55 protein-coding genes are annotated in these 54,401 nt (G+C 59.3%); 33 read left to right on the top strand and 22 right to left on the bottom strand.

Translation table 11 applies throughout. The annotated features are described in order from the left end of the window. From AWM79_RS07430 to lnt, 8 genes are all read left to right on the top strand, one after another. Window positions 1-713 (top strand): hypothetical protein (locus tag AWM79_RS07430; RefSeq protein WP_060782527.1); only part of this gene is annotated, 713 nt, incomplete at its 5' end. After that, window positions 710-1,099: a hypothetical protein gene (locus AWM79_RS07425; RefSeq protein WP_060782526.1), complete on the top strand. Its 390-nt coding sequence runs from the start codon at window positions 710-712 to the stop codon at window positions 1,097-1,099. The genes AWM79_RS07430 and AWM79_RS07425, both read left to right, overlap by 4 nt. Window positions 1,100-1,103: 4 nt before the next feature. After that, window positions 1,104-1,409 carry a hypothetical protein gene (locus tag AWM79_RS07420; protein ID WP_060782525.1) on the top strand — a complete coding sequence of 102 codons (306 nt, stop codon included), beginning with the start codon at window positions 1,104-1,106 and terminating at the stop codon, window positions 1,407-1,409. A gap of 163 nt (window positions 1,410-1,572) precedes the next feature. Then, window positions 1,573-2,901, top strand: coding sequence for a tRNA (N6-isopentenyl adenosine(37)-C2)-methylthiotransferase MiaB (miaB, locus tag AWM79_RS07415; protein WP_060782524.1), 1,329 nt, complete (start codon window positions 1,573-1,575; stop codon window positions 2,899-2,901). A 107-nt stretch (window positions 2,902-3,008) separates the two neighbouring features. Beyond that, window positions 3,009-4,016, top strand: coding sequence for a PhoH family protein (locus AWM79_RS07410; protein WP_017131431.1), 1,008 nt, complete (start codon window positions 3,009-3,011; stop codon window positions 4,014-4,016). Beyond that, entirely contained in the window at window positions 4,009-4,467 is a 459-nt protein-coding gene (gene ybeY / locus AWM79_RS07405) for an rRNA maturation RNase YbeY (RefSeq protein ID WP_017131430.1), read from the top strand. Before AWM79_RS07410 ends, ybeY begins: the two co-directional genes overlap by 8 nt. A gap of 34 nt (window positions 4,468-4,501) precedes the next feature. After that, window positions 4,502-5,341, top strand: a complete 840-nt coding sequence (locus tag AWM79_RS07400) for an HlyC/CorC family transporter (RefSeq protein ID WP_017131429.1) — start codon at window positions 4,502-4,504, stop codon at window positions 5,339-5,341. An 8-nt stretch (window positions 5,342-5,349) separates the two neighbouring features. Continuing rightward, the gene (lnt, locus tag AWM79_RS07395; protein ID WP_060782523.1) at window positions 5,350-6,873 is read left to right on the top strand and encodes an apolipoprotein N-acyltransferase; all 1,524 of its coding nucleotides are present in this window, start codon (window positions 5,350-5,352) and stop codon (window positions 6,871-6,873) included. A 30-nt stretch (window positions 6,874-6,903) separates the two neighbouring features. Here the strand turns inward: lnt and AWM79_RS07390 are convergent, their stop codons facing one another. Together AWM79_RS07390 and AWM79_RS07385 are read right to left on the bottom strand one after the other, a co-directional pair. After that, window positions 6,904-7,665 carry a YdcF family protein gene (locus AWM79_RS07390; protein WP_017131427.1) on the bottom strand — a complete coding sequence of 254 codons (762 nt, stop codon included), beginning with the start codon at window positions 7,663-7,665 and terminating at the stop codon, window positions 6,904-6,906. A gap of 124 nt (window positions 7,666-7,789) precedes the next feature. Beyond that, window positions 7,790-8,110: a hypothetical protein gene (locus AWM79_RS07385; protein WP_017131426.1), complete on the bottom strand. Its 321-nt coding sequence runs from the start codon at window positions 8,108-8,110 to the stop codon at window positions 7,790-7,792. A gap of 223 nt (window positions 8,111-8,333) precedes the next feature. On the opposite strand from AWM79_RS07385, the gene leuS reads away from it, so the two are divergent. From leuS to AWM79_RS07360, 5 genes are all read left to right on the top strand, one after another. Then, window positions 8,334-10,940 carry a leucine--tRNA ligase gene (leuS, locus tag AWM79_RS07380; protein WP_017131425.1) on the top strand — a complete coding sequence of 869 codons (2,607 nt, stop codon included), beginning with the start codon at window positions 8,334-8,336 and terminating at the stop codon, window positions 10,938-10,940. Between the two features lie 85 nt (window positions 10,941-11,025). Continuing rightward, window positions 11,026-11,631 (top strand): LPS-assembly lipoprotein LptE, encoded by a 606-nt coding sequence (locus AWM79_RS07375; RefSeq protein WP_017131424.1) that lies wholly within the window; start codon window positions 11,026-11,028, stop codon window positions 11,629-11,631. 41 nt (window positions 11,632-11,672) lie between these two features. Then, window positions 11,673-12,710 carry a DNA polymerase III subunit delta gene (holA, locus tag AWM79_RS07370; RefSeq protein WP_017131423.1) on the top strand — a complete coding sequence of 346 codons (1,038 nt, stop codon included), beginning with the start codon at window positions 11,673-11,675 and terminating at the stop codon, window positions 12,708-12,710. 130 nt (window positions 12,711-12,840) lie between these two features. Continuing rightward, window positions 12,841-13,002 carry an alternative ribosome rescue factor ArfA gene (gene arfA, locus AWM79_RS07365; protein WP_017131422.1) on the top strand — a complete coding sequence of 54 codons (162 nt, stop codon included), beginning with the start codon at window positions 12,841-12,843 and terminating at the stop codon, window positions 13,000-13,002. Between the two features lie 71 nt (window positions 13,003-13,073). Further along, window positions 13,074-14,384 carry a lytic murein transglycosylase gene (locus AWM79_RS07360; protein ID WP_017131421.1) on the top strand — a complete coding sequence of 437 codons (1,311 nt, stop codon included), beginning with the start codon at window positions 13,074-13,076 and terminating at the stop codon, window positions 14,382-14,384. Between the two features lie 93 nt (window positions 14,385-14,477). On the opposite strand, the gene AWM79_RS07355 is transcribed toward AWM79_RS07360, so the two are convergent. The 13 genes from AWM79_RS07355 to AWM79_RS07295 form a co-directional block, all read right to left on the bottom strand. Next, window positions 14,478-15,437 (bottom strand): S66 peptidase family protein, encoded by a 960-nt coding sequence (locus AWM79_RS07355; protein ID WP_051000613.1) that lies wholly within the window; start codon window positions 15,435-15,437, stop codon window positions 14,478-14,480. A gap of 3 nt (window positions 15,438-15,440) precedes the next feature. Continuing rightward, on the bottom strand, window positions 15,441-16,466 hold the full coding sequence (gene lipA, locus AWM79_RS07350; protein WP_017131419.1) for a lipoyl synthase: 1,026 nt from the start codon (window positions 16,464-16,466) through the stop codon (window positions 15,441-15,443). Between the two features lies 1 nt (window position 16,467). Beyond that, complete coding sequence (gene lipB / locus AWM79_RS07345; RefSeq protein WP_017131418.1) at window positions 16,468-17,118, bottom strand: lipoyl(octanoyl) transferase LipB; 651 nt, start codon at window positions 17,116-17,118, stop codon at window positions 16,468-16,470. Next, complete coding sequence (locus AWM79_RS07340) at window positions 17,118-17,393, bottom strand: DUF493 domain-containing protein (protein ID WP_017131417.1); 276 nt, start codon at window positions 17,391-17,393, stop codon at window positions 17,118-17,120. Before AWM79_RS07340 ends, lipB begins: the two co-directional genes overlap by 1 nt. A 125-nt stretch (window positions 17,394-17,518) precedes the next feature. Continuing rightward, on the bottom strand, window positions 17,519-18,682 hold the full coding sequence (locus AWM79_RS07335; protein ID WP_017131416.1) for a D-alanyl-D-alanine carboxypeptidase family protein: 1,164 nt from the start codon (window positions 18,680-18,682) through the stop codon (window positions 17,519-17,521). Between the two features lie 175 nt (window positions 18,683-18,857). Next, window positions 18,858-19,871, bottom strand: coding sequence for a septal ring lytic transglycosylase RlpA family protein (locus AWM79_RS07330; RefSeq protein WP_017131415.1), 1,014 nt, complete (start codon window positions 19,869-19,871; stop codon window positions 18,858-18,860). Then, window positions 19,871-20,881 carry a lytic murein transglycosylase B gene (mltB, locus tag AWM79_RS07325; RefSeq protein WP_017131414.1) on the bottom strand — a complete coding sequence of 337 codons (1,011 nt, stop codon included), beginning with the start codon at window positions 20,879-20,881 and terminating at the stop codon, window positions 19,871-19,873. Before mltB ends, AWM79_RS07330 begins: the two co-directional genes overlap by 1 nt. Before the next feature lie 17 nt (window positions 20,882-20,898). Next, window positions 20,899-22,002: a rod shape-determining protein RodA gene (gene rodA / locus AWM79_RS07320; RefSeq protein ID WP_051000617.1), complete on the bottom strand. Its 1,104-nt coding sequence runs from the start codon at window positions 22,000-22,002 to the stop codon at window positions 20,899-20,901. A gap of 38 nt (window positions 22,003-22,040) precedes the next feature. Next, window positions 22,041-23,927: a penicillin-binding protein 2 gene (gene mrdA / locus AWM79_RS07315; RefSeq protein ID WP_017131412.1), complete on the bottom strand. Its 1,887-nt coding sequence runs from the start codon at window positions 23,925-23,927 to the stop codon at window positions 22,041-22,043. Between the two features lie 9 nt (window positions 23,928-23,936). After that, window positions 23,937-24,404, bottom strand: a complete 468-nt coding sequence (rlmH, locus tag AWM79_RS07310; RefSeq protein ID WP_017131411.1) for a 23S rRNA (pseudouridine(1915)-N(3))-methyltransferase RlmH — start codon at window positions 24,402-24,404, stop codon at window positions 23,937-23,939. 9 nt (window positions 24,405-24,413) lie between these two features. After that, window positions 24,414-24,908 carry a ribosome silencing factor gene (gene rsfS / locus AWM79_RS07305; RefSeq protein WP_017131410.1) on the bottom strand — a complete coding sequence of 165 codons (495 nt, stop codon included), beginning with the start codon at window positions 24,906-24,908 and terminating at the stop codon, window positions 24,414-24,416. 69 nt (window positions 24,909-24,977) lie between these two features. Beyond that, on the bottom strand, window positions 24,978-25,667 hold the full coding sequence (gene nadD / locus AWM79_RS07300) for a nicotinate-nucleotide adenylyltransferase (protein WP_017131409.1): 690 nt from the start codon (window positions 25,665-25,667) through the stop codon (window positions 24,978-24,980). Window position 25,668: 1 nt separating this feature from the next. After that, the gene (locus AWM79_RS07295) at window positions 25,669-26,940 is read right to left on the bottom strand and encodes a glutamate-5-semialdehyde dehydrogenase (protein ID WP_060782522.1); all 1,272 of its coding nucleotides are present in this window, start codon (window positions 26,938-26,940) and stop codon (window positions 25,669-25,671) included. Between the two features lie 178 nt (window positions 26,941-27,118). Here AWM79_RS07295 and AWM79_RS07290 point away from each other — a divergent pair, with 178 nt between their 5' ends. Continuing rightward, complete coding sequence (locus AWM79_RS07290) at window positions 27,119-27,829, top strand: DNA-3-methyladenine glycosylase (RefSeq protein ID WP_060782521.1); 711 nt, start codon at window positions 27,119-27,121, stop codon at window positions 27,827-27,829. A gap of 56 nt (window positions 27,830-27,885) precedes the next feature. Then, window positions 27,886-29,202 carry a bifunctional DedA family/phosphatase PAP2 family protein gene (locus AWM79_RS07285; RefSeq protein WP_060782520.1) on the top strand — a complete coding sequence of 439 codons (1,317 nt, stop codon included), beginning with the start codon at window positions 27,886-27,888 and terminating at the stop codon, window positions 29,200-29,202. Between the two features lie 42 nt (window positions 29,203-29,244). On the opposite strand, the gene AWM79_RS07280 is transcribed toward AWM79_RS07285, so the two are convergent. From AWM79_RS07280 to AWM79_RS07270, 3 genes are read right to left on the bottom strand one after another with little or no spacing between them, the layout of a single operon-like run. Further along, the gene (locus tag AWM79_RS07280; protein WP_017131405.1) at window positions 29,245-29,835 is read right to left on the bottom strand and encodes an LON peptidase substrate-binding domain-containing protein; all 591 of its coding nucleotides are present in this window, start codon (window positions 29,833-29,835) and stop codon (window positions 29,245-29,247) included. Between the two features lie 10 nt (window positions 29,836-29,845). Next, window positions 29,846-30,562 (bottom strand): LrgB family protein, encoded by a 717-nt coding sequence (locus tag AWM79_RS07275; RefSeq protein ID WP_017131404.1) that lies wholly within the window; start codon window positions 30,560-30,562, stop codon window positions 29,846-29,848. Then, window positions 30,559-30,921, bottom strand: a complete 363-nt coding sequence (locus AWM79_RS07270) for a CidA/LrgA family protein (RefSeq protein ID WP_017131403.1) — start codon at window positions 30,919-30,921, stop codon at window positions 30,559-30,561. Before AWM79_RS07270 ends, AWM79_RS07275 begins: the two co-directional genes overlap by 4 nt. Window positions 30,922-31,291: 370 nt before the next feature. On the opposite strand from AWM79_RS07270, the gene AWM79_RS07265 reads away from it, so the two are divergent. From AWM79_RS07265 to AWM79_RS07255, 3 genes are all read left to right on the top strand, one after another. Then, window positions 31,292-31,747, top strand: coding sequence for a MaoC family dehydratase (locus tag AWM79_RS07265; protein WP_060782519.1), 456 nt, complete (start codon window positions 31,292-31,294; stop codon window positions 31,745-31,747). A gap of 112 nt (window positions 31,748-31,859) precedes the next feature. Next, window positions 31,860-33,578: a C13 family peptidase gene (locus tag AWM79_RS07260; RefSeq protein ID WP_060782518.1), complete on the top strand. Its 1,719-nt coding sequence runs from the start codon at window positions 31,860-31,862 to the stop codon at window positions 33,576-33,578. Window positions 33,579-33,603: 25 nt separating this feature from the next. After that, window positions 33,604-34,245, top strand: coding sequence for an oxidoreductase (locus tag AWM79_RS07255; RefSeq protein ID WP_017131400.1), 642 nt, complete (start codon window positions 33,604-33,606; stop codon window positions 34,243-34,245). Between the two features lie 81 nt (window positions 34,246-34,326). On the opposite strand, the gene AWM79_RS07250 is transcribed toward AWM79_RS07255, so the two are convergent. The 4 genes from AWM79_RS07250 to AWM79_RS07235 form a co-directional block, all read right to left on the bottom strand. Continuing rightward, window positions 34,327-34,614, bottom strand: coding sequence for a YceK/YidQ family lipoprotein (locus AWM79_RS07250; protein ID WP_017131399.1), 288 nt, complete (start codon window positions 34,612-34,614; stop codon window positions 34,327-34,329). Further along, window positions 34,607-35,236 carry a flavin prenyltransferase UbiX gene (gene ubiX / locus AWM79_RS07245; protein ID WP_017131398.1) on the bottom strand — a complete coding sequence of 210 codons (630 nt, stop codon included), beginning with the start codon at window positions 35,234-35,236 and terminating at the stop codon, window positions 34,607-34,609. Before ubiX ends, AWM79_RS07250 begins: the two co-directional genes overlap by 8 nt. Further along, window positions 35,233-36,582, bottom strand: coding sequence for a UDP-N-acetylmuramate:L-alanyl-gamma-D-glutamyl-meso-diaminopimelate ligase (gene mpl, locus AWM79_RS07240; protein ID WP_060782517.1), 1,350 nt, complete (start codon window positions 36,580-36,582; stop codon window positions 35,233-35,235). The genes ubiX and mpl overlap by 4 nt, the downstream gene beginning before the upstream one ends. Window positions 36,583-36,644: 62 nt before the next feature. Beyond that, a complete protein-coding gene (locus tag AWM79_RS07235; RefSeq protein ID WP_060782516.1) occupies window positions 36,645-38,576 on the bottom strand; it encodes a sigma-54-dependent Fis family transcriptional regulator in 1,932 nt (643 codons plus the stop codon). A gap of 292 nt (window positions 38,577-38,868) precedes the next feature. Between AWM79_RS07235 and exaC the strand changes: the two genes are divergently transcribed. The 15 genes from exaC to AWM79_RS07160 all read left to right on the top strand — a co-directional run. Beyond that, window positions 38,869-40,389 (top strand): acetaldehyde dehydrogenase ExaC, encoded by a 1,521-nt coding sequence (gene exaC, locus AWM79_RS07230; protein ID WP_060782515.1) that lies wholly within the window; start codon window positions 38,869-38,871, stop codon window positions 40,387-40,389. A 224-nt stretch (window positions 40,390-40,613) separates the two neighbouring features. Continuing rightward, window positions 40,614-41,984, top strand: coding sequence for an ethanolamine permease (gene eat, locus AWM79_RS07225; RefSeq protein ID WP_060782514.1), 1,371 nt, complete (start codon window positions 40,614-40,616; stop codon window positions 41,982-41,984). A gap of 122 nt (window positions 41,985-42,106) precedes the next feature. After that, window positions 42,107-43,501: an ethanolamine ammonia-lyase subunit EutB gene (locus tag AWM79_RS07220; protein WP_060782513.1), complete on the top strand. Its 1,395-nt coding sequence runs from the start codon at window positions 42,107-42,109 to the stop codon at window positions 43,499-43,501. Then, window positions 43,498-44,328, top strand: a complete 831-nt coding sequence (eutC, locus tag AWM79_RS07215; RefSeq protein WP_156430092.1) for an ethanolamine ammonia-lyase subunit EutC — start codon at window positions 43,498-43,500, stop codon at window positions 44,326-44,328. The genes AWM79_RS07220 and eutC overlap by 4 nt, the downstream gene beginning before the upstream one ends. Window positions 44,329-44,431: 103 nt before the next feature. Beyond that, window positions 44,432-44,890 (top strand): GNAT family N-acetyltransferase, encoded by a 459-nt coding sequence (locus AWM79_RS07210; RefSeq protein WP_060782512.1) that lies wholly within the window; start codon window positions 44,432-44,434, stop codon window positions 44,888-44,890. 273 nt (window positions 44,891-45,163) lie between these two features. Next, window positions 45,164-45,817, top strand: a complete 654-nt coding sequence (locus AWM79_RS07205) for a DedA family protein (RefSeq protein ID WP_017131390.1) — start codon at window positions 45,164-45,166, stop codon at window positions 45,815-45,817. 4 nt (window positions 45,818-45,821) lie between these two features. Continuing rightward, on the top strand, window positions 45,822-46,634 hold the full coding sequence (locus AWM79_RS07200; RefSeq protein ID WP_060782511.1) for a M90 family metallopeptidase: 813 nt from the start codon (window positions 45,822-45,824) through the stop codon (window positions 46,632-46,634). 112 nt (window positions 46,635-46,746) lie between these two features. Further along, entirely contained in the window at window positions 46,747-47,274 is a 528-nt protein-coding gene (gene ppa / locus AWM79_RS07195; protein WP_017131388.1) for an inorganic diphosphatase, read from the top strand. A 225-nt stretch (window positions 47,275-47,499) separates the two neighbouring features. Beyond that, on the top strand, window positions 47,500-48,258 hold the full coding sequence (locus tag AWM79_RS07190) for a LexA family transcriptional regulator (RefSeq protein WP_060782510.1): 759 nt from the start codon (window positions 47,500-47,502) through the stop codon (window positions 48,256-48,258). A 606-nt stretch (window positions 48,259-48,864) separates the two neighbouring features. Then, window positions 48,865-49,929, top strand: a complete 1,065-nt coding sequence (locus AWM79_RS07185; protein WP_060782509.1) for a DNA cytosine methyltransferase — start codon at window positions 48,865-48,867, stop codon at window positions 49,927-49,929. Further along, a complete protein-coding gene (locus AWM79_RS24905) occupies window positions 49,914-51,005 on the top strand; it encodes a hypothetical protein (RefSeq protein WP_156430091.1) in 1,092 nt (363 codons plus the stop codon). Before AWM79_RS07185 ends, AWM79_RS24905 begins: the two co-directional genes overlap by 16 nt. 452 nt (window positions 51,006-51,457) lie before the next feature. Then, on the top strand, window positions 51,458-52,957 hold the full coding sequence (locus AWM79_RS07175; RefSeq protein WP_060782507.1) for a reverse transcriptase domain-containing protein: 1,500 nt from the start codon (window positions 51,458-51,460) through the stop codon (window positions 52,955-52,957). Window positions 52,958-53,284: 327 nt separating this feature from the next. Further along, window positions 53,285-53,758, top strand: a complete 474-nt coding sequence (locus AWM79_RS07170) for a hypothetical protein (RefSeq protein WP_060782506.1) — start codon at window positions 53,285-53,287, stop codon at window positions 53,756-53,758. A 24-nt stretch (window positions 53,759-53,782) separates the two neighbouring features. Beyond that, window positions 53,783-54,142 carry a plasmid recombination protein gene (locus AWM79_RS07165; protein ID WP_060782505.1) on the top strand — a complete coding sequence of 120 codons (360 nt, stop codon included), beginning with the start codon at window positions 53,783-53,785 and terminating at the stop codon, window positions 54,140-54,142. Window positions 54,143-54,160: 18 nt separating this feature from the next. Then, window positions 54,161-54,401, top strand: a 241-nt coding sequence (locus AWM79_RS07160; protein ID WP_060782504.1) for a transposase, incomplete at its 3' end; no start/stop codon positions are given.

The raw sequence follows: 54,401 nt of genomic DNA, 5'->3' as shown, positions 1-54,401 counted from the left end.
TTGCCAGTTTTGCCGGCCATGCCTCAATCTGGCTAGGCGTCAGCACGATGGTAATGGAAAGGCACCTGAGCGGCCTGCGCGACACCCTCCAAGCGATGGAGCGCTTGCATCAGCAAAGCTATCGTCAGCACGGCCACCTTAAGTCGCCGCAATTCTTCGCCGAGCGCCGGCATCTGCTCAGCCAGTTGGATGCCCACCTGCTGAACTCCACTCGCCTGCGTGGTCAGACCAGCCTGGGCGATCACCCCAAACTGAAGACAGCTCTGGGTATTTCCAACCGAAGTCTGGTACATCACTGGGACAAGGCCGGTGCACCGGGACAGATACCCGGTTATGCCACGCATGTGAATGCCACCAGCCGTGCTGTTCAGTATATGAAAACAGGCGGTTATATCGGTATTGGCATTGGCGGCGTGTCCTCGGTGCTGGCTATTCAGGAGGTGTGTAACAGTGGCTCCGTAGCGGCTTGCGAGAAGATCAGGTTTACTGAAGGAGGGGAATTCGGGTTGTCCACCGTTGGTGGTTTTATTGGTGGAAGGATAGCCCAATCTGCCAGCGCTCCGATCTGCGTGGCGCTTGGTGCCTCTACAGGTGTAGGGGGTGTCGCCTGTTTCGCGGTCTTAGTCGGAACTGGCTCGTGGGTAGGTACGACAGTCGGTGGTATGGGGGGCGAATACATGGGTGAGAAAATTTACGAAGCTACACAGCCATGACCAGCATCGATACATGGCCTTCGTGGATTGCAATCATTGTCACCGGAGGTCCAGGTTTGCTCGGACTTGCAAGTATTGCATTCAGCCTGTATTTGAGCCGCCGCCATCTGGACGCTATAAAGGAGGCGTTGAAGAACAGCCGTTATATTTATATATGGGGGCCGAGATTGGGGAATCGAGGGGTGATTTGGTCTCTCCTGGAGATTGCAAAAATCGCCGGGATGATCATGATGCCAAGGGCATCACTGCGCATCGGCGAGTTGGATCCAGTCGATCTTGAAAATTTTCCCTCTCACCTTAAACGTCTACTGAAAATCGACTTCGCGATAATGATGGGCAGTGGTATTTGGATGGTAATTGTATATGTACTGTTGAAATTTAAATAACCTGATGCACGACTATTCAAAATTGAAAACAGCCCTGGGTATTTCCAACCAAAGTCTGGTGCATCACTGGGACAAGGTTGGTGCGCCGGGGCAAATACCCGGTTATGCCACGCATGTAAATGCCACCAGCCGTGCTGTTCAGTATATGAAAACAGGCGGCTATATCGGTATTGGCATTGGCGGCGTGTCCTCGGTGCTGACTATTCAGGAGGTGTATAACAGTGGCTCCGTAGCGGCTGAGAAGGTCGGGTTTACTAAGGAAATGCTGATCTATTCTGTTTTCGCCCAGGGAACACCCTTCAAACCTTAATTTACCTGAGGTGCCCAAACACAGTTGATAGGTTGTCAATGAGCATGGCGAGCCTGTTTTCAACGCCACACGGGCCAGCGCAGATACATTTCATACAGAGCCTAGGAAGTGACCGCGATGCCCCTTATAATGCGCGGTTCTCTGAATCACTTGATGAAACCCCATGGCCAAGAAGCTTTATATCGAAACCCACGGTTGCCAGATGAACGAGTACGACAGCTCGCGCATGGTCGATCTGCTGGGCGAACATCAGGCCCTGGAAGTCACCGCTCGCGCTGAAGACGCGGACGTTATCCTGCTCAATACCTGCTCGATCCGCGAGCGCGCCCAGGACCGGGTCTACTCCCAGTTGGGCCGCTGGCGCGAACTGAAGCTGGCGAACCCGGAGATGGTGATCGCCGTCGGCGGCTGCGTTGCCAGCCAGGAAGGCGCGGCGATTCGCGACCGCGCCCCCTATGTCGACGTGGTCTTCGGCCCACAGACCTTGCACCGCCTGCCGGAAATGATCGATGCCGCGCGCCTGACCAAACTGCCGCAGGTTGATGTCTCGTTCCCGGAAATCGAAAAATTCGACCACCTGCCCGAGCCGCGCATCGAGGGGCCCAGCGCCTATGTGTCGGTGATGGAAGGTTGCAGCAAGTACTGCACCTTCTGCGTGGTGCCCTATACCCGCGGTGAAGAAGTCAGCCGACCGTTCGACGACGTGATCGCCGAAATCATCCACCTGGCCGAGCACGGCGTGCGCGAAGTGACCCTGCTGGGACAGAACGTCAATGGCTATCGCGGCACCACCCATGACGGGCGCCTGGCCGATCTGGCGGAACTGATCCGGGTGGTCGCCGCCGTCGACGGCATCGAGCGCATCCGCTACACCACCTCCCACCCGCTGGAGTTCTCCGACAGCCTGATCCAGGCTCACGCCGAGGTGCCCGAGCTGGTCAAGCACCTGCATCTGCCCGTGCAATCGGGCTCGGACCGGATTCTCGCGGCGATGAAACGCAACCACACCGCGCTGGAATACAAATCCAAGCTGCGCAAACTGCGCGCCGCCGTGCCGGGGATCTGCATCAGTTCGGACTTTATCGTCGGTTTCCCTGGCGAAACCGAGAAGGACTTCCAGCAGACGATGAAGCTGATCGAAGACGTGGGTTTTGACTTCTCCTACTCGTTCGTCTACAGCCAACGCCCCGGCACCCCCGCCGCGGACCTTGTGGACGACACGCCAGAGGCGCTGAAAAAACAGCGCCTCAATGTCCTGCAACAGCGCCTGAACCAGCAGGGTTTCGAGATCAGCCGACAAATGGTCGGCTCGACCCAGCGCATCCTGGTGACCGATTACTCGAAAAAGGACCCCGGTGAACTGCAAGGCCGGACCGAGAATAACCGTATCGTCAACTTCCGCTGCGACAATCCACAACTGATCGGCCAGTTCGTCGACGTCCATATCGACGCAGCCCAACCCCATTCACTGCGCGGCTCGATGCTTCAATGAGCGCGTGTGGCGAGGGGCGTTCAGCGCTCATAAGCGCTTTCGTACCCGAGCCGCTAGCGTTATCCTTGAATCCATATCCATTGCCATAGGGCGGCTAAAAAACAACCTTGAACGCACCCATAGAACCCCATCGTTTCATTCTCGAACCCTTCGAGGCCCGTCGCTTCGCCAATCTGTGCGGGCAATTCGACGAGCATTTGCGCTTGATCGAACAGCGCTTGACGATCGAGATCCGCAACCGCGGCAATCAGTTCGAACTGATCGGCGAACCCAAGCTCACCACTTCCGCGGAAAACCTGCTGCGCCGCCTGTACCGGGAAACCAAGGGTACAGAGCTGTCCGCAGACATGGTGCACCTGTTCCTGCAGGAATCGGCGATCGAAGACCTCGACAGCAATCCGGTCGCCGAAGCCGCCGTGGCGTTGCGCACCAAGAAAGGCATGATTCGCCCGCGTGGCATCAACCAGCAGCGCTACGTGAAGGAAGTCCTGGCCAACGATATCAACTTCGGCATCGGCCCTGCGGGCACCGGCAAAACCTACCTGGCCGTGGCCTGCGCCGTGGACGCCCTGGAGCGCGAGCAGGTGCGCCGCATCTTGTTGGTGCGCCCAGCGGTCGAGGCCGGTGAAAAACTCGGTTTCCTGCCCGGCGACCTGGCACAGAAGATCGACCCATACCTGCGCCCGCTCTACGATGCGCTGTACGAAATGCTCGGTTTCGAATACGTGGCCAAGCTGATCGAGCGCCAGGTGATCGAGATCGCCCCGCTCGCCTATATGCGCGGGCGCACACTGAACAACAGCTTCATCATCCTCGACGAAAGCCAGAACACCACCGTCGAGCAGATGAAGATGTTCTTGACCCGAATCGGTTTCGGCTCCACCGCCGTCATCACCGGTGACATCACTCAAGTCGACCTGCCCAAGGGCACCAAGTCCGGCCTGGCCCATGTCATCGACGTGCTGAAAGACGTGCCAGGTATCAGCTTCACCCACTTCCAGCCCAAGGACGTGGTCCGCCACCCCCTGGTGCAACGCATCGTCGAAGCCTACGAGCGCTTCGAGAATCGCCCGGTCCAATCGTCTTCCGTACAGGACAGCCGTCGCGATGCTTGAACTCGACCTGCAACTGGCCAGTGCTGCGCCGACCCCGAGCGAAAACGACTTGCGCACCTGGTGCGAACTGGCCCTGCGCCAGCGCAGCGCCGACTCGGAGTTGACCATCCGTCTGGTGGACGAAGCCGAAGGCCGCGAGCTCAACCATACCTGGCGACAGAAGGACTACGCGACCAACGTGTTGTCCTTCCCCGCCGACGTGCCGGACGAGTTGCTGGATATCCCCTTGCTGGGGGACCTGGTGATCTGCGTACCGGTGGTCGCCCGCGAGGCGGCCGAACAAGGCAAGGCACTGGACGCCCACTGGGCCCATCTGGTCATTCACGGCTGCCTGCATCTGTTAGGTTACGACCATATCGATGACGCGCAAGCCGAGGAAATGGAAGCACTGGAACGAGAGTTGCTTGCTGAACTGGGTCATCCCGACCCGTACATCGATGATGAAAACTGATCACTCAACAACCAAGGGAAACGAGTAAATCGCTATGAGCGAAGACCGATCGAGCAACGGGCAGAAGTCCTGGCTGGGTAAACTGACCCAGGCTTTTGCCCATGAGCCGAAAAACCGCCAGGAGCTGTTGGAGCTGCTGCGCGAAGCCCACCAGAACAAATTGCTGGACAGCGAGGCGCTGGCCATCGTCGAAGGCGCCATCCAAGTGGCTGACCTGCAGGTACGGGACATCATGGTCCCGCGCTCGCAGATGATCAGCATCAAGGCGACCCAGACCCCCCGCGAATTTCTCCCCGCGGTCATCGACGCGGCGCACTCGCGCTACCCGGTGATCGGTGAAAGCCACGACGACGTCATGGGCGTGCTGCTGGCCAAGGATCTGCTGCCTCTGATTCTTCAGGAGAATGGCGACAGCTTCAACATCAAGGACCTGCTGCGTCCGGCGACCTTCGTTCCCGAATCCAAGCGCCTGAACGTCCTGCTGCGCGAGTTCCGCGCCAACCACAACCACATGGCCATCGTGATCGACGAATACGGTGGCGTGGCGGGTCTGGTGACCATCGAGGACGTGTTGGAACAGATCGTCGGCGACATCGAGGACGAGCACGATGTCGAGGAAGACAGCTACATCAAGCCCTTGCCCAGCGGTGACTTCCTGATCAAGGCGCTGACGCCAATCGAAAACTTCAATGAGTTTTTCGACAGCGAATTCTCCGATGACGAGTTCGACACTGTCGGCGGACTGGTGATGAGTGCGTTCGGGCATTTGCCCAAGCGTAATGAAATCACCGAAATCGGCGCGTATCGTTTTCGCATCCTGAATGCCGACAGCCGTCGGATTCATTTGATTCGCCTGACCCCCATCAGCCGCTAAGGATCGACATGCTGCGCTTAACCCGTCCCGGCTGGCCCGGTAATTTGCAGGCCGCGATGGCTGGCGCACTGACCACCCTGGCCCTGGCGCCATTCGACATCTGGCCGCTGGCACTGCTCGCGGTCGGCCTGTTCTATGCCGGCCTGCGCGAGCTATCGCCACGCCAGGCGCTGGGGCGCGGCTGGTGCTTCGGTTTCGGTCTATTCGGCGCCGGCACCAGTTGGATCTACGTGAGCATCCATACCTACGGCGGCGCCTCGATCCTGCTGGCGGGGTTTCTGATGCTGGCGTTCGTGGCCGCCATCGCCTGGTTCTTCGCCCTGCCTGCCTGGCTCTGGGCACGCTGGATACGCCGCAATGAAGCGCCGCTGGCCGACGCCCTGGCCTTCGCCGCATTGTGGGTCGGCCAAGAAGCCTTCCGGGGCTGGTTCCTGACTGGTTTCCCATGGCTCTATTCCGGCTACAGCCAGCTGGACGGCCCGTTGTCCGGGCTCGCGCCACTGGGGGGAATCTGGCTGATTTCCTTTACCCTGGCCCTGACCGCCGCGTTGTTGTACAACACGCCACACCTGCTTAAAACTGGCCGTAAGGCCTTTGTCGTGTCGGGTGTAGTCTTGCTGGTCGGCCCCTGGGGCATTGGCCTGGCACTCAAGCATCACGCCTGGACCAGCCCTGCCGGCGAACCACTGAGCGTGGCGGCCATCCAAGGCAATATCGAACAAAGCATGAAGTGGGACCCGGCACAACTCAATGCGCAGCTGGCGCTGTACCGTGACATGAGCTTCAGCGCCAAGCAGGTCGACCTGCTGGTCTGGCCGGAAACCGCAGTCCCGGTGTTGAAGGAGTCAGCCGAAGGCTACCTGTCGATGATGGGTAACTTCGCTGCCGACCGTCATACAGCGCTGATCACCGGCGTACCGATCCGCCAGACCGTGCATCACGAAAAACGCTACTTCAACGGCATTACCGTGACGGGCGAAGGCGACGGCGTCTATCTCAAACAGAAGCTGGTGCCGTTTGGCGAGTACGTACCCTTGCAAGACCTGCTGCGCGGGCTGATCGATTTCTTCAACCTGCCGATGTCCGACTTTGCCCGTGGTCCGGCCGACCAACCCTTGCTACAAGCCAAGGGTTATCAGATTGCCCCGTTCATCTGCTATGAAGTGGTGTACCCAGAGTTCGCCGCCAGCCTGTCGGCGCGCAGCGATCTACTGCTGACCATCAGCAACGACACTTGGTTCGGCGCCTCGATTGGCCCACTGCAACACCTGCAAATGGCCCAGATGCGCGCCCTTGAGGCCGGACGCTGGATGATTCGCGCCACCAACAACGGCGTCACCGGGCTGATCAACCCATTTGGCCAGATCACCACGCAGATTCCCCAGTTTGAACGGGGCATCCTGTACGGTGAAGTGGTTCCGATGCACAACCTGACGCCTTACCTGCAATGGCGTTCGTGGCCGCTGATCATCTTCTGCGCATTGCTGCTCGGCTGGGCGCTGCTGGCCAGCCGGATTGCCAAGACCCTGTAGTTGAAGCAGGCAGGTCCATTTGTAGCGAGCTTAGCGATAGAACAGCCTATAACCCACCTGCCCCACCGCTTCGTTGATCAATTGCCCGCTGAGCCAGATCGCCTTGAACTCCGGCAGCCAGCCGCCCAGCGGGCGGGCATTGTCCCGCCCCCGGAAGCCGACCGGGGCTGGCACTACGCTGAAACCGGCCTTTTCAAAGCTCCACACCGCACGTGGCATATGGGCCGCATGAGTCACCACAACCACCCTCTTGATACCTAGCGGCGCCAGCAGATCATGACTGAACTGAGCATTTTCCCACGTGGTGGTGCTGCGCTCTTCTCGCCAACGCACAGTCACCCCGGAATCATCCTGCATAGACTGCGCCATCAGCGCTGCCTCGCTAGGCGGCGTACCGTAATGCAAACCACCACTGGCCAGTACCGGCAGCCCCGAAGCCTTGGCCAGGCGCGCCGCGTAACGCTGACGTTCCAGGCCGATACCCGTCGGCTGGTCGCTGTCCCAAGCCAAATCGCCCCGTTCACGCCCCGAGCCCAGCACCACGATCGCATCGGCCCGTCGTGCCAGATCGGCCCATTCCTCGCGTTTCAGGGGAGGCACGGTTTCCAGCGCCCGAGCGGACCATTCGACCACCACCGGCAGGCTGACCAGCCAGAACCCTCCCAGCCCCAGGGTGAAACACAGTCCCGCCAGGCGTGGCCGATGGCGACGCAACCACCAGGCAAGCGCCAGCAAGAGCAATAACAGGCCGGGCGGCAGAAGTAATTGTTTCAAAATGAAGCGAACAAGCATCGAGCACCTCCAGAAGATGCTCGAAGCCTAAGGGCATCCGGATCAATCAACAACATTCCAAATCCGTGACGTTCAGACACACGTCAGGCCAACGACAAACAACAAGATGTGGCCGGATGAACCCTTACTTGATCCGCAATGACTTGAAACGCGCCGAATACAACTTGGGCGCCCTGTCCTCCAACCAAATCACCTCGGCTGAACGCCCGCCTCTTTTCTGCTGCGTCACTGTCGCAGCCGGCCTGGGCACGCCACGACCACTCAGGTCCAGATAGGCCCTGATCAGTTCGAACTCAGCGCGGCTCAAGCCCCGTAACTCCAACTCGGCAGGCCGCTCGTCACGCAGGCGAACCGCCGTCCTGGCAACGTCCAGGGCAAGCCCAAGACGCATGATCAAACGCTCGTACAACTCGGGATTAGTTATATTTCTATGCGACTCCACCATCCGTTCACCTCGTTGAAGATAAGAATCACTCCCCCTCTATGAGCTTAGCGGTGCTCGGCCAACCGGTTGGCTGCCGCGACCAACGGCCTTTGTCACGTAATCAGGGTTTCCCTCGATAGAGCGGCGTCATGTATGCTACGGCGCTTCCTGTTATTCCACTTCCAGCAGCACCCAGACAGTGCGTTGAAGAGGATTAGGCCACCCTTTCCAGTACAAAGTAGCCATGCACGAACACTATCAGCCCCGTGAAATCGAAAACGCCGCCCAATCGTTCTGGGATGAGCAAAAGTCCTTTGAAGTCAGTGAGCAGCCAGGCAAGGAGACTTACTATTGCCTGTCGATGTTCCCTTACCCTAGCGGCAAGTTACACATGGGGCACGTGCGCAACTACACCATCGGTGACGTGATTGCGCGTTATCAGCGCATGCAAGGCAAGAACGTCCTGCAACCGATGGGTTGGGACGCCTTCGGCATGCCGGCGGAAAACGCCGCGATGAAGAACAACGTCGCGCCAGCCAAGTGGACCTACGAAAACATCGCCTACATGAAGACCCAGCTACGCAGCCTAGGCCTGGCGGTGGACTGGTCCCGCGAAGTGACCACCTGCAAGCCGGACTATTACCGCTGGGAACAATGGCTGTTCACCCGCCTGTTCGAAAAAGGCGTGATCTACCGTAAGAACGGCACTGTGAACTGGGACCCGGTAGACCAGACCGTACTGGCCAACGAGCAAGTGATCGACGGTCGCGGCTGGCGTTCCGGGGCGCTGATCGAAAAGCGCGAAATCCCCATGTATTACTTCAAGATCACCGCCTACGCCGACGAACTGTTGGAGAGCCTCGACGAACTGCCGGGTTGGCCCGAGCAAGTCAAGACCATGCAGCGCAACTGGATCGGCAAGTCTCGCGGCATGGAAGTGCAGTTCCCTTACGACATCGCCTCCATTGGCGAAGCCGGTGCGCTGAAAGTCTTCACCACCCGTCCGGACACCCTGATGGGCGCGACCTATGTCGCCGTCGCCGCCGAACATTCGCTGGCGACCCAGGCCGCTCGCAACAACCCCGAGCTACAAGCCTTCATTGCGCAATGCAAAGGCGGCAGCGTGGCTGAAGCCGATGTAGCCACCCAGGAAAAGAAAGGTCTGCCGACCGGCTTGTTCGTCGACCACCCGTTGACTGGCGAGAAACTCCCGGTGTGGGTCGCCAACTACGTATTGATGCATTATGGCGACGGCGCCGTAATGGCGGTGCCGGCTCACGACGAGCGCGATTTCGAGTTTGCCCACAAGTACAGCCTGCCGATCAAGTCAGTGGTGCGCACCCGCTCGGGCGATACCCACCCGTCACCCTGGCAGGACGCTTATGGCGAACACGGCACACTGATCAACTCCGGCGAATTCGACGGCCTGGACTTCGCTGGCGCGTTCGACGCCATCGAAGTCGCGCTGATCAAGAAAAACCTCGGGGCCTCGCGCACCCAGTTCCGCCTGCGCGACTGGGGCATCAGCCGTCAGCGCTACTGGGGCTGCCCGATCCCGATCATCCATTGCGACACCTGCGGTGACGTTCCGGTGCCGCAAGACCAACTGCCGGTGGTGTTGCCGGAAGATGTGGTACCGGACGGCGCCGGTTCGCCGCTGGCGCGCATGCCCGAGTTCTACCAGTGCAACTGCCCGAAATGCGGCGCGCCGGCCAAGCGAGAAACCGACACCATGGACACCTTCGTGGAGTCGTCCTGGTACTACGCCCGCTATGCTTCGCCTCACTATGAGGGTGGCCTGGTCGACCCGAAAGCGGCCAACCACTGGCTACCGGTGGACCAATACATCGGTGGTATCGAACACGCGATCCTGCACCTGCTCTACGCGCGCTTCTTCCATAAGCTGATGCGCGACGAAGGTCTGGTCAGCTCCAACGAGCCGTTCAAGAACCTGTTGACCCAGGGCATGGTGGTCGCCGAGACCTACTACCGCCGCGAAGCCAACGGTAGCTTCACCTGGTACAACCCGGCGGATGTCGAGCTCGAACGCGACAGCAAAGCCAAGATCATCGGCGCCAAGCTGATCAGCGACGGCCAGCCAGTGGAAATCGGCGGCACCGAGAAGATGGCCAAATCGAAGAACAACGGCGTCGATCCACAATCGATGATCGAGCAGTACGGAGCCGACACCTGTCGCCTGTTCATGATGTTCGCCTCGCCGCCCGATATGAGCCTGGAATGGTCTGATTCTGGCGTCGAAGGTGCACATCGCTTCCTCAAGCGCGTCTGGCGCCTGGCGCAAGCCCACGTCACCCAAGGCCTACCGGGCCCACTGGAGCTGGCGCTGCTGGACGACGAGCAAAAGGCCATTCGCCGCTCGATCCACCTGGCGATCAAGCAGGCCAGCCAGGACGTCGGCCAGAACCACAAATTCAACACGGCCATCGCCCAGGTGATGACGCTGATGAACGTCCTGGAAAAAGCCCCGCAAGGCACCGAGCAGGATCGCGCACTGATCCAGGAAGGCCTGGAAACCGTGGCCTTGCTGCTGGCACCGATCACCCCGCACATCAGCCACGCGCTGTGGAATCAGTTGGGTCATAACGGTGCCATTATCGACGCCGGCTGGCCGGTGCTGGATGACAACGCCTTGGTCCAGGACAGCCTGGTGCTGGTGATTCAGGTCAACGGCAAACTGCGTGGCCAGATCGAAATGCCGGCCAGCGCCAATCGCGAAGCAATCGAAGCGGCGGCGCGGATCAACGAAAACGTACTGCGCTTCACCGAAGGCCTGACGATTCGCAAAGTGATCGTGGTGCCCGGCAAGCTGGTCAATATCGTCGCTAGCTAATTGGACCAGGCGCCCCTTGTAACGGGCGCCTTACAGAACTTCCGGGGATCGCGGTGTCGATCCCCGGTTTCAGGGGAGCAACAAGATGATCAAACGCAATCTGCTGGTAATGGGCCTTGCGGTGCTGCTGAGCGCGTGCGGCTTCCAGCTGCGCGGCACCGGCGATACCGAACTGACGATCAAGGAACTGTCGCTCAGTGCCCGCAACGCCTACGGTGACACGATCAAGCAGCTGACTCAGGTGCTGGAGCACAGCGGCGTCAAGGTCTACAACGGCGCGCCCTACAAGCTGATCCTGACCAATGAGCAGGAAACCCAGCGTGCGGCCAGCTACGCCGGTTCGAGTCGTACCGCCGAGTACGAACTCAACACCGTACTGAGCTATGAGATCCATGGTGAAAAGGATCTCAAACTACTGGACGGCCAGCTGGAAGTGCAGAAGTACTACGTGCACGACGGCAACAACATCACCGGCGGCGACGCCGAAGCGACCGAACTGCGCAGGGAAATGCGGCGTGACCTGGTGCAGCAGATGGTCATCCGCCTGCAACTGCTGTCGCCGGAGCAGCTCGACAGCCTGCAACAAACCGCCAATGCCAAAGCCAAGGCGGATGCCGATGCCCTGGAAGCTGCGCGCCAGTACGAAGACTCGATACCCAAGCAATCACCTCTGGAACTGCCCAGGCAGTAAGCCGGACGGGGCGTTCCAAGACGCCCCGCCGCTCTCCCTCTATGAAACTAGCCCCTGCCCAACTCGCCAAACACCTGCAAGGCGGCCTTGCGCCCGTCTACATCATCAGCGGTGACGATCCGTTGCTGTGCCAGGAAGCCGCCGACGCCATTCGCGCCGCTGCGCGCCTGCAAGGCTTCGACGAACGACAGGTGTTCAGCGCCGACGCCAACTTCGACTGGGGCACACTATTGCAAGCCGGCGCCAGCATGTCGTTGTTCGCGCAAAAGCGCTTGCTGGAACTACGCCTGCCCTCTGGCAAGCCAGGCGACAAAGGCGCCGCCGCGCTGATGGAGTATTGCGGCCGACCGGCCGAAGACACCTTGCTGTTGATAAGCCTGCCCAAGCTCGACGCCAGCGCACAGAAAACCAAGTGGGGCAAGGCCCTGGTCGAAGGCCAACTGACCCAGTTCATCCAAATTTGGCCGGTCGATGCCAGTCAGCTACCGCAATGGATTCGCCAGCGCCTCTCGCAAGCCGGACTGTCCGCGCAGCAAGATGCGCTGGAACTGATTGCCGCACGGGTCGAAGGCAACTTGCTGGCGGCAGCCCAGGAAATCGAAAAGCTCAAGCTGATGGCCGAGAGCGGGCAGATTACCGTTGAAACCGTGCAGGCCGCAGTGGCCGACAGCGCCCGTTTCGATGTCTTCGGGCTGGTCGACGCCGTACTCAATGGTGAATCGGCCCACGCCCTGCGCATGCTCGAAGGGCTACGGGGTGAAGGGGTCGAACCACCGGTAATTCTCTGGGCCTTGGCTCGAGAGCTGCGACTGCTGGCCAACCTGTCCCAGCAATACAGCCAGGGCGTGCCGCTGGACAAGGCTTTCAGCCAGGCCCGGCCACCGGTCTGGGACAAACGCAGGCCGCTGATAAGCAAAGCCCTGCAACGGCATTCGGCACAACGCTGGAGTCAGTTGCTGATGGACGCGCAGCGGGTCGATGCACAAATCAAAGGGCAGGCCGCAGGCTCGCCCTGGAGCAGCCTGAGCCGCTTGAGCTTGCTGATGTGCGGCCAACGCCTGGCCTTGCCGCCAGAATAGTTTGTGCCAAGCGGGCTGGCCGCAGCGCCACTCCAGCCCTCACTGCCCAATAGCCAAATGCCCTCACTGGACAGCGGTGGGAATCTGCCCGATGATTCGCGCTCTTTCACCTCTTCAAGAGTGCATATCCATGAGCAAGCCGTCTCGGCACCGTCCCAACAAAGCCAAATCAATCATCAGCCAGCCACTGTTCCGAAGCCGCCAGGAACAGCCCGCCAAGGGCAAAGGCAGCTACCGCCGCGAAGCCTTCCAGCCTAAAAGCTGGGAGGCTTCTGACTTTCTAGCCGCGTAAAAGTGCCATCACGACCTGCGCCCTCAGGCATGATAAGGTCAACACCTGATTCGCATTCTCCGGACCCGCGCATGCCCTTTAGTCTCACCCTTCGTTGGCCATTGCGCCGACTGTTTGCCGCCACCAGTTTCATCCTCTTAGTCGCCTGTGCGCAAAAGCCCATCGCCGCCGATGCCGAGCCGCTCCAGACATTGCCCGCGGCGCCCGTATCCGCGCCACAGCTCGCAGGCGACGAATTGGCCCTTCAGCCCGCCCAAAGCTTCGATGACTGGCGAGATGCGTTTCGCGCCGAAGCCCTGCGCGCCGATATCACGGCGACCACCTTCGACACCGCCTTTGCCGGCATCACCCCCGATATGAGTGTGATCAAGGCCGATCGCAGCCAACCGGAATTCACCCGCCCCGTGTGGGAATACCTCGACGGCGCACTCTCGTCACTGCGCGTGCGCAGGGGCCAGGCGCTGCTGATCCAGAATGCCGCACTGCTGCAAAGCATCGAGCAACGTTATGGCGTCGACCGGGAAACCCTGGTTGCCGTATGGGGTATGGAAAGCAACTTCGGCCAGTTCCAGGGAGATAAGTCGGTGATTCGCTCGCTGGCGACGCTGGCTTACGAAGGTCGCCGTCCGGATTTCGCCCAGAGCCAGTTGCTCGCGGCGCTACAGATCATCCAGCACGGCGATATCCTCCCCGGACAGATGCTCGGCTCCTGGGCCGGGGCCATGGGCCAGACCCAATTTATCCCAACCACCTACAACACCTATGCGGTGGACTTCGATGGGGACGGTCGCCGCGACATCTGGAACGCGTCGGCAGACGCCCTGGCCTCGACCGCCAACTACCTGCAAAGCTCCGGCTGGCAGAAAGGTCAACCTTGGGGATTTGAAGTCACGCTACCCACCCGCTTTGACTATGCATTGGCGGACGGTGCCATCCGCAAGCCAGTGAGCGAGTGGTTACAGATGGGAATGCGACTTCCCGCCGGCGCGGCGCTGCCCTATGGAGCTGAGTCACTGTCGGCCTCGCTGCTGTTGCCAGCGGGTTACCGTGGGCCGGGGTTTCTGGTGCTGGACAACTTCCGCGCCATCCTCAAGTACAACAATTCGTCGTCCTACGGCCTGGCCGTCGGTCTACTGTCCCAGCGCTTCAACAGCGGCGGAGTGATTCGCGCAGGCTGGCCCAAAGATGACCTGCCGCTGAGTCGCGTCGAGCGGATAGAGTTGCAGACGCTACTCAACACCAACGGCTACGACGCCGGCAATCCGGATGGGATTATCGGTGCGAACACCCGCAAGGCGATTCGCGGTGCGCAGCAGGCACTGGGCTGGCCTGCGGATGGCTATGCGAATCACAAGCTGCTGGAAAGCTTGCGTAATCGCTGAAGTCGGCCACGAATGGGGATGCGCAAGGTTGTGTGGCGAATAAAGGGCTGGGCGGTAATCAGGCACAGCCCTTAACCCAGTGATCGCGCCGGATCAGTTAGCAGCGAGCGTAACATCCTGCTCCAGGACCAGTTGCAAGGCATCGGCATCCAATCGCACCTGCGCGCCCAACGGTAGCGTCAGGTTCGGGTCGCAATGCCCACTGCGCCAACCCGCCAGCACCGGAATAGCCAACGGCTCCAGCTCCTGCTTGAGCAGGCATAGCAGCGCATCGGAATCGATGCCGGCGAAATCCCCCACCAACACGCCTCTGAGCCCTTCCAGCTTGCCGGCCAGGCGCAGATGGGTCAGCAACCGATCAATCCGGTACAGCGGCTCGTTGACGTCCTCCATCAGCAGGATCACGCCATCGGTATCGATCTCGTAAGCGGTGCCCAGGCTCGCACAGATCAACGACAGGTTGCCACCCTGCAGGCGCCCGGAGGCGACCCCTGGGATTACGGCGGTTAGCGGATAAGCTTTGGGATGATGAAGCACCGTGCCAGCCCGTGCCCTTCCGGTCAGCAGGTCGAACAATGAAGACTCGGTGGGCGGTTGCTTGTCACCCAGCAGATCGATATTGAACATCGGCCCATGAAACGTCATAAACCCCGCGTGCCGTGCAATCGCCAGGTGCAACGCGGTGATATCGCTGTATCCGACCAGAATCTTTGGATGTTTCTCAAGCCGTTGGTAATCGATCTTATCCAGCAGCCGCGGACAACCGTAACCTCCGCGCAGACAGAAAATGGCATCGATTTCATCATCGGAAAAAGCATCGTGCAGATCCCGCAGGCGCACTTCGTCGCTACCGGCAAGATAGCCGTGCCGTTGCGAGACCCCCGGAAATATCCGCAGCTTGTAGCCACGGGCCTGTGCCCACTGTTGTGCCCTGATCGGCTCAAGGGCCACAGGGCCGGCCGGGGCGATCAGGCCGATCACCCCACCCTCGGGCAGCGCCGAAACCGCACTCCGGACCGGATAGCAAGCCCGCACGGGTCGACGACTGCTCATCACTTACGCCCCGATCAGCTCGGCCTTGACCAGCTTGGCCTGCTCGTCGGCGTGGTACGAGGAACGCACCAACGGCCCCGAAGCGACATTCTTGAAGCCCATCTTGTAGCCTTCCTCGGCGAACCAGGCGAAGGTGTCCGGGTGTACGAAGCGTTGAACCGGTAGGTGGCTGCGCGACGGCTGCAGGTACTGACCGAGGGTCAACATGTCGATGTCGTGTTCGCGCATGCGCTTCATGACCTCGATGACTTCATCGTCGGTCTCGCCCAGGCCGAGCATCAGGCCGGACTTGGTCGGAATATGCGGCATCATCTGCTTGAAGCGTTGCAGCAGGGTCAGCGACCACTGGTAGTCGGAACCCGGACGGGCGGCCTTGTACAGGCGCGGCACGGTTTCCAGGTTGTGGTTGAACACATCCGGCGGCTCGGCGGCGGTGATTTGCAGCGCGATGTCCATGCGTCCACGGTAGTCCGGGACCAGGGTTTCAAGCTGAACGTTCGGCGACAGCTTGCGGATCTCGCGAATGCAATCGGCGAAATGCTGGGCACCACCGTCACGCAGGTCGTCGCGGTCCACGGAGGTGATCACCACGTACTTCAGGCGCAGGTCGGCGATGGCGATGGCCAGGCTTTGCGGCTCATTGATGTCCAGGGGCTTGGGTCGGCCATGGCCGACGTCGCAGAACGGGCAACGACGGGTGCAGATATCTCCCATGATCATGAAGGTTGCGGTGCCGCCACTGAAACACTCGCCCAGGTTCGGGCAGGAGGCTTCTTCACAGACACTGTGCAGCTTGTGCTTGCGCAGCAATTGCTTGATGCGGTCGACTTCCGGCGATACCGGGATGCGGACCCGAATCCAGTCCGGCTTCTTCGGCAGCTCGGTGGTCGGGATGATTTTCACCGGGATCCGCGCCACCTTCTCGGCACCGCGTAGCTTGACACCGGTTTCGACTTTCGCACGGGCCGGCCGCTCGGAAACATCCAGTGTCGGGATCAGGGTTTGCACAGCATCTTGCGCAGTAGTCATATCAATCGATTCCGCCCGTTAGGGTCGTCTGCTCAGCATAGTCGAGGTGTTTGACGAGCTGCGCGCGCAGCCGGGCACTTACCTCGGCAAATTCAATCGGCCCTGTGTGGTCACGTAGCTGGGTCATCGCCAGCCCCGCATAACCGCAGGGATTAATCCGCCGAAACGGCTCAAGGTCCATGTCGACGTTCAACGCCAAGCCATGGAAGGAACAACCATTGCGAATCCGCAGGCCCAGGGAGGCGATTTTCGCACCATTGACATACACCCCAGGGGCGTCGGCCTTGGCTGCGGCGCTTACGCCATAACCGGCCAGCAATTCGATCAGGCAGCGCTCCATCCGGCTGACCAGTTCGCGCACGCCAAAACCGAGGCGGCGAACGTCCAGCAACAGATAAGCCACTAGCTGGCCAGGTCCATGATAGGTCACTTGGCCGCCGCGATCGACCTTGACCACCGCAATGTCGCCCGGCAGCAGCAAGTGTTCGGCCTTGCCGGCCTGCCCCTGGGTAAAGACCGGCGGGTGCTGCACCAGCCAGACCTCATCGGCAAACTCTGCACACTTGCGTGCGTCGGTAAATCGCTGCATGGCATGCCAGACCGGCTCGTAAGGCGTCTGGCCGAGCTCGCGAAAGCCCAACACGCCCGTCATCACAACACCATGTGTACGAAGCCGGTGGCTCGTAACTCGCTGTTGATGTTGTACAACTGGTCCTGGTCGGTGGCTACGATGTGCAACTGAATGGTGGTGTACTTGCCGTTGGTGCTCTGGCGTTCGTCTATCCGGTTGTCGTTGATCGTGGCGTGTTTCCTGACGATCTCGACAATCTTGTCCTTATTGCCCACACCCGTGTCACTGATCACCTTGACCGGATAGTCGGTGACTGGGAACTCGATTTTCGGAGCTTTTACTTCAGTGTCTGTCATGACTATAACGGCCTCGTAAGCCCAGGCAACGGACGCATCTCGCGCTCGGGTCAAGCGCGAGATGCGTAATTCGACACTATTTGCTCAAAATACTATTTGTTCAAAATGTCGCGGTTCAAGGTGCTTCAGTTGAACATGCCGTAGAAGAACATGCGGATGCTATCCCACAGGCGGCGGAAGATACCACCTTCCTCGACCGCTTCCAGTGCGATCAGATCGGCACTGTGAACGACCTTGTCATCCAGTTTGACTTCAACCTTGCCAATCACGTCACCCTTGGCGATCGGGGCAATCAGTTTCGGGTTGAGGGTCATGCTCGCCGCAAGCTTCTTCAGTTGGCCTTTAGGCAGGGTCATGGTCAGGTCGTCGGCCAAACCGGCCTTGACCTGATGAGTGGTGCCTTTCCAGACCGGCGCCTGGGCCAGTTCGGTGCCCTTCTGATAGAAGGTCTGGGTTTCGAAGAAACGGAAACCGTAGGTCAACAGCTTCTGGGTCTCGGCGGCGCGGGCCGATTCACTGCTGGTCCCGAACACCACCGCGATCAGGCGCTGACCATCACGCACCGCCGAGGACACCATGCAATAGCCGGCCTCTTCGGTGTGCCCGGTCTTCAGGCCGTCAACGGTCTTGTCACGCCACAGTAGCAAGTTGCGGTTGGGCTGTTTGATGCCGTTCCAGAAGAACTCTTTCTGCGAGTAGATCGCGTAGTGCACCGGGTCGACACGGATGATTGCGCGAGCCAGCAACGCCATGTCGTGAGCCGATGAGTAGTGCTCCGGATTTGGCAAGCCGGTCGGGTTCATGAAGTGGCTGTTGCTCATGCCCAGGTCGCCGGCAGTCTTGTTCATCATGTCGGCAAAGGCATCTTCGCTACCGGCGATATGCTCGGACAATGCCACGCTGGCATCGTTGCCGGATTGGATGATGATCCCGTGCAACAGGTCGCTGACGCTGACCTGCGAGCCGACCTTGATGAACATCCGCGAACCGCCGGTACGCCAAGCGTTTTCACTGACAGTCACCGGATCGCTCTCGCCAATCTGGCCGCGACGGATTTCCAGGGTCGCGATGTAGGCGGTCATCAGCTTGGTCAGACTGGCCGGTGGCAGGCGCTGGTCGCCATTGTTCTCGACCAGCACGTTGCCGCTGGCGGCATCCATGAGCACGTAGGATTTGGCGGCAAGTTGCGGCGAAGCCGGCAAAGCCATCTCATCGGCGGCCCAGGCAGTGGGCACAATGATCAACGGCACAAGCAGGCACAAACGTTTGGCAAAGGTGGTGATGTTCATCCGTCTCTCGAAATCGCTAATGGAAACTTGCCCTTGCGGACAAAACTAATCAGACAGCCCAATGCAGGCTCTGGGTTGCTCGCTACACCACCCTATAAGGCTTTTATTATTTTAGATGAACCGACAACCAAAACCCGGCCTTTGGGAGGCGGCCGAATCCTTAATTGTGCCTGTATTACTCCGACGTCACCAGACTCGGTGAGCCAAGATTCGCCAGGCGCACGCTATTCTGCACTTGCTGGACTTCATCCTGCGTGCCGATCGGCCCCATCCGGACCCGATGCAGCGTCTGCTGGTTGCGCACGATCGAACTGACGAACACCGGCGCCCTGACCATCGAGCTTAGCTTCGATCGCAGCAGTTCGGCAGCGTCCGGGTTCGCGAAGGCGCCCACCTGGAGATACTGGCCAGAGGCTGGTACCAAGCCGTTTTTCTTTGCATCGCTCAATACAGGGACAACGTCACTCGCGTGTTGTTGCGGCGGCGGTGTCCACTGCTCGATCGTCCCGGTGGACGCCGTCAACGCGGGTGCAGCAGCCTGCGCCACTTGCGGCTCGTTGAGCAGCAGCGGCGCCGGGCGGCCGCGCTGAGCCCACCACTGCTGGGGATCGATGCCTTCGACCTTGACCCGAGCCGTACCGATCTCGGCGTAGCCGAGCTTCTTGGCGGCAGCGTAGGACAGGTCGATAATCCGATCCGAATAGAACGGCCCGCGGTCGTTCACTCGCAGGATCACGCTACGGTTGTTGTCCAGGTTGGTCACTCGCACATAGCTGGGCAGCGGCAGGGTCTTGTGCGCGGCACTCATGCCGTACAGGTCATAGACCTCGCCGTTGGCGGTGTTCTGGCCATGGAACTTGGTGCCGTACCACGAGGCCGTGCCTTGGGCGACATAGTGCTTGGAGTCCGGCAGCGGGAAGTAGGTCTTACCCAGCACCGTATAGGGGTTGGCTTTGTAGGCACCGGTATGCAGGGTCGGCGTGGCGTCGGGAATTCGCGACACATCCACGTCCCACCACGGCGCGCCATCCTTGTGGGCCCGGTTGATATCCAGCCCCGGCTGAGCGCGGACGGCATTGGAAGACGATGACTGATAAGGCGAGCGACCGGTCGAACAACTGGCCACCAGCACCGCCAACGCCGCGTAAGCCAGCAGCTTCAGTGGTTTTTGAATCGGCAAAACCTGCATTACTTGACGCCCCGTGCTTGAACCAACAGGTCAGACAGCTGATGCACGGCCATGGCGTACATTACGCTGCGGTTATAGCGCGTGATCGCATAAAAATTCTTCAGGCCCATCCAGTATTCAGGGCCATTGTCGCCGTCCAGGCGAAATGCCGTAACCGGCATATCATCGCGTAGCGCATCATGACTCGACCAGCCCAACGCCCGCAACTCCCCAACGGTCTTCACCGGATCGATACCTGGACTCAATCCTTGCTCGATCAGATCGCCACGCACATCGGCGCGGCTGACCACCGGCTCGCCGGCCACCCAGCCATGACGCTTGAAGTAACTGGCAACACTGCCGATGGCATCGTCAGGGTTAGTCCAGATATTGATATGGCCCGTACCGTCGAAGTCCACCGCATAGGCGCGGAAACTGCTCGGCATGAACTGCGGCAGGCCCATCGCGCCGGCATAGGAGCCCTTGAGGCTAAGGGGATCGAGCTGCTCCTCGCGGGCCAGCAACAAGAACTCGCGCAGTTCCTTACGGAAAAACTCGGCGCGAGGCGGATAGTCGAAGCCCAGGGTCGACAAGGCGTCGATCACCCGGTAGTTGCCGGTATTGCGCCCAAAAAAAGTTTCCACGCCGATGATCGACACAATCACTTGGGCCGGCACGCCATATTCCTGCTCGGCACGAGCCAGGGCCGCTTCATGCTGGCGCCAGAAATCGATACCGCGGGCGACTCGGGCATCGGTGAGGAACATCGGACGGTATTCCTTCCACGGCTTGACCCGTTCGGCTGGGCGGGAAATCGCATCGAGAATGCTCTGTTTGCGCTCAGCCTGACGGAACACTTCCATCAGTTGCTCGCCAGCGAAACCGTAATCGCGGGTCATTTCACCGACGAACTCGGCCACTTGCGGCGATCCTTCGTAATCACCGGCCAACGCACTCTGCGTCGCCCCCAGGCAGCCGACAAGGCTCATCCATGGAGCGCATCGAGCCACCCAGTCGCGCATCACTTGCATTGAATTGTTCACCTTAATCAAACCTGTGCGATCCACTTGCGGTGGGTATGGATCGACATCAAAACCCCAAACGCCGACAGCAGCGTCACCAGCGAAGTTCCGCCATAGCTAATGAATGGCAACGGCACGCCCACTACCGGCAACAGGCCACTGACCATACCGATGTTGACGAAAACATAAACAAAAAAAGTCATGGTCAGACTCCCCGCCAGCAGTTTGCCAAACAGCGTCTGGGCCTGGGCGGTGATCACCAGTCCTCGTCCGATCAACAACAGGTAAATCAACAGCAGGGCACAGATGCCCACCAGGCCGAACTCCTCGCCCATGACCGCGATAATGAAGTCGGTGTGGCTCTCCGGCAGGAAGTCCAGGTGCGATTGAGTGCCCAGCAGCCAGCCTTTGCCGAACACACCGCCGGAACCGATGGCTGCCTTGGACTGGATAATGTTCCAGCCGGTGCCCAGCGGATCGCTTTCCGGGTCGAGGAAGGTCAGGATGCGTTGCTTCTGGTAGTCATGCATGATGAAGAACCACATGCCGACCGCCACGGGAACCGCCGCCGCCAGCACACTGAGAATCCAGCGCCAGCGCAGGCCCCCCATGAACAATACGAAGGCACCGCCGGCCAGGACCAGCAGCGAGGTGCCGAGGTCGGGCTGGCGCACGATCAGGATAAACGGCACCCCGATCAGCATCAGGCTGATGCCCACATGCTTGAGCTGCGGCGGCAACGTGCGCTTGGACAGATACCAGGCGATGGTCGCCGGCATCAGGATTTTCATGAACTCCGACGGCTGGAAGCGGATCACTCCGGGAATATTGATCCAGCGCGTGGCGCCCATGGCGTTGTGGCCCATGACATCCACCACCACCAGCAACATCACCCCCAGCACGTAGGTCAGCGGCACCCAGCGGGCCATGAAGCGCGGTTCGAGCTGGGCTATGACAAACATCGACACCAGGCCGATGCCGAAGGAAGTCGCCTGCTTGATCAGCAGATCCCAGCTTTTACCGCTGGCCGAATACAAGACAAACAGGCTGCCCGCAGCCAGGGTCAGCAGCAGGACCAGCAGCGGACCATCGATGTGCATGCGCTGCAACAGCGTGGCCCGGCGACGCATCACATCCTCACTGGAGAGGATGCGATCGAAATTGGCGATCAAGGCGTAGCCTCCGCAGTAGTGGTGCCAGCGTATTCGGGTTTGATCCGGCCATCCGGACCGAGTAGCCAGGCGTCCATCACCTGACGGACCACCGGCGCCGCAACGCCGGAGCCGGATTCGCCGTTCTCGACCATCACCGCCACGGCGATCTTCGGATTGTTGGCCGGCGCAAAGCCGACGAACAGGGCGTGGTCACGATGGCGCTCCTGGACTTTCGAACGATCGTACTTCTCGCCCTGCTTGATCGCCACGACCTGGGCCGTGCCGCTCTTGCCGGCGATCAGGTACTGCGCGCCGATTGCTGCCTTGCGCGCGGTGCCTCGGGCGCCGTGCATCACTTGTTGCATGCCATGGTTGACCTTGTCCCAGTCGGAGGGATTGCGCAGGACAATATCCGCCATCGGGTTTTCATCCAGCGGCTTCTGCCCTTCAATGGTTTTCGCCAGGTGCGGACGGTTCCACACCCCCTTGTTCGCCACTAACGCCGTGGCTTGGGCCAGTTGCAGCGGCGTCGCCTGCATATAACCCTGGCCGATGCCGAGGATCAGCGTCTCACCTGGAAACCACGCCTGCCGGCGTGTGGTGCGTTTCCATTCGCGCGACGGCATCAGCCCAGGCGACTCTTCGAACATGTCCAGGGAAACCTTCTGTCCCAGACCGAACTTGTTCATATAGAGCGCCAACCGGTCGATCCCCAGCTTGTGGGCCAGGTCATAGAAGTAGGTATCGTTGGAACGCATGATCGCCATGTCCAGGTCGACCCAGCCGTCACCGGTACGGTTCCAGTTGCGGTATTTGTGGTCGTAGTTCGGCAGTTCGTAGTAACCAGGGTCGAAGACCCGTGTCGAGGCATTGACCACCCCGCTGTCCAGACCGGCAATCGCCACCGCCGGCTTGATGGTCGAGCCCGGCGGATAGAGACCGCGCAATACCCGGTTGAACAGCGGGCGGTCGATGGAGTCGCGCAGTTCGGCGTAGGCCTTGAAGCTGATGCCGGTGACAAACAGGTTCGGGTCGAAGCTCGGCTGACTGACCATCGCCAGCACCTCGCCAGTATTCGGGTTCAGCGCCACCACGGCGCCACGTCGACCGCCAAGGGCTTCTTCGGCAGCTTCTTGCAGCTTGATGTCCAGGCTCAGGACAATGTCCTTGCCGGGCACCGGATCGGTGCGTTTGAGGACCCGCAGGATGCGCCCACGGGCGTTGGTCTCGACCTCTTCATAACCGACCTGACCGTGCAGTTGCGCCTCATAGAAGCGCTCGATACCGGTCTTGCCAATATGGTGGGTGCCGCTGTAGTTCACCGAGTCGAGGACTTTCGCTTCTTTCTCGTTGATGCGCCCCATATAGCCCACCGAATGCGCGAAGTGCGCGCCCTGCGGATAGTGGCGAACCAATTGTGCGACCACCTCGACGCCCGGCAGACGGAACTGGTTCACGGCCACGCGGGCGATCTGTTCTTCGCTCAGCTCGAACAGGATCGGCACCGGCTCGAACGGCCGACGCCCCTGACGCATGCGTTTCTCGAAGAGCACCCGGTCCTCGGGCGTCAACTGCAAGACTTCAACAATGACATCGAGCACCTGCTGCCAGTCGCCGGATCGCTCGCGGGTCATGCTCAGGCTGAAACTCGGCCGGTTATCGGCCACCACCACGCCATTGCGGTCATAGATAAGGCCACGGGGCGGCGGAATGGACTGCACATGGACGCGGTTGTTTTCCGACAGGGTCGAGTGGTACTCGTGCTGGACCACCTGCAGGAAATACAGGCGGGCGATAAGTACGCCAATGAGCAGCACGACCACAACCGCGCCGACCACAACACGCTTACGCACCAGACGGGCGTCTTTCTCGTGGTCCTTGAGGCGAATCGGCTGGGTCATTCGGCAGGCTTATTTGTGGTAAGGGTGCCCGGACAACACGGTCCAGGCGCGATACAGTTGTTCACCGATCAGGATTCGCACCAGCGGATGCGGCAGGGTCAGCGGCGACAGCGACCAGCGTTGATCGGCCCGCGCGCAGACTTCCGGCGCCAGCCCCTCCGGGCCGCCGATCATGAAGTTGACCGTGCGCGAATCCAGCCGCCAGCGATCCAGCTCAAGCGCCAACTGCTCGGTGCTCCATGGCTTGCCATGGACTTCCAGCGTGACGATACGCTCACCGGGGCCGACCTTGGCCAGCATGGCCTCGCCTTCCTGACGGATAAAGCGCGCCACATCGGCATTCTTGCCTCGGGTATTGAGCGGTATTTCCACCAGCTCCAGCGCCAGTTCGGATGGCAGGCGCTTGGCATATTCATGCCAGCCTTCTTCCACCCACTTGGGCATACGGGAACCGACAGCAATCAGACGCAGGCGCACAACCGCACCTTATTCCTGGTCTTTGTTGAGCTTGATGAAATGCTCATGAGTGTTTTCCGGGCTGTGATGTGCGGCGCTGGCCGAACGACTCTGCTCGGCACCCTGCCACAAACGCTCCAGGTCATAGAACTGACGGGCACTGGCGGTCATCATGTGGACGATCACATCGTCCATGTCCAACAATACCCAGTCGCTGTCGCCCTTGCCCTCTTCGCCCAGCGGCTTGACACCCAGTGCCTTGACCGCTTCGCGAACCTTGTCCAGCATCGCGCCGATCTGGCGGTTGGAAGTACCGGTGGCGATGATCATGAAATCGGTGATGCTCTGCTTTTCGCGCACGTCGATCACCAGGATGTCCTGGGCCTTGACGTCTTCCAGGGCCGCCACGGCAACCTTGACCAGTTCATCGCCCTTGAGGGGCTCGCCGCTGATCACTTTCTCCGGCAGCGGAGCGCTCTTGAACGTGCCTTTGCGCTTTGCTTTGTTTACGTCGTTGTTGGTCATATAAAACTCGTTTTGCTCGTATGTTCGGGCGCGTCAGTACACGACTGCGTGCTTTCAAGCGCGCCCTTTTCAGTTCGACGCACGGTACAGCCCGTGCGCATCGATGTAGGCCAGGACCGCGTCAGGCACCAGGTAACGTACCGACTTACCGCTGGCCAGCAGTTGACGGATCTGGGTGGCAGACACCGCGAGGGGCGTCTGCCAGACGAATGTAATGTGCCCGCCAGGCCCCGGCAGGGCCTTCGGGTCGCTGACCGACCGCGCGGCCAGCAGATTGCGCAAGGCATCCGGCGGTTCGCTGTCGGCATCCGGGCGTTGCAGCACCAGGATATGGCAATGCTGGAGCAACTCCTCCCAGCGATGCCACGTGGGCAGACCGCAAAATGCATCCCAACCCAGTAACAGAAACAATTGGTCCTCGGCAGCCAACTCGGCCCGCATGAGTTCCAGGGTGTCGATAGTGTAGGACGGTTTGTCTCGTTGCAGCTCGCGGTCGTCGACCACTAGCGGCGAGACGCCGGCCACCGCGCAATCGACCATCGCCAGCCGGTCGAGCGCCGAAACCTGCGGCGTATCCCGATGGGGCGGTCGGGCGCTGGGCGTCAGGCGCAACTCATCGAGCGCCATCAGTTCCACGACTTCCAGGGCACTGCGCAAATGGCCGATGTGCACCGGGTCAAAGGTTCCACCGAGCACTCCGATGCGCCGAGGTGAAACTTCGCGACCGCTCACCACGGCTGACTGGCGTTTATCGACCAAGTCAGACCGACTCCTGCCCACGCAACTGCCCGTCGCCGACCACGATGTACTTCTCGCAGGTCAGGCCTTCCAGACCAACCGGTCCACGGGCATGCAGCTTATCAGTAGAAATGCCGATCTCGGCACCCAATCCATATTCGAAGCCATCGGCGAAGCAGGTCGGGGTGTTGAGCATCACCGAGCTGGAGTCGACCTCGGCCAGGAAACACCGGGACTCGGCCAGGTTTTCGGTGACGATCGAGTCCGTGTGATGAGAACCGTAACCATTGATGTGCTCGACGGCCATCTCCAGCCCGTCGACGATACGAATCGACAGGATCGGCGCCAGGTATTCGGTACTCCAGTCTGCCTCCGTCGCCGCGACCGCCTCGATGATCGAACAGGTACGTTCACAACCGCGTAACTCGACGCTCTTGGCGCGGAACTGTTCGGCCATGGCCGGGAGGAATTCGCCGGCAACGGCCTGGTCTACCAGCAGCGTTTCCATGGCACCGCAGATGCCGTAGCGATAGGTCTTGGCGTTGAAGGCGATACGGCGGGCCTTCGCCAGGTCGGCATGGGCGCTGACATACACGTGACAAATACCGTCCAGGTGTTTGATCACCGGCACTCGGGCGTCACGACTGACTCGCTCGATCAGGCTCTTGCCGCCACGAGGAACGATCACATCGACGTACTCGGGCATGCCGATCAGCGCACCGACAGCGGCACGGTCGGTAACTTCCACCACCTGTACCACGGCGGCCGGCAAACCGGCCTCATACAGACCACGCTGGATACAGGTGGCAATGGCGCGATTGGAGTGAATCGCCTCGGAACCACCGCGCAGGATAGTGGCGTTGCCGGACTTGAGACACAAGCTGGCGGCATCGATGGTCACGTTCGGGCGCGACTCGTAGATGATCCCCACGACCCCCAGCGGCACACGCATTTTGCCGACCTGGATACCCGACGGCCGGTAGCTCATGTCCCGAATCGCCCCAATTGGGTCCGGCAGGCTTGCCACCTGGCGCAGGCCCTCAATCATGCTGTCAATTCGCCCCGGGGTCAGTGCCAGACGCTCGACCAGCGCCGGCTCCAGGCCGTTGGCGCGGGCAGCAGACAGGTCGAGTTCGTTGGCTGCGCCCAGCTCGTCACGAGCAACATCCAGCGCGGCGGCGGCAGCATGCAGCGCGTGGTTCTTCTGCGCGGTGCTGGCACGGCCAATCACGCGGGAAGCCTCGCGGGCGGCGCGACCCAGGCGGGTCATGTAGTCAAGAACGGACTCAGTCATGGTCTAAGGGGGTCTTGGCAAAGAGGAAAGCGCCCGATTATAGCTGTCGCGCCGCCTCACGCACAGCGGTGCCGAGCGGATGGTTGAAATCGGACACAAATAGCGGCCATTCAGCCTCGATTAAGGGCAAAGTCGGTATGATTGGCGTCCGACCCGCCTTGAATGCCGCTCAAGAACGATGCCCAAGATAACCTCCCTGCCCCTGCCGAACGCGCTGCCCGATGCCTTTTTTGACCGCGACGCGCAACTGCTCGCCCGCGAACTGCTGGGAAAAGTCATACGCCATCGCGTCGGCGACCTGTGGCTGGCGGCACGCATCATAGAGACCGAAGCCTATTACTTCGAAGAAAAAGGCAGTCACGCCTCACTCGGCTATACGCAAAAGCGTAGGGCTTTGTTTCTCGATGGCGGGCACATCTACATGTACTACTCCCGCGGCGGCGACTCGCTGAACTTCAGCGCCCAGGGGCCGGGCAATGCAGTGCTGATCAAATCGGCCCACCCTTGGGTGGATGAACTGTCGGGACCGACCAGCCTGGCACAGATGTTGCTCAACAACCCCGACGCCAGGGGCCTGGCCCGCTCGGAGCAGAAGCTATGTGCCGGGCAGACGCTGCTGTGCAAGGCGCTAGGCCTGAAGGTGCCGGCCTGGGACGCCAAGCGCTTCGACCCCCAGCGATTGTTTGTCGAGGATGTCGGCAACCGACCGGCGCAGATCATCCAGACCACCCGTCTGGGCATCCCCCTGGGCCGCGACGAGCACTTGATGTACCGCTTCGTCGACGCCGCCGATGCCACGTATTGCACACGCAACCCATTGCGACGCGGGCAGGTCGAAGGTCGCGACTACATTTTACACAAGTGCGCTCACCACCAAGCTTCGGCCTGACATAACCTCCCAGGAGCCCTCACCCCGGTTGCCTGCCCCAAATAAGGAAATCGCCCATGGGCCCGTGGCTCGATAACATCACCGGTTGGTTGACGGCTAATCCGCAGTGGCTCGGTCTCGCCGTATTTATCATTGCCTGTGTCGAATGCCTGGCCATTGCGGGCATCATCGTGCCCGGTACCGTTCTACTGTTCGCCATCGCCGTACTGGCCGGCAGCGGCGCCTTGCCCCTGGGCGAAACCCTGCTGCTGGGGTTCTTCGGCGGTTTGCTCGGTGATGGGCTGTCCTACGCTCTGGGCCGACGCTTTCATCAGAACATCCGGCGTCTGCCAGGGCTACGCCAGCATCCGGAGTGGATGAGCGCGGCCGAGTCCTACTTTCAACGCTACGGGATCGCCAGCCTGTTGGTCGGACGCTTTATCGGCCCGCTACGCCCGATGCTGCCGATGATCGCCGGCATGTGCGACATGCCACTGCCACGCTTTATCGGTGTCAGCCTGCTGGCCGCAGCCGGCTGGTCCGTGGTCTACCTGCTACCCGGCTGGGCCACCGGCGCGGCTTTTCGCCTGCCGTTGCCCGAAGGTTTCTGGCCACAGACCGCCGTGGTCGCGGCGGGCCTGGCAGCACTGATCGGGCTGTGCATTCATTGCAACCTCAAACGCCATCCGAAGTCCACAATCCTCATCTCGGCCCTGAGCCTGGCCCTGCTGGTCGGCCTGTTCTTCGGCTATCCGCACCTAAAGGCCTTCGACCAGGGCCTGATGACGCTGGTCCAGGAACACCGCGACAGCAGCTTTGATTTTATCGCCGTGATGGTCACCCGCCTGGGCGACTTCCAATCCCAGTTCACCGTCGCGGCGGTCCTCACGACCCTACTGCTGCTCGCTCGCCAATGGCGCCATGCGCTGTTTTTCGCTGGCACCCTGGCGATCACCGCCCTCGGCAACAGCGCCACCAAACAGCTGTTTGCGCGCATACGCCCGGAAGTGCTGACCGATCCGATCACCAGCTATAGCATGCCCAGCGGCCACAGCTCGGGATCGTTCGCCTTTTTCCTGATGCTTGCCGTGCTGGCCGCTCGCGATCAGCCGCCACGGATGCGCATGACCTGGCTGTTGCTCGGCTGCCTGCCAGCCTTTGCGGTGGCAATGTCGCGGGTATATCTGGGGGTGCATTGGCCGACCGATATCCTCGCCGGAGCATTGCTGGCAATTGGCGTTCTGGCGGCCAGCCTGACCCTTAGCCAGCGCTATATGCCACTCACTGCCATGTCGCCGCGCACCTGGTGGCTGATCTTGCCGGCTGCCGTTGCGTTGTATGGATTTCACGCGTTATGGCATGTGCAGCACCAGATGTTGCGCTATGCCTATTAGCACAGCGGGCTGTCACGAAGCGTTCGCAACAGCGTTATCCGCTCACGCGAAGAGTTCACCCCGTAACTCATCAAGCAGTACCTGGATCGCATCCAACCGTTGCCGCGGATCGTCCAGTTCCAGTAAATCGATCTTGTCGACATCGGAAAACGGCAGCAGATAAGCCAACTGATTCGCCAGCGACTGCTGCCCGGCGGCTTGCATGCCCATGCTCAACGCCGCCACCATCGGGTGCTCGGCCAGGGCCTTGAGCAGCGCCAGCAGATCCTCGTCCTCATCCTCCAATGGCTGCTCGGGAATTTCATCCAGCCACTCGACGTCAGCGACGGTCAACTGGTCCTTTTGCAACTCACTGCCGAGCACGCGGAAGCGTCGACCGCCCTCCACGCGGATGCCCAGCAGGCCGTTATCTTGCTGTTCGAAGTCGCGAATCAGCGCTTCACAGCCGACCTGGGCAAAATCCTCCGGCGCACGGCCGACTTCTCCTCCCTCCAGAATGCACACCACGCCAAAGCCACTGCCTTGCTTCATGCAGCGACTGATCATGTCCAGGTAGCGCGCCTCGAAAATCTGCAGATCGAGGGTGCAGCCGGGGAACAGCACCGTGTTCAGGGGAAACAGCGCCAGGGTCATAAAGGTTTCCTTAAACCAGCCATGTCACCGCCAACGGTAACAACACCGCCGTGGACACGCCCATCAAACTCATCGCCAGCGCCGCGAAGGCACCGCATTCGTCACTTTCCTGCATGGCCACCGAGGTACCCACCGCATGAGCCGTCATGCCCAGTGCCATGCCCCGCGCCTCGGGACGGTGAACACCTAGGCGCGTCAACATATTCGGCCCAACCACGGCCCCCACCACACCGGTGATCAGCACAAAGACCGCCGCCAAGGCCGCCACGCCACCGATCTGCTCGGCCACCAGCATGGCAATCGGCGAGGTCACCGACTTCGGTGCCATGGTCATCAGCATCCGGTGGTCGGCACCGAACAACCAGCCCAACAGCACACACAACCCGGTCGCGATCACTCCGCCAATCACCAGCGTAGTAAAAATCGGCCAGAACAACTGCCGGATCCGCCGCAAATTGAGGAACAATGGCACCGCCAGCGCGACCGTCGCCGGGCCGAGCAGGATACTGAGGATTTCGGTGCTCTTGCGGTATTCGGCATAGCTCAGATCACACAGCAGCAGAACACCGACTACCAATACCATCGACACCAACACCGGCTGCAGGAAGACCCAACGGGTTTTCTCGAACCCAGCCAGCACCAGTTGATAGGCGCCCAGGGTAATGCCGATACCGAACAACGGGTGGTGGATCATTGCGGCCCAAGCGCCGGACCAATCGAGCATCATGGCTGGCCCTCGCGCCGATCCTTGCGTTGCACCAGCCAGTTCATCAGCACCCCGGCCAGGGCCATGGAGATCAGTACCGAGAGCACCAGCGAACCGACTATCGCCCAGAAATTCGCGGCAATCTGCGTGGCATAAACCATCACGCCCACCGCCGGCGGCACCAGCAGCAAAGGCAGGTAGCGCAGCAGACTGGCGGCCGCTTCGTTCAACGGCGCGCCTACTTCGCCGCGCACCATCAGAAACACCAACAACAGCAGCAAGCCGATGATCGGCCCCGGCAACACCGCTACACACAAATGATTGATCGCCGTGCCAAGCAACTGAAACAGCACCAGCCAGGTCAGGCCGCGTAGCAACATCAGACACCCCTTTGGATTTCCCCCAATAACGCCGCCCATTATAAACACGCCGACACAGCGGCATTCGCCAAAGCTGGTGGCCTGCACGGTGAGTTCGTTCGCTCAAATTCGGATGACCAAGGGACTGTGACGAGTCATAGCCGGGCTATGGCGAGGAACAGCAACGCAAGCCAGGGATTTATGGCGCCGAAATTGACTCATAGAACTAACCACACAGGCCACTAGACCGGCCATAAATGCCGTGATGATCTACAGTGGATGCCAGGGGCCGCAAGGCTCCGTAGGAAACCTCGCCAAGCGGCGATCAGGAAGTTCTCGTCCAGCGCCTGCCCAAGGCCTGAAAGAACGCAATAAACCAAGGAGAGGCTCAATGCCCTATGTACCCGTAGCGCAACTCAACGACTATGTCGGCCAGGAACTGGGACGTTCCGAATGGCTCACCATCGACCAGGAGCGCATCAACCTGTTCGCGCAAGCCACTGGCGATTATCAGTTCATCCACGTCGATCCGGTCAAGGCCGCGCAAACGCCGTTCGGTACCACCATTGCCCACGGCCTCCTCTCGCTGTCGCTGATGCCCAAGCTGATGGAAGACATCCTTGTGCTTCCCGAAGGCTTGAAGATGGTGATCAATTACGGTCTCGACAGCGTGCGGTTCATTCAGCCGGTGAAGGTCGACTCCCGGGTGCGCCTCAAGGTCGAACTGAGCGATGCCATCCAGAAAAAGCCCGGCCAATGGCTGCTCAAAGCCATCGCCACCCTGGAAATTGAAGGCCAGGAAAAACCCGCCTACATCGCTGAACCGCTGTCGCTCTGTTTCGTCTGAGGCAGTCTGCGAGTACCGGCACGAAACAGTGACACCACTGTTTCGTGCTCTCCCCCCTAGACACCACATAATGCTACGGCATACTCGATCCTCTAATTGCCCGGATCCCGTTATGCGCCCACTTGTGCCCCTTGCTCTAACTCTGCTGCTCGCCGCCTGCGGTGACGGCGAATCACTACTACCGCCAGATGCCCGTCTGCCGGACGGTGGTCGCTATCGCGGGGAAGTGGTCAATGGCCTGCTGCAAGGCCAAGGGCGCATCGACTACCCCAGCGGCAGCTGGTACGCCGGCCAGTTCGATAATGGCCAATGGCATGGCGACGGCGAGTGGCACGGTAGCAACGGCGAGGTCTACAAGGGCCAGTTCCAGCAGGGCCTGTTCCATGGCCAAGGCACCCTGACCACCCATGACAGCAGCTACATCGGCGGTTTCAAGCTGGGGCGCCGCAACGGCGAAGGCACCCTCAAAGAAGCCGGCATGACCTACCGGGGCGAATTCAAGGACGATCAATATTCCGGCCTCGGCCACCTGGAGCTGGAAGACGGCAGCCAATACCAGGGGCAGTTCGCCCATGGCAAACCCAATGGCGAGGGCCAGCGCAGTGATTCGAGCGGCAACCTGTTCACCGGCCGTTTCGTCAACGGTCAGCTGGAAGGCATCGGGACCTTCAACAGTGCCGAAGGCGATCAGTACACCGGCGGTTTCAAGCACAATCAGTTGAACGGCAAGGGGCGCTATGAAAACGCCGACGGCGACGTCTGGATGGGTGAGTTCAAGGACGGCGTGCTCAATGGCAAGGGCGAGCTGATTGGCGTCGACGGCAGCCACTATCGCGGTGAGTTTCGCGAATGGCGCTTTGCCGGCTTCGGCCACCTGAGCCTGGACGACGGCAGTGCCTACAGCGGCGAGTTCGCCGGCGACACCTACCAGGGCCGTGGTGCCCTGACCCTGGCCGATGGCACCGTACAGAGCGGTGTTTGGGCTAATGGCCAACGAGTTCGCGATGCCGATGGCAAGCTGCTGCCGGATTCACTGGAGCTAGGCCTGTTGGCCCAAGGATCGTTGTTGGACAAAGCCCTGGCCGCCGTTCCCGCCTCCACCCCGGCCATCGAGCTGTACAGCCTCGCGTTGGCGGGTGACGGCAAACAGAGCGTATTCCTGCGCGAAGCCGATTACGTCAACAAAATGCTCGCCACGCGCTTTGGCGCCTACGGCCAGATCACCCTGGTGAATCATCGCGACCACCTGGTCGATCGTCCGATGGCTACCCGCGAGAATCTGCGTCGCGCCGCCCGGACCCTGGCTGAACGTAGCGGCCCGGAAGACCTGATCTTCATCTACCTGACCAGCCATGGCAGCCACGAACACGAGCTGGTGTTGGACCAACAACGCCTGGAACTGGCCGACCTGCCAGCCGATGAACTGGCCTCGGTCCTGGCCCCGCTGAAGAGTCGCGACAAAATCGTCGTTATCTCAGCCTGTTATTCCGGGGGATTCATACCCGCCCTCAAAGATGAAAGAACTTTAGTCATGACCGCCTCGCGAGCTGATAGGGTGTCCTTTGGCTGCTCCGAGGAGGCTGATTTCACCTACTTTGGCGACGCTCTGTTCGCCCAGGCACTGAACCAGACCGACGATTTGCAGCAAGCGTTCAACCTCGCCAAGGCCCATGTGGCCGACCGCGAACAAGCGGACAACTTCGAGGCTTCGGAACCTCAGATCTGGGCGCCCAAAGGCGTACTGGCCCATTGGCAGCAACTACGCAAACAACAAGCACGAAAAGCATTGCAAAGCGCTTCGCTGGACAGCAAGGAAGCCAAGAGCAACTAAGCTGACTCGTAAGGGAGATATTTTTATGTACTTGACGCCTCAGCACATCCTGCTCGCTGGAGCCACCGGCCTGACCGGTGAACATTTACTCGACCGCCTGCTCAATGAGCCTACGATCAGCCGTGTGCTCGCCCCATCGCGGCGGCCCCTGGCGAAACATCCACACCTGGAAAACCCGGTCGGCGAGCCGGAAGTGTTCCTGGCGCAACTGAGCGGGCGTGTCGACGTAGCCATTTGCTGCCTCGGCACCACCATCAAACTCGCCGGTTCCGAAGCAGCCTTTCGCGCCATCGACCATGACATGGTCGTCGCTTTTGGCAAGCGCGCCCGGGAGCTGGGCGCACGGCACCTGATCGTAGTCAGCGCGGTGGATGCCAACCCACAATCCAAGGTGTTCTACAGCCGGGTCAAGGGCGAGATGGAAGAGTCGTTGAAGGCGCAGAACTGGCCGCAACTGACGATTGCCCGGCCATCGCTGTTGCTGGGCGAACGCACGGAACCGCGCCTGGTCGAGCGGCTGGCGGGCGCCTTGTCGAAGTTGATTCCCGGCAAATATCGCGGGATCGAAGCCTGCCAACTGGCCCGGGCACTGTGGCGCCTGGCGCTGGAAGAGCAAGATGGGGTACGAATCGTCGAGTCGGATGAATTGCGCCGGCTGGGCAAATAACCCACCGATCTCATCGATCGCTCTTTTACGGCAAGCTTGTGGCGAGCAAGCTTGCCCGCTCCCACTCGTTAATACACGAGCCTACAAGCCACCCGTCGCCTGAAACCCAACGCCCAATACCGTCAACACCGACAGCGGCAACAGCAGCGTGTCGAGCAAGGCACTGGCCGGCAGGTCGACGCCTGGATAGCTCGGTGCCTCGGCGCCGAAGCGGTCGCTGGCACAGCATCCGCCTTGTATCGCATACAGGTCCAGCCGCGTCCCGGAATAGACGATGGGGGCACCGGTCTTGCCGGCGTCCAGCGTGCGCACCGTCGCACACCCCGCCAGTAGCAAGGCCAGCAACAGGTACAGCGGCGACTTACTCATCGCTGCTCAAATGATGTTCGCCCCAGCGCGGCAACATATCCTGAGGAATGTTCAGCACATTGAGAATCCGTGCCACGACAAAATCCACCAGGTCGTCGATGGTCTGCGGCTGGTGATAAAAGCCCGGCGACGCTGGCAGGATGGTCGCGCCCATGTTCGACAGCTTGAGCATGTTCTCCAGGTGAATACTCGAATACGGCGCTTCACGTGGCACCAGGATCAGCTGCCGACGCTCCTTCAAGGTAACGTCCGCCGCCCGCTCGATCAGGTTGTTGCACGCCCCCGTGGCGATAGCCGACAAGGTCCCGGTAGAACACGGCACCACCACCATCGCCGCTGGCGAGCCGGAACCCGAGGCAACCGGCGACATCCAGTCTTCCTTGCCATAAACGCGGATCTGCCCCACCTGTGCGCCAGTGTATTCGCTCAGGAACGCCTGCATCGTCTGGGGTTTGGGCGGCAAGCTGACATCCGTCTCCGTTGCCATTACCAATTGTGCAGCCTTGGAGATCAAGAAATGCACCTCACGGTCCTCGCGCACCAGGCAATCGAGCAGGCGCAAGCCGTACTGCGCACCGGACGCACCGGTCATCGCCAGGGTGATGCGTTCCGGGCCGCTCACTGCAAGGCCTCGGCCAGCTTGCCGTGCAGGCCGCCGAAGCCGCCGTTGCTCATGATCACCACGTGAGTACCCGGTTTAGCCTGGCTTTTCACGCGTTCGATAATACCGTCGAGGGAGTCACTGACAATCGACGGCACGGTGCACAAGGCGGCGGTCGCCCCCAGGTCCCAGCCGAGATTGGCCGGTGCATACCAGATCACCTGGTCGGCCTGGACCACGCTTTGCGGCAAACCGTCACGATGGGCACCGAGCTTCATGGAGTTGGAACGCGGTTCGATAATGGCAATTATCGGCGCATCGCCGACCTTCTTGCGCAAGCCGTCGAGGGTCGTGGCAATAGCCGTCGGGTGATGAGCGAAGTCGTCATAGAGACTCACGCCATGGACTTCGGCGACTTTCTCCATGCGCCGTTTCACGCTCTTGAAGGCACTCAGGGCCGCGATGCCCATGGAAGGCACTACGCCAACATGGCGGGCCGCCGCCAGGGTGGCCAGGGCGTTAGCGACGTTGTGCTGACCGGTCATGTCCCACTCGACCACACCTTGCGCGACGCCTTCGAACATCACCTCAAAACGCGAGCCGTCCTCACTGAGCAACTTGACCTGCCATTGCCCGCCGACACCGGTGGTCTGCACCGGCGTCCAGCAGCCCATCTCGATCACGCGCTGAAGGGCCGGCTCGGTGGTCGGATGAATCACCAGGCCGTCGCTGGGGATAGTGCGCACCAAATGGTGGAATTGTCGCTCGATGGCTGGCAGATCCGGGAAAATATCCGCGTGATCGAACTCCAGGTTGTTCAAGATCGTCGTGCGTGGGCGGTAGTGGACGAACTTGGAACGCTTGTCGAAGAATGCGCTGTCGTACTCATCGGCCTCGATCACGAAGAACGGCGTAGCGCCCAACCGGGCCGATACCGAGAAATTCTGCGGCACGCCACCGATCAGGAAACCTGGGCTCATGCCCGCGTGCTCCAGCACCCAGGCCAGCATACTGCTGGTGGTGGTCTTGCCATGGGTGCCGGCAACGGCCAGGACCCAGCGGCCTTGCAGCACATGATCGGCCAGCCACTGTGGGCCGCTGACATAGGGCAGGCCCTTGTTCAGTACGTATTCGACGGCGGGGTTGCCACGGGACATGGCATTGCCGATCACCACCAGGTCGGGTGCCGGATCAAGCTGGGCCGGGTCGTAGCCCTGGGTCAGCTCGATGCCCTGTGCCTGCAATTGCGTGCTCATTGGCGGATAGACGTTGGCATCGGAGCCCGTCACGTGATGGCCCAGCTCTTTGGCCAGAACCGCCATCGACCCCATGAAGGTGCCGCAGATACCCAGAATATGAATGTGCATAGTCGACCTCGTAAAACATGGCCGCAGGTTAGCCCAGGGCGGGCGAAATCGCACCTGGTGTTTCAGGTTCGAGGGCCTTGCCGGGCGATGCCGTGCTTGCGCAGCTTTCTATAGAGGGTATTGCGACTGATCCCCAGTTGCTCGGCGGTATGGGTCATGTGCCAGCGCTGCTGCTCTAGAGCGTTGAGCAAGGCCAGGCGCTCGGCATCTTCCAGCGCATGCTCCGGGATCCGGTCAAGCGCCATCGGCGTGTTGGGCGGTGGCGTCTGGCGAATCATCGCCGGCAGGTGCGCCATACCGATCAATCCATCATCAGACAACGCCGTTAGCGTGCGCAGCACCGTGCGCAACTGCCGCACGTTGCCCGGCCAGGCGAAATCCAGCAGAGCCTGGCGCGCTGGCGCATCGATCAACACACGCTGCCCGGCGGCTTCCTCCGCCAGCAGCAAATCCAGCAATTGGGACTTGTCGCTGCGTTCACGCAAGGGCGCCAAACCGATTTCCAACCCATTGAGCCGATAATACAAATCCTCGCGGAAGCTGCCGTCCCGCACCCGCTCCAACAGATTACGGTGGGTCGCACTGACAATCCGCACATTGACCGCTTCGGGTTCTCCACCGATCGGCACCACCTGCCGATCCTCCAGCACCCTCAGCAATCGGGTCTGCAATGCCAGCGGCATATCGCCGATCTCATCGAGAAACAGTGTGCCGCCATCGGCCTGCTGCAACTTGCCACGCATGCCTTCCTTGCGTGCGCCGGTAAAACTGCCCCCCCGATAACCAAACAACTCACTTTCGATCAGGCTTTCCGGAATCGCGGCGCAGTTGAGGGCGACAAAGGCCTTTTGCGCACGCCGACTGGACCGATGCACCGCCTTGGCGAACACTTCCTTGCCCGAGCCGGTTTCGCCGTTGATCAGCAACGGCACATCGCGCTCGAAGACCCGCAACGCCTTGCGAAAATCATTCTGCAAGCCCTCATCGCCCAGGCAAATGCCCGACAGGTTGCCCCGTTCGCGGCTGACCGGTGACGGCGCCAATGGCTTGGGCACACTGCGCGGCTGGCCGCGCAACACCGCGAACAACCCACGCCCATCCTGTGTGCGTAACGGCCAACTGGCGCTGGCCTGGGCACTCGCACGGCCAAACAATTCATCCAGTGGGCAATCGAAAAAAGCATCCACCGACTGCCCCAGCAACTCGCCGCGGGTATGTCCCAGCAGGTTCAAGGCGCTCTGGTTGACCGCGCTGATCCGCCCTGCGCCGTCGAACGCCAGCAGCCCCTCGCTGAACAGGCCCACGGACTCGGCCTGCAGGTGAAAGCGCAGTAACCAGTGTTTGTCGTAATAACGCAGGAAATAGCAGCTCTCGATCATCTTCGCCGAGAGGTTCACCAGGGCCATGGTGTGGAATTGGCTCTGCCGGGACACCTCGGGGCGCGCGGAGGACACATCCAGCACCGCCAACAATTCACCCTGGGGATCGAAGATCGGGCTGGCCGAGCAGGTCAGGCCGGTATGGCGACCGCGAAAGTGTTCGTCCTGGTGAATGGTCAGCGACTGCCGCTCCACCAGGCAGGTGCCAATGCCATTGGTGCCTTCACAGGCCTCGCTCCAGTCGGCGCCGAGCCAGAGCCCGGCGCGCTCGAATATCCGGCGCTCGGTGGCTGCGGTGACACAGTTGAGGATCACGCCCTGGGAATCGGTCAGCAACACCGCATGACCGGCGCCGGAGAGTTGCTGATGCAGACTGGTCATTTCGTTGCCGGCGATCTGCAGCACGTGTTTGAGGCGCTCGCGACTTTCCAGCAGGCGGTCGTGCTCAAGTACCGTGGGAGCGACGTTCAAGGAAGGGTCGAGGTGATAATCCTCAAGACAGCGCAGCCAGGAGCGGGCAATGGACGGATCGCTGCCTGGGCCATGCAACTGCTGCCTACCTTGGGTCACGGTCAGCACCTGCCGGGCGTGACGACTCAAATGGTTGTTGTGCATTTCTGGTGATTCTCCCGGGGGTGCGAGTCGCGGGGCCGAAGCGAATGTCCAGCATCCTCCAGCCACCCACGCATTGCAATCGCTCCACGACCGATGCGTCACAGGCTGTACCAATAACGTTACAAACTGTCACCCAGGCTGTACCCACCACGCCACAATGCATCGGCCACGACTTCGTACCTATGCCGCCAAGCTCTGTTGCAGTGGGGTTTGGGCGCACTGGCCCGACCTTTGCTCTACGCCTTACTCAGCGCGACTCCCTCATAAGCACAAAGCCAAGGAGACACTCACCATGCGTTACGCCCACCCTGGTACCGCCGACGCCATCGTTTCGTTCAAAGCCAAGTACGGCAACTACATCAATGGCCAATTCGTCGCCCCCGTGGACGGCCAATACTTCACCACCACCTCGCCGGTGAACGGTCAGCCGATTGCCGAGTTCCCGCGCTCCAATGCCAAGGACATCGACAAGGCCCTGGACGCCGCCCACGCCGCGGCGGATGCCTGGGGCAGCACCTCGGCCCAGGCGCGCTCGCTGATCCTGCTGAAGATCGCCGACCGTATCGAACAGAACCTCGAACTGCTGGCCATCACCGAAACCTGGGACAACGGCAAGGCCGTGCGTGAAACCCTCAACGCCGACATCCCGCTGGCCGCCGACCACTTCCGCTACTTCGCCGGTTGCCTGCGCGCCCAGGAAGGCAGCGCCGCCGAGATCGACGGCAACACCGTGGCCTATCACATCCACGAACCGCTGGGCGTGGTCGGGCAGATCATCCCGTGGAACTTCCCCCTGCTGATGGCCGCGTGGAAACTCGCCCCAGCCCTGGCCGCCGGTAATTGCGTTGTCCTCAAGCCCGCCGAGCAGACCCCGCTGGGCATCTGCGTGCTGATGGAGCTGATCGGCGATCTGCTGCCGCCAGGCGTGCTGAACGTGGTGCAGGGGTTCGGTAAAGAAGCCGGCGAAGCCCTGGCCACCAGCAAGCGCATCGCCAAGATTGCCTTCACCGGTTCGACTCCGGTCGGTTCGCACATTATGAAATGCGCAGCCGAAAACATCATTCCGTCCACCGTGGAGCTGGGTGGCAAATCGCCGAACATCTTCTTCGAAGACATTATGCAGGCCGAGCCAAGCTTTATCGAAAAAGCCGCCGAGGGCTTGGTACTGGCGTTCTTCAACCAGGGCGAAGTCTGCACCTGCCCATCCCGCGCCCTGGTGCAGGAATCGATCTATGACGAATTCATGCTGGCGGTGATGAAAAAGATCAGCCAGATCAAGCGTGGCGACCCACTGGACACCGATACCATGGTCGGCGCCCAGGCCTCCGAGCAGCAATTCGACAAGATTCTTTCCTACCTGGAAATCGCCAAGGGCGAAGGCGCGCAACTGCTGACCGGCGGTAAGGTGGAGAAACTCGAAGGCAACCTCGCCAGCGGTTACTACATCCAGCCGACCCTGCTCAAGGGCACCAACAAAATGCGCGTATTCCAGGAAGAAATCTTCGGCCCGGTGGTCAGCATCACCACTTTCAAGGACGAAGCCGAAGCCCTGGCGATCGCTAACGACACCGAGTTCGGCCTCGGTGCCGGCTTATGGACCCGCGATATCAACCGCGCCTACCGCATGGGTCGGGCAATCAAGGCCGGTCGCGTATGGACCAACTGCTACCACCTGTACCCGGCGCATGCCGCGTTCGGTGGTTACAAAAAGTCCGGTGTTGGCCGTGAAACCCACAAAATGATGCTCGACCATTACCAGCAGACCAAGAACCTGCTGGTGAGCTACGACATCAACCCACTCGGGTTCTTCTAAGACCTGACACCGCTATCGTCAGCCAACTGGCTCCAGGTTTTTGGGTCGCTCAAATCGTCCCGATTCGACCCGGATACCGCCGCAGCCAGCTTGGCCGAGGATGAGGTCCCATAGGCACTCCATAACGCCCGGCCACCCAGGCTCGGGCAACCCGTGCCCGCCGTTCGGCGACGCAACATCGAAAGTCCGGTACATCCCACAATAAAAAAGACAAGCGAGGACTTATGACGACACCCACAGAACTCAAACCGACCCTCGGCACCCTGCACCTGTGGGGCATTGCGGTCGGGCTGGTGATCTCCGGCGAATACTTCGGCTGGAGCTATGGCTGGGGTACCGCCGGCACCCTGGGCTTCCTGGTCACCGCGCTGATGGTGGCAACCATGTACACCTGCTTTATCTTCAGTTTCACCGAACTCACCACCGCGATTCCCCATGCCGGTGGGCCATTTGCCTACAGTCGCCGCGCCTTTGGTGAAAAAGGCGGGTTGATTGCCGGCATTGCCACCCTGATCGAATTCGTCTTCGCTCCACCGGCGATTGCCATGGCGATCGGCGCCTACCTCAACGTCCAATATCCCGGGCTCGATCCGAAGATCGCCGCCGTTGGCGCCTACTTCGTCTTCATGACCCTTAATATCCTCGGCGTTAGCATTGCCGCCACCTTCGAACTGGCGGTCACCGTACTGGCCGTCGCCGAACTGCTGGTGTTCATGGGCGTGGTCGCGCCGGGCTTCAGCTTCAGCAATTTCGTCCTCAATGGCTGGTCGGGCTCGAACACCTTCAGCATCGACTCGATCCCCGGCATCTTCGCCGCCATCCCCTTCGCCATCTGGTTCTTCCTCGCCATCGAGGGTGCCGCCATGGCCGCCGAAGAAGCCAAGGATCCCAAGCACACCATTCCCAAGGCCTACGTCAGCGGCATCCTGACCCTGGTATTTCTGGCCATCGGCGTAATGGTCATGGCCGGCGGCGTCGGCGACTGGCGCCAGTTGTCGAACATCAACGACCCACTGCCCCAGGCGATGAAAGCCGTGGTCGGCAGCAACTCGGGCTGGATGCACATGCTGGTGTGGATTGGCCTGTTCGGCCTGGTGGCGAGCTTCCACGGGATCATCCTCGGCTACTCGCGGCAATTCTTCGCCCTGGCCCGGGCCGGCTATCTGCCCCCTTCATTGGCAAAGCTCTCGCGCTTCCAGACACCTCATCGCGCCATCCTGGCGGGCGGTGTAATCGGTATCGCGGCGATTTACAGCGATGGATTGATCAACCTGCAGGGTATGAGCCTGACGGCAGCGATGATCACCATGTCGGTATTCGGCGCTATCGTGATGTACATCATCAGTATGCTCAGCCTGTTCAAATTGCGCAGGACCGAGCCGAACCTGGAGCGGACCTTCCGCGCGCCAGGTTATCCGATCGTTCCCGGCATCGCCCTGGCGCTGGCAATGGTCTGCCTGGTGGCGATGGCCTGGTTCAATATGCTGATCGGCCTTGTTTTCCTCGGTTTCATGGCGGCGGGCTTCATCTACTTCCAGTTGACCGCGCACCAACGCTCGCGAGCCCCGGCGGACGCTATGCTCACGGGTAACTGAGTTGCACTCGTGCGGGGCGCCCGCCCTACAAAACGACAACGCCAACCCATCGTGGCGAGAGGCTTGCCACAATGGGTTGTTCGCCGCCACAGAAACAGTCCGGACTCAGGAGGACACAGTCCATGGCCACATTCGCCCACTCCGTCGGCGCCCAGACCTATCGTTTCGATAGCCTCAAGGAGCTCATGGCCAAGGCCAGCCCCGCACGCTCCGGGGACTTCCTTGCCGGCATCGCCGCACAGAACGACGGCGAGCGCGTCGCCGCCCAGATGACCCTGGCCAATGTTCCGCTCAAGCATTTCCTCGAGGAAACACTGATCCCCTATGAAACCGATGAAGTCACCCGGCTGATCATCGATACCCACGACAAACAGGCCTTCGTGGCCGTCAGCCACTTGACCGTCGGCGGCCTGCGCGACTGGTTGCTCAGCGACGCCGCCGACGAACAGAGCTTGAGTGCCCTGGCCCCCGGACTGACCCCGGAAATGGCCGCCGCCGTATCGAAGATCATGCGCGTGCAGGACTTGGTCCTGGTCGCCCAGAAAATCCGCGTCGTCACCCAGTTTCGCGGCACCCTCGGCCTGCGCGGTCGCCTGTCGACCCGCCTGCAGCCCAATCATCCGACCGACGACCCCGCTGGCATCGCCGCCAGTGTTCTCGACGGCCTGCTCTACGGCAATGGCGACGCCATGATCGGCATCAACCCGGCCACCGACAGCCTGAGTTCGATCTGCGACCTGCTGCACCTGCTCGATGCGGTCATCAGGCGTTACGAGATCCCGACCCAAGCCTGCGTGCTGACCCATGTCACCACCTCCATCGAGGCGATCAACCGTGGCGTGCCGCTGGACCTGGTGTTCCAGTCCATCGCGGGCACCGAGGCAGCCAATGCCAGCTTCGGCATCAACCTCAACGTCCTGCAGGAAGGCTACGACGCCGGCCTGAGCCTGAATCGCGGCACCCTCGGGCAGAACCTGATGTATTTCGAGACCGGCCAGGGCAGCGCCCTGTCGGCCAACGCGCATTTCGGCATCGACCAACAGACCTGCGAAACCCGCGCCTACGCCGTGGCCCGGCACTTCAAGCCGTTCCTGGTGAACACCGTGGTTGGCTTTATCGGCCCGGAATACCTCTACAACGGCAAGCAGATCATCCGCGCCGGCCTTGAGGACCATTTTTGCGGCAAGCTGCTGGGGGTGCCCATGGGCTGCGACATCTGCTACACCAACCACGCCGAAGCCGACCAGGACGATATGGACACCTTGCTAACCCTGCTGGGCGTGGCCGGGATCAACTTCATCATGGGCATCCCCGGCTCCGACGACATCATGCTCAATTACCAGACCACTTCGTTCCACGACGCCCTCTATGCCCGCCAGACCCTGGGCCTGAAGCCCGCGCCGGAATTCGAACAATGGTTAGCAAAGATGGGTATCTTTACCCAGGCCGACGGCAAGGTGCATTTTGGCAACCGCCTGCCCCCGGCGTTTCGCCAGGCACTGGCGCAGCTCGGATGAACGACATGGCCAAACAGATCGATAGCGACAACCCCTGGCTGCCACTGCGCCGCCTGACCTCGGCGCGGATCGCCTTAGGCCGCACGGGCACCAGCCTGCCCACCCGCGCACAACTGGATTTTCAGTTCGCCCATGCCCAGGCCCGCGATGCCGTGCATCTGCCATTCGATCACGCCGGCCTGAGCGCCCAACTGGTCGCGCGCGGGCGCGCCACCCTGCTGCTGCACAGTGCCGCCGCCGACCGTCATAGCTATCTGCAACGCCCGGACCTGGGGCGCAAGCTCGACAGCGCTTCGACCCAACAGCTACACGAACATACCTTGGCCAATCCCGGAGGGGTCGACCTGGCCATCGTCGTCGCCGACGGCCTCTCGGCCCTCGCCGTGCATCGCCATGCGGCACCGTTCCTGGCGCGCTTGGAAGAGCAGATCGCGGCGCAAGGCTGGTCGTTGTCACCGGTGATACTGGTCGAACAGGGTCGCGTGGCGGTGGCCGATGAGATAGGCGAACGGCTGGGCGCAAAGATGGTAGTGATCTTGATCGGCGAGCGGCCGGGCCTAAGCTCGCCGGACAGCCTGGGGTTGTATTTCACCTATAATCCAAGGGTCGGTTTGACCGACGCCTACCGCAACTGCATCTCCAACGTCCGGCTGGAGGGCATGAGTTACGGCATGGCTGCTCACAAACTGCTGTACCTGATGAAAGAAGCTTGCCGCCGACAACTGTCGGGGGTCAGTCTCAAGGACGAGGCCCAGGTGCAAACATTGGAAAGCCAATCGGATGCCCATTCAAACAGCAACTTCCTATTGGGTCCCAGCCAAGACTGATCGTCATCCGGATTGCGCTTTCGCGGCGCTTTGGCAAACATCCGCGTTACGACTGCCCGAGTGCACCGTTTGCCGTCATATCGAAGAAGTTGAGGCCTGATCTATGCGGATTACCCAAGCGCCCCTGGAACATCTGGACCTGTTGACGCCTCTGTTCGTCAAATACCGTGAACTCTATGGCGCGCCGCCTCTCCCTGATTCGTCCCGTGATTTCCTGGAAAAGCGTCTGCGCCGCAAAGAGTCGGTGATCTACCTGGCCCTGGCGGACGATGACGACAACAAACTGCTCGGTTTCTGCCAGCTCTACCCCAGCTTCTCCTCGCTGTCCCTCAAGCGCGTGTGGATCCTCAACGACATCTACGTGGCCGAACACGCCCGGCGCCAACTGGTGGCCGACAACCTGATGCGCACGGCGAAGAAAATGGCCCGCGAAACCCACGCGGTACGGCTGCGGGTGTCCACCAGCAGCGACAACGAGGTGGCGCAGAAGACCTACGAATCCATCGGCTTTCGCGAAGACAGCCAATTCAAGAACTACGTGTTACCGATCAGTGAAGACTGATCGTCCAGGACCACTCTCTGCGGGAGCTGGCTTGCCCGCGAAGCGGCTAGCGGCCTCCTCGGCCCCTGCACAAGCTCGCTGCCACGGTGTCAGGCGCCTACACCCGCCCCGCGACATCCTTGGCTACAAACTCTACAGGCAGAATCCTCTCTAGCTCTTATAATCCAGACTTCCCAAGAATGTACGAAAAAACTACATTCGACGTAGTTAACTACGCGTCTACTTTTCTTTGCACAGGTCTGCCGAGCCAGACCGTCAACACAGGTGCCACCCATGGATTTCAACCCGCTAGACCTGATCCTGCATCTCGATGTGTACCTCGACCTGCTGGTTAACAATTACGGGCCATGGATCTATGCCATTCTGTTTCTGGTGATCTTCTGCGAAACCGGCCTGGTGGTCATGCCGTTTCTGCCGGGCGATTCGTTGCTGTTCATCGCCGGCGCGGTGGCTGCCGGTGGCGGCATGGACCCGGTCTTGCTCGGTGGCCTGCTGATGGCAGCGGCGATCCTCGGCGACAGCACCAACTACATCATCGGCCGAACCGCCGGCGAAAAACTCTTCAGCAACTCGAACTCGAAGATCTTCCGTCGCGACTACCTGCAAAAGACCCACGATTTCTACGACCGCCACGGCGGCAAGACCGTGACCCTTGCGCGCTTCCTGCCGATCCTGCGGACCTTTGCCCCATTCGTCGCCGGCGTCGGCAAGATGCCTTATCCGCGCTTCGTCATGTTCAGCGTACTGGGTACCGTACTCTGGGTCGGCGGCCTGGTGACCCTGGGCTACTTCTTCGGCAATGTGCCTTTCATCAAGAAAAACCTGTCGCTGCTGGTCGTCTTCATCATCATGCTGTCACTGGTGCCCATGATTATCGGCGTGCTGCGCAGCCGCTTCGGCGCTACGTCCAAAGCCGAGACACACTGAAACCGTGTGGTCGCTGAGTGCCTGGCGTCGGCAGCGGGTCCTCGCCCGTCATCCCGTCGCCGCCGAAACCTGGCAGCAAGTGCGCGAACACCTGAGCCTTCTCGACGGTCTGAGCGACGCCGAGGAGCGCTGGCTGCTGGAGCACAGCGTGCTGTTCCTCAATGAAAAACATCTGAGCGCCCTGCCCGGTGTCGAACTGGACCCGCAAGGCCGCCTGCTGCTGGCGGCCCAGGCGCAACTGCCGTTGCTACACCTGGGCGACCTCGACTGGTACTCGGGTTTCCACGAGATCATCCTCTACCCGGACGACTTCCTCAGCCCGCAGCGCCATCGAGATGCCAGTGGCGTCGAGCACCAATGGGACGGCGAACACAGCGGCGAAGCCTGGCAGCGCGGACCGGTCATCCTCTCTTGGCCAGGCGTGCTCGCCGGCGGTGCCTGGGAAGGCTACAACCTGGTGATCCATGAACTGGCGCATAAACTCGACATGCTCAACGGCGACGCCAACGGCCTGCCGCCACTGCACCACGACATGCGGGTCAGTGAGTGGGCCAAGGTGATGCAACACGCCTACGACGACCTCAATCGCCAGTTGGACCGCCACCCCGACTCCGAGACCGCCATCGACCCCTATGCGGCGGAAAATCCGGCGGAATTCTTCGCGGTTACCAGCGAATATTTCTTCAGCGCTCCGGATTTGCTGGTCGCAGCCTACCCGCGAGTCTATGAGCAACTGCGCGCGTTCTACCGCCAGGACCCGCTGACCCGGTTGCGGCACCTGCAGGCCCATGACTTACGGTATAAGACTGAAGCCTAAAGCCCGCGCGTCCTGCGACACGTGGCATCCACCCTGGAATGTGCCTATAATCGCCGCCACTTTTTGGTCAATCCGACCAGTGTTTTTGGGTCAACTAACGGGGGTATCGCCCATGAGCTACAGCAAGATTCCGGCTGGCAAAGACCTGCCGAACGACATCTACGTCGCGATCGAAATTCCGGCCAACCATGCGCCGATCAAATACGAAATCGACAAAGACAGCGATTGCCTGTTCGTTGACCGTTTCATGGCCACCCCGATGTTCTACCCGGCCAACTACGGTTTCATCCCCAACACCCTGGCCGACGACGGCGACCCTCTCGACGTACTGGTTGTGACCCCTTACCCGGTCACTCCAGGTTCGGTGATCCGTGCGCGTCCGGTTGGCATCCTGCATATGACCGACGACGGCGGCGGCGACGCCAAGGTCATCGCGGTCCCGCACGACAAGCTGTCCCAACTGTACGTCGACGTGAAGGAATACACCGATCTGCCCCCCCTGCTGCTGGAACAGATCAAGCACTTCTTCGAGAACTACAAGGACCTCGAGAAAGGCAAGTGGGTGAAAATCGAAGGCTGGGGTGATGCCGCAGCCGCTCGCGCCGAGATTACCAAGTCGGTTGCCGCGTACAAGGGCTAAATCGCCTGCGTGCCCGCTACTGAAGAACCCCGGTCCGCCGGGGTTTTTTGTGCCTGTCCAGCCAAAAACAAACAAATTGTTTATTTAATAAACATCACCAGTCGCACATAGAAATACAGGCGTAGGAATGATCAACCTAATCCATCATCTTGTGTGATTTCGCTGGCTATTTTTGAACACCTGGTTTATTTAAACAAATGTGACACACCAGTAAACTCCGTGTTCATGAATACATCAGGTGATCGCTTAAGGGCCCTCCTGCGGGAGTGCCATCTTTCAGCTTCGGACTTCGCTGCCAACCGGCAGGTGACGCCGCAGCACGTCAATAACTGGTTCAAGCGTGGCATCCCCATGGCACGTATGGACGAGATAGCCGAGCTTTTGTGTGTCAACAGCCGCTGGCTGCGTGCGGGTGACGGTCCAAAACATCCCGGTACCTCGGTCGGCGAGACAGAGGGCGACCACTCGCACCTGCCAGTCAACGAAAAAGCCCCCTACTCGGCCCGCGAAGACCTGGCCGCCACCGAACGCAACGACGTGCAACTCCCGCTCTACAAGGAAACCCCCGTCAGCCCCGGCGCCAAGCAGACCCAGGTCGCCGCCATGCCCGGGCGCAAGGTGCGCCTACCGTATCGGATCCTGCAAGCCATGGGTGTCGACCCCGACAAGGCCATCTGCGCGCCAATGACTGGAAACAGCATGGCCGAGAAGATCCAGGACGGTTCCACCATTGCCATCGACCGCAGCTTGACCCAGGTCGTGGACGGTGAAATCTATGCGCTGGAACACGACGGCATGTTGCGGGTGAAATACGTCTACCGCCTGCCGGCAGGCGCCTTGCGGCTACGCAGCCACAACAGCGACGAATACCCGGACGAAATCTTCACGGAAGAACAGATCGAGCAGCAAAACATCCACATGCTGGGCTGGGTATTCTGGTGGTCGACCCTGAACAAGCGCCGCCCACCGGTGCCCTTTAAATAACCTCAAAGAGCCACTATCGATAAAGACAACAGCTCTGCGTAGCGCTTTTCGCTGGGAATCTGCCGTAAATATGGGTATCCTGCGCCGCACATTCGGGCAGCGTCGTGTGAAAGCAGCTCCGGCGCGCCCTGATGCAGTGCAAGACTGTTGCGCAGCATCCCACCACCAGACATCGCGATTCTGGATATATGTTTTGAAGGCGGACAAGGCTTACCAAAAATAAGCCAAACCCGTCCCCGAGAAGCCGGCCACAAGCCGGCTTTTTTAATGCCTAAAATTTCATATATTTCAAACACATCGGCCTGGTGAAATTTTCCGACCCACACTCTAACCCACACTTTTGGGCGATCCTTCCTTCACATTAGCTATTGCAGGATAAGCATGCGGGGAAGAGAATCGGGACGGCACTGATTGAGCAGCGGACGCTTGCTGGAGCGGAGGGGATCAGAACGGCCTACCACGCTATGAGACTGACGCCGCCCTTCAAGAATTTGAATGCTATCGCTCAGCGCCCGCATGGCGGTCGGTTTGTTCCGGCCATCATGTGATCCTCTGCAAACCCACCAAGCTGGTATATTACGCCCCTATTTTGAGGGCGGCTTTTGAATGAATGTAATTGACCTTTTCTCTGGGCCTGGCGGTCTCTCCCTCGGCTTGAGGCAGGCGGGCTTCAAAGTCATCGCCAATGTCGAGTTCAACAAAGATGCCATGGCCACCTACATCTCGCATGATGTCGACTCAGAACACTTCAACCAGGATATCCAGACAGTTTCCTTTGAGCGTTACCGGGGAAAGGTAGACCTGATTGCTGGTGGGCCGCCGTGTCAGCCCTTCTCGATTGGTGGACTCAGGAAGGCCGCTGGCGACTCTAGAGACATGATTCCAGAGTACATTCGGTGTCTTAGAGAAGTTCAACCTGAAGCTTTCATCATGGAAAACGTGCCCGGGCTAACACTGAAAAGAACACGGCCATATTTTGATCGTATTCTCTCCGAGCTTGCGGACTGCGGATACTTCATCAACTGGGCTATCGTTAGCGCTGCTGACTATGGCGTCCCGCAAAAGCGCAAAAGACTGTTCGTCCTAGGCTGCAAGCATAAGCAGCTTCTTTTCCCCGCACCCACCCATGGCCCAAATGCAAGTAAACCTCATCTAGGTACATTTGAAGTCCTGGGAACAGCGCCGATAGGTGAAGCACCAGATTGCCCTGTCGTTTATGCCAAATCACCAGATTTGCGGCCAAGCCCTTACGCCGGCCACGTATTTAACGGTGGGGGGCGCGCCATTGACCCCAGCGGCCCATGCCACACGATTCTCGCATCGTCAGGTGGCCACAAAACTCACTGGATAGATACACTAGGTATCGTCCCCGAGTATCACGCTCATCTAAAGGCCGGTGGCGCCCCACGCACAGGTCATCTACCCGGTGCCCGGAGGCTTAGCGTTCAAGAATGTGCGTTGATACAAACCTTCCCTGTAGATCTACAGTTTTCAGGCAAACGCTCAGCACAATATAAACAAGTGGGAGATGCAGTCCCACCAGTGTTGGCCTTTGCCATCGCCGATGCTGTGTATAAGCAACTACAAGACCGCCCGGTTCAGGGCCTGGTTACTCCCTATAATATTAATATATCGAGTCAAGGCGAGTTATTCATATGTCAAGGAATGTGAGTGTTGAGGGTGCAGTACAGTTGATTCTACAGCGACTGGACATCCTCACATCAGGAGGTACGCTAGGTGCGCCAGCCCCGAGCCAAATTCAAAGTATTTTTTCATCACAGATAGATAACAGCGGGGGAAGCGTTCGACTTGCCTCTATATTCTTGATTGCTTACTCGCTTCTAGAGCCAACCTGGGATTATCGAAGTATCCCGGTTGGAATCAGAGGACAGCATGGTGATAAGAGATTAGCTGGAGCCTTAACAGAGCGATATGTAACCCTTCATAAAAATATTACGGCATTTGGGGAAAACTTAGGTTGGAAGGGTAATGTACGCTCGTTCGATCTTTCAACCGACCCTAGATTTTCAACTTACATCGGCCACATTTCGAAACTTACTCAGAACCAGCGTGAGGTTCTATTGAATCATGCGATTTGGAAAATCAGTGGTTCGCGAGTAATCCCCAAAGCACTCCCCCCACTCCCTTCAAGCTATCTGTCTTACGCCAGATGCTTGGATCTGTGCGAGCGAATTCTGGCAGTACCATCTGAAGGACACATACAGCAGTTTTTAGTGGCGGCCTTCATAGAAGTACACAGGAAAAGGTATGGTCACACGGTGGCAACCCATCACCCCCACGCATCTGATACTTTTGATGGAACTGTGGGCGATATCGAAGAGTTCAGAGACGGTGCATTGGTTGCTGCCTATGAAGTCACGGTTCGAAATGACTGGAAAAACCGACTCGCTGACTTTGGCAAAAAAGCCAGAAAGGGTAATCTTGCCAAGTATATTATCATCGCCTCAAATGTCAGAAACGATGCCCATCTTTACCCTGCAGCAAGCTTAATGAGCTTCGTTGACAACTTAGACTTTGACCTGGCGATTATTGATATAAAAGATTTTTTCTGTGTATTTTGCGCAGAATTGAGACGAGACGAGCTTGCCGAGGCGTTCAACCGAGCATATGAACACCTGGTCGACAACAAGCTTTGTGGACGGCAAGACTTTCAGAATGCCTATAAAGCAATCACTGATAGCTGGTTAGAGTTCCCCTCAGGCCAATCAAATATTCTGAATTGCTAGTAAGACTCAGGTCTCCCGTTTCTTGCGAGTAAAACACCAGCATCATCTGCAACCACCTTTACTTTAAAGCTAAGAGGTCACTGATTTTCTGTGTAAAATCAGTGACCTTGTGGGTTTTTTATATCTTCACTACTCACCCCCCTGGGAACTTTTTCGTCGAGAAAAGAATGTTCCCTCACCACGTAACAATGGCCACTTAACCCGCAAGATAGCTCCAAATGGGATTGGTGCTCTCCTGCGATATCAAAATGACTTGACCTAGCAGACCTAGAGATGATGGAATCATGAAATGCCTTCAGGAGGCGAGCGGGTGCCCTGGTACTCTGGGACGCACTCAGAGAGATGGCCGGTGGTGAGATAAAGCTTATTGCCACCGAATCTAGCGACTTACTTTTACGTGGTTGCACCCGTGATAGCCCGACTAACGTCGGGCTTTTTTATGGAGAAAGATAATGAGCTTGGAAAATAAGCTAATCGATCTGATTGAAGTGGAAGCACTGAAACTCTCAGACAGACAACATGCCTACCACAATGCGCTTCACCTCGAACATGAGCGAAAAACAAAACGACTAACAGATCCAGGAGCAAAGGAGGTAAAAACTCCTAGCTACTGGATTAAGGACAAAAAATTTAATCCGTTTTACGTTCAAAAAAACAAAAAACAAATAGCTTATTCTATTGCAAAAAAAATCATGGCGGGGACTTACACCCCCAATGAACCAATCCTAAAACAAATACCAAAACCTTCCGGCGGCAATCGATCCGTAACAATATATCAAATACCCGATGCTGCCGTATCCAGGATGATCTACGAACAACTCATTAGAAAAAACAAACATCGCTTCAGCTCTTTTTCATATGCATATCGTAATGATCGAAACGTGCACTTTGCTATACAAGATATAGGCATCGAACCAACTCAAAACTCAAGAATATATGTAGCAGAGTTCGACTTCTCAAAGTTTTTCGACAGCATTGATCACGTATACTTGTTTAGCCAATTTGATAAAAATGGCTTTCTTATTAGTGCACATGAAAACCAGGTTATTCGATCATTCCTGGGCACAAGCGGCAAAGGTATTCCACAAGGAACATCAATATCTCTCTTCCTAGCTAACTTAGTTTGTTGGCGGCTCGACAGGGAGCTAGAGCAAGCTGGTCTACGGTTCGCACGATATGCAGACGATACGATTATATGGTCAAAAGACTACGACAAGATAAGCAAGGCATCGCAAATAATAAGTAATTTTTCTTTTGACGCTGGCATTGCCATAAACTCTGAAAAGTCGAAAGGAATTAGATTGCTATGCAAGCAGACCATGAAAATAGAGATGGAAAGCACACCTGCTATTGAGTTTCTCGGCTATTCAATTTCTACCGACAACATCTCTATCAAAGCAACCTCAGAAAACAAAATAAAAAGGCAGATCAATTACATACTCTACAAACACTTAATCCAGCCACTGCGAGGCGCGAAACTTGCCGCCCTTACAATCCCAGCCAACAACAAAGACGAGAACCTGGTAAGTACGGTTATGGAAATAAGACGATACCTTTACGGGGATCTAACAGACCAGATGATTGCAAACTATATAAGTGGCGTAAGCAACCGTATATTTTTCAAAGGAGTTATGAGCTTTTACCCACTGATAAACAATGAGACACAATTGAAAGACCTTGATGGCTGGCTCATAACTGCCATCTACAAAGCTATCAACCTCAGGGGGAAATTATTAAAAGCCTGGGGACACAATCGCGACCACAACTTCCCGTTCAACGTCACAAGAAACAACATATTAACTGAGTTCAGGCGACAAAAAATTCATGGTAAGAAGCTATTAAATCCACCTAGTTTCTACTTTGTATACCAGGCACTCAAAAAGGGACTATTGGACTTCGGGGTGGAGGGTGTAATGAACCCCGCCTCCAATACCTATAACTACTACGGCTAACGTTCCCAAGGCTGTCAAGGGGAGTGCGGAGGCCGCAGCCCGTAAGGGCGAGCAGGAACGGGCGAGCAGCTCAGCAACGCGGCCCTTGATAGCAGCTTCAAAAACAGCCTGTCAGCAGGGGACTGGGGAGTGTATTTCACCCCAGCCCCCTGCCCCGTCGGCGAGGCGCGGGGATAACAAGGGGCTGCGCCCCTTGGTCTACAGTCCAGCGGCACGCTGGCCCACCATTGACGAAGTCAATGTGTAGTGGGTTACACAAAGTGTTGCGTTGCCCTTTGCTCCATCGGCAGACTACAAATAGAACAACTAGACGGGTAAACCGCAGCCATGCAAAACGCTATTTTTTTGAACAATGGCCAGAGAATGATGTGGGCCGAAGCCGGCACCACTTTTTCAGGCGAACAACTTAATCAAGTTATCAAACGCGCTTTGACTGACTTACCTGTCGATCAACCGCTAAACGCTTTTTATGAAATCCGGCGATTCGATGTTCCACATGCCTTCGACGCACTTCTAAAGCTTCAAAACACAGGCTCAGCGAAGCGGCACATAGAAGTTGACAAAGAGAAACACGAATATCGTGAGGTTTTAAGAGTCGAAACAACGCTCCTTGACCTAATCATGGAGGCCATCGCGATGATCCTGGATGTACTCTTCCGTGTCCTCGGGGGAACCTTGAAGGGCACTTCACCTCTCTCGCCAGAGCCACCTGTGGTGGCCCCTATTTTTCCAAAATACTTACCATCCTGGAAAAAGAATCAACCTCGTATCGAGCACGACGATGACGGTTATACCCGGTGAACTTCTGGTCAACGGAGTAGCGGTATGGGTTATGCAATTTTGAGAGCTAAGAAACTGAAGAGCTTTGGAGCGGTGGCACGTTCCGCTAGGCATACTCACAGGGAGCAGCTAACACCGAACGCTGATCCCGCTATGACTAGCCGAAACAGGACAGTCGGAGCGAAGGGGACAAGCCAGGTACTCGCGGCCCTAAAACGCACCCTCCCGACAAAAAGGCGAAAGGATGCGGTACTGGCCATTGAATACCTGGTAACCGCGTCCCCAGAAGTTTTTAAGCGGCACGGAGGGCGGCTTGATGACACAGGGAATGGCTATTTTGCGGATGCTCTGAAATGGCTACTGAATCGCCCCGGGTTTCGTAGACACCTCTTTGCCTTAAACTGAGGCCAATTAGGAGGTGCCATGAGCAACCCGCGTTACCCCGAAGAATTCAAAATCCAAGCAGTCAATCAAGTGACCGAAAAGAAGCTGCCTGTCGCTGAGGTAGCGGCCCGTCTTGGCGTGTCGACGCATAGCCTCTATGCCTGGATAAAGCGCTACAGCAAACCTCAAGAAGAACGGCAGCAGGATGATGATCAGCACGCTGAACTGCGTCGTCTGCGAGCGGAGCTCAAGCGCGTTACTGAAGAGCGAGACATCTTAA

The organism is Pseudomonas agarici (assembly GCF_001543125.1).
Classification (GTDB): domain Bacteria; phylum Pseudomonadota; class Gammaproteobacteria; order Pseudomonadales; family Pseudomonadaceae; genus Aquipseudomonas; species Aquipseudomonas agarici.
Note: the sequence above shows the minus strand (reverse complement) of the source record. Positions and strands in the feature narration are given on the sequence as shown.

Bases quoted from the DNA above. Each gene is read 5' to 3' on its own strand.
- leuS (WP_017131425.1), top strand. From the start codon at position 8,334: ATGCACGAACACTATCAGCCCCGTGAAATCGAAAACGCCGCCCAATCG.
- holA (WP_017131423.1), top strand. From the start codon at position 11,673: ATGAAACTAGCCCCTGCCCAACTCGCCAAACACCTGCAAGGCGGCCTT.
- eat (WP_060782514.1), top strand. From the start codon at position 40,614: ATGACGACACCCACAGAACTCAAACCGACCCTCGGCACCCTGCACCTG.
- AWM79_RS07340 (WP_017131417.1), bottom strand. From the start codon at position 17,393: ATGACAGACACTGAAGTAAAAGCTCCGAAAATCGAGTTCCCAGTCACC.
- arfA (WP_017131422.1), top strand. From the start codon at position 12,841: ATGAGCAAGCCGTCTCGGCACCGTCCCAACAAAGCCAAATCAATCATC.
- lipB (WP_017131418.1), bottom strand. From the start codon at position 17,118: ATGACGGGCGTGTTGGGCTTTCGCGAGCTCGGCCAGACGCCTTACGAG.
- AWM79_RS07360 (WP_017131421.1), top strand. From the start codon at position 13,074: ATGCCCTTTAGTCTCACCCTTCGTTGGCCATTGCGCCGACTGTTTGCC.
- AWM79_RS07355 (WP_051000613.1), bottom strand. From the start codon at position 15,437: ATGAGCAGTCGTCGACCCGTGCGGGCTTGCTATCCGGTCCGGAGTGCG.
- AWM79_RS07290 (WP_060782521.1), top strand. From the start codon at position 27,119: ATGCCCAAGATAACCTCCCTGCCCCTGCCGAACGCGCTGCCCGATGCC.
- AWM79_RS07220 (WP_060782513.1), top strand. From the start codon at position 42,107: ATGGCCACATTCGCCCACTCCGTCGGCGCCCAGACCTATCGTTTCGAT.
- lnt (WP_060782523.1), top strand. From the start codon at position 5,350: ATGCTGCGCTTAACCCGTCCCGGCTGGCCCGGTAATTTGCAGGCCGCG.
- AWM79_RS07330 (WP_017131415.1), bottom strand. From the start codon at position 19,871: ATGCAGGTTTTGCCGATTCAAAAACCACTGAAGCTGCTGGCTTACGCG.
- AWM79_RS07210 (WP_060782512.1), top strand. From the start codon at position 44,432: ATGCGGATTACCCAAGCGCCCCTGGAACATCTGGACCTGTTGACGCCT.
- rsfS (WP_017131410.1), bottom strand. From the start codon at position 24,908: ATGACCAACAACGACGTAAACAAAGCAAAGCGCAAAGGCACGTTCAAG.
- mpl (WP_060782517.1), bottom strand. From the start codon at position 36,582: ATGCACATTCATATTCTGGGTATCTGCGGCACCTTCATGGGGTCGATG.
- AWM79_RS07420 (WP_060782525.1), top strand. From the start codon at position 1,104: ATGCACGACTATTCAAAATTGAAAACAGCCCTGGGTATTTCCAACCAA.
- AWM79_RS07270 (WP_017131403.1), bottom strand. From the start codon at position 30,921: ATGTTGCTACGCGGCCTGACCTGGCTGGTGCTGTTTCAGTTGCTTGGC.
- AWM79_RS07390 (WP_017131427.1), bottom strand. From the start codon at position 7,665: ATGCTTGTTCGCTTCATTTTGAAACAATTACTTCTGCCGCCCGGCCTG.
- ppa (WP_017131388.1), top strand. From the start codon at position 46,747: ATGAGCTACAGCAAGATTCCGGCTGGCAAAGACCTGCCGAACGACATC.
- AWM79_RS07165 (WP_060782505.1), top strand. From the start codon at position 53,783: ATGGGTTATGCAATTTTGAGAGCTAAGAAACTGAAGAGCTTTGGAGCG.
- mltB (WP_017131414.1), bottom strand. From the start codon at position 20,881: ATGCAAGTGATGCGCGACTGGGTGGCTCGATGCGCTCCATGGATGAGC.
- AWM79_RS07275 (WP_017131404.1), bottom strand. From the start codon at position 30,562: ATGATGCTCGATTGGTCCGGCGCTTGGGCCGCAATGATCCACCACCCG.
- miaB (WP_060782524.1), top strand. From the start codon at position 1,573: ATGGCCAAGAAGCTTTATATCGAAACCCACGGTTGCCAGATGAACGAG.
- AWM79_RS07400 (WP_017131429.1), top strand. From the start codon at position 4,502: ATGAGCGAAGACCGATCGAGCAACGGGCAGAAGTCCTGGCTGGGTAAA.
- mrdA (WP_017131412.1), bottom strand. From the start codon at position 23,927: ATGACCCAGCCGATTCGCCTCAAGGACCACGAGAAAGACGCCCGTCTG.
- AWM79_RS07265 (WP_060782519.1), top strand. From the start codon at position 31,292: ATGCCCTATGTACCCGTAGCGCAACTCAACGACTATGTCGGCCAGGAA.
- exaC (WP_060782515.1), top strand. From the start codon at position 38,869: ATGCGTTACGCCCACCCTGGTACCGCCGACGCCATCGTTTCGTTCAAA.
- AWM79_RS07260 (WP_060782518.1), top strand. From the start codon at position 31,860: ATGCGCCCACTTGTGCCCCTTGCTCTAACTCTGCTGCTCGCCGCCTGC.
- AWM79_RS07190 (WP_060782510.1), top strand. From the start codon at position 47,500: ATGAATACATCAGGTGATCGCTTAAGGGCCCTCCTGCGGGAGTGCCAT.
- AWM79_RS07285 (WP_060782520.1), top strand. From the start codon at position 27,886: ATGGGCCCGTGGCTCGATAACATCACCGGTTGGTTGACGGCTAATCCG.
- AWM79_RS07205 (WP_017131390.1), top strand. From the start codon at position 45,164: ATGGATTTCAACCCGCTAGACCTGATCCTGCATCTCGATGTGTACCTC.
- eutC (WP_156430092.1), top strand. From the start codon at position 43,498: ATGAACGACATGGCCAAACAGATCGATAGCGACAACCCCTGGCTGCCA.
- ybeY (WP_017131430.1), top strand. From the start codon at position 4,009: ATGCTTGAACTCGACCTGCAACTGGCCAGTGCTGCGCCGACCCCGAGC.
- AWM79_RS07175 (WP_060782507.1), top strand. From the start codon at position 51,458: ATGAGCTTGGAAAATAAGCTAATCGATCTGATTGAAGTGGAAGCACTG.
- AWM79_RS07255 (WP_017131400.1), top strand. From the start codon at position 33,604: ATGTACTTGACGCCTCAGCACATCCTGCTCGCTGGAGCCACCGGCCTG.
- AWM79_RS07425 (WP_060782526.1), top strand. From the start codon at position 710: ATGACCAGCATCGATACATGGCCTTCGTGGATTGCAATCATTGTCACC.
- rodA (WP_051000617.1), bottom strand. From the start codon at position 22,002: ATGCGTCGCCGGGCCACGCTGTTGCAGCGCATGCACATCGATGGTCCG.
- AWM79_RS07385 (WP_017131426.1), bottom strand. From the start codon at position 8,110: ATGGTGGAGTCGCATAGAAATATAACTAATCCCGAGTTGTACGAGCGT.
- AWM79_RS07235 (WP_060782516.1), bottom strand. From the start codon at position 38,576: ATGCACAACAACCATTTGAGTCGTCACGCCCGGCAGGTGCTGACCGTG.
- AWM79_RS07335 (WP_017131416.1), bottom strand. From the start codon at position 18,682: ATGAACATCACCACCTTTGCCAAACGTTTGTGCCTGCTTGTGCCGTTG.
- AWM79_RS24905 (WP_156430091.1), top strand. From the start codon at position 49,914: ATGTCAAGGAATGTGAGTGTTGAGGGTGCAGTACAGTTGATTCTACAG.
- AWM79_RS07170 (WP_060782506.1), top strand. From the start codon at position 53,285: ATGCAAAACGCTATTTTTTTGAACAATGGCCAGAGAATGATGTGGGCC.
- AWM79_RS07280 (WP_017131405.1), bottom strand. From the start codon at position 29,835: ATGACCCTGGCGCTGTTTCCCCTGAACACGGTGCTGTTCCCCGGCTGC.
- AWM79_RS07295 (WP_060782522.1), bottom strand. From the start codon at position 26,940: ATGACTGAGTCCGTTCTTGACTACATGACCCGCCTGGGTCGCGCCGCC.
- lipA (WP_017131419.1), bottom strand. From the start codon at position 16,466: ATGACTACTGCGCAAGATGCTGTGCAAACCCTGATCCCGACACTGGAT.
- AWM79_RS07250 (WP_017131399.1), bottom strand. From the start codon at position 34,614: ATGAGTAAGTCGCCGCTGTACCTGTTGCTGGCCTTGCTACTGGCGGGG.
- AWM79_RS07375 (WP_017131424.1), top strand. From the start codon at position 11,026: ATGATCAAACGCAATCTGCTGGTAATGGGCCTTGCGGTGCTGCTGAGC.
- AWM79_RS07185 (WP_060782509.1), top strand. From the start codon at position 48,865: ATGAATGTAATTGACCTTTTCTCTGGGCCTGGCGGTCTCTCCCTCGGC.